Annotated in this window: 45 protein-coding genes (1 of these 45 only partly in view); 32 read left to right on the top strand and 13 right to left on the bottom strand. The window is 52.3% G+C overall.

The genetic code is table 11. From position 1 onward, the window contains the following. Nucleotides 1-26 precede the first annotated feature (26 nt). The 10 genes from AC07UY_RS13615 to AC07UY_RS13570 are packed head-to-tail and all read right to left on the bottom strand — an operon-like array spanning nt 27 to nt 15,816. Entirely contained in the window at nt 27-2,138 is a 2,112-nt protein-coding gene (locus AC07UY_RS13615) for a DUF4034 domain-containing protein (RefSeq protein ID WP_494660233.1), read from the bottom strand. A gap of 11 nt (nt 2,139-2,149) precedes the next feature. Continuing rightward, a complete protein-coding gene (locus AC07UY_RS13610) occupies nt 2,150-2,869 on the bottom strand; it encodes a DUF1266 domain-containing protein (RefSeq protein WP_494701290.1) in 720 nt (239 codons plus the stop codon). Beyond that, on the bottom strand, nt 2,866-4,065 hold the full coding sequence (locus AC07UY_RS13605) for a cytoplasmic protein (protein ID WP_494701291.1): 1,200 nt from the start codon (nt 4,063-4,065) through the stop codon (nt 2,866-2,868). The genes AC07UY_RS13610 and AC07UY_RS13605 overlap by 4 nt, the downstream gene beginning before the upstream one ends. A gap of 26 nt (nt 4,066-4,091) precedes the next feature. After that, on the bottom strand, nt 4,092-4,802 hold the full coding sequence (locus tag AC07UY_RS13600; protein WP_494701292.1) for a tetratricopeptide repeat protein: 711 nt from the start codon (nt 4,800-4,802) through the stop codon (nt 4,092-4,094). A 28-nt stretch (nt 4,803-4,830) separates the two neighbouring features. Continuing rightward, nucleotides 4,831-5,553, bottom strand: coding sequence for an envelope stress response regulator BaeR (gene baeR, locus AC07UY_RS13595; protein WP_203360700.1), 723 nt, complete (start codon nt 5,551-5,553; stop codon nt 4,831-4,833). Further along, nucleotides 5,550-6,953, bottom strand: a complete 1,404-nt coding sequence (gene baeS, locus AC07UY_RS13590; RefSeq protein ID WP_494701293.1) for an envelope stress sensor histidine kinase BaeS — start codon at nt 6,951-6,953, stop codon at nt 5,550-5,552. The genes baeR and baeS overlap by 4 nt, the downstream gene beginning before the upstream one ends. After that, nucleotides 6,953-8,365 carry an MFS transporter gene (locus AC07UY_RS13585; RefSeq protein WP_494660238.1) on the bottom strand — a complete coding sequence of 471 codons (1,413 nt, stop codon included), beginning with the start codon at nt 8,363-8,365 and terminating at the stop codon, nt 6,953-6,955. The genes baeS and AC07UY_RS13585 overlap by 1 nt, the downstream gene beginning before the upstream one ends. A gap of 3 nt (nt 8,366-8,368) precedes the next feature. Beyond that, entirely contained in the window at nt 8,369-11,446 is a 3,078-nt protein-coding gene (mdtC, locus tag AC07UY_RS13580) for a multidrug efflux RND transporter permease subunit MdtC (RefSeq protein WP_494701294.1), read from the bottom strand. Then, nucleotides 11,447-14,569 (bottom strand): MdtB/MuxB family multidrug efflux RND transporter permease subunit, encoded by a 3,123-nt coding sequence (locus AC07UY_RS13575; protein WP_494701295.1) that lies wholly within the window; start codon nt 14,567-14,569, stop codon nt 11,447-11,449. It abuts the gene before it with no gap. Further along, complete coding sequence (locus AC07UY_RS13570; protein ID WP_494660241.1) at nt 14,569-15,816, bottom strand: MdtA/MuxA family multidrug efflux RND transporter periplasmic adaptor subunit; 1,248 nt, start codon at nt 15,814-15,816, stop codon at nt 14,569-14,571. The genes AC07UY_RS13575 and AC07UY_RS13570 overlap by 1 nt, the downstream gene beginning before the upstream one ends. Nucleotides 15,817-16,093: 277 nt before the next feature. On the opposite strand from AC07UY_RS13570, the gene AC07UY_RS13565 reads away from it, so the two are divergent. Then, a complete protein-coding gene (locus AC07UY_RS13565; protein ID WP_122983156.1) occupies nt 16,094-16,153 on the top strand; it encodes a type I toxin-antitoxin system Ibs family toxin in 60 nt (19 codons plus the stop codon). A gap of 101 nt (nt 16,154-16,254) precedes the next feature. On the opposite strand, the gene yegD is transcribed toward AC07UY_RS13565, so the two are convergent. Then, nucleotides 16,255-17,607 (bottom strand): molecular chaperone, encoded by a 1,353-nt coding sequence (gene yegD, locus AC07UY_RS13560; protein ID WP_494701296.1) that lies wholly within the window; start codon nt 17,605-17,607, stop codon nt 16,255-16,257. A gap of 134 nt (nt 17,608-17,741) precedes the next feature. Here yegD and alkA point away from each other — a divergent pair, with 134 nt between their 5' ends. Next, nucleotides 17,742-18,611, top strand: a complete 870-nt coding sequence (gene alkA, locus AC07UY_RS13555; protein WP_494660243.1) for a DNA-3-methyladenine glycosylase 2 — start codon at nt 17,742-17,744, stop codon at nt 18,609-18,611. Here alkA and AC07UY_RS13550 read toward each other — a convergent pair. Beyond that, nucleotides 18,579-21,908, bottom strand: coding sequence for a diguanylate cyclase (locus AC07UY_RS13550; protein WP_494701297.1), 3,330 nt, complete (start codon nt 21,906-21,908; stop codon nt 18,579-18,581). The genes alkA and AC07UY_RS13550 overlap by 33 nt on opposite strands. A gap of 340 nt (nt 21,909-22,248) precedes the next feature. Between AC07UY_RS13550 and udk the strand changes: the two genes are divergently transcribed. From udk to asmA, 3 genes are all read left to right on the top strand, one after another. Then, on the top strand, nt 22,249-22,890 hold the full coding sequence (gene udk / locus AC07UY_RS13545; protein ID WP_192612745.1) for a uridine kinase: 642 nt from the start codon (nt 22,249-22,251) through the stop codon (nt 22,888-22,890). A gap of 91 nt (nt 22,891-22,981) precedes the next feature. Further along, the gene (gene dcd, locus AC07UY_RS13540; RefSeq protein WP_162379963.1) at nt 22,982-23,563 is read left to right on the top strand and encodes a dCTP deaminase; all 582 of its coding nucleotides are present in this window, start codon (nt 22,982-22,984) and stop codon (nt 23,561-23,563) included. A 26-nt stretch (nt 23,564-23,589) separates the two neighbouring features. Further along, nucleotides 23,590-25,443: an outer membrane assembly protein AsmA gene (gene asmA / locus AC07UY_RS13535; protein ID WP_494660245.1), complete on the top strand. Its 1,854-nt coding sequence runs from the start codon at nt 23,590-23,592 to the stop codon at nt 25,441-25,443. Nucleotides 25,444-25,488: 45 nt separating this feature from the next. Here asmA and AC07UY_RS13530 read toward each other — a convergent pair whose 3' ends face one another. After that, nucleotides 25,489-27,075 (bottom strand): TerC family protein, encoded by a 1,587-nt coding sequence (locus AC07UY_RS13530; RefSeq protein ID WP_494701298.1) that lies wholly within the window; start codon nt 27,073-27,075, stop codon nt 25,489-25,491. 687 nt (nt 27,076-27,762) lie between these two features. On the opposite strand from AC07UY_RS13530, the gene AC07UY_RS13525 reads away from it, so the two are divergent. From AC07UY_RS13525 to AC07UY_RS13395, 27 genes are all read left to right on the top strand, one after another. Continuing rightward, on the top strand, nt 27,763-28,902 hold the full coding sequence (locus AC07UY_RS13525; protein ID WP_192612742.1) for a polysaccharide export protein: 1,140 nt from the start codon (nt 27,763-27,765) through the stop codon (nt 28,900-28,902). Nucleotides 28,903-28,907: 5 nt separating this feature from the next. Beyond that, on the top strand, nt 28,908-29,357 hold the full coding sequence (gene wzb / locus AC07UY_RS13520) for a low molecular weight protein-tyrosine-phosphatase Wzb (RefSeq protein ID WP_494660248.1): 450 nt from the start codon (nt 28,908-28,910) through the stop codon (nt 29,355-29,357). Next, nucleotides 29,354-31,516 carry a tyrosine-protein kinase Wzc gene (gene wzc / locus AC07UY_RS13515; protein ID WP_494701299.1) on the top strand — a complete coding sequence of 721 codons (2,163 nt, stop codon included), beginning with the start codon at nt 29,354-29,356 and terminating at the stop codon, nt 31,514-31,516. Before wzb ends, wzc begins: the two co-directional genes overlap by 4 nt. A 135-nt stretch (nt 31,517-31,651) precedes the next feature. Next, a complete protein-coding gene (wcaA, locus tag AC07UY_RS13510) occupies nt 31,652-32,494 on the top strand; it encodes a colanic acid biosynthesis glycosyltransferase WcaA (protein WP_494701300.1) in 843 nt (280 codons plus the stop codon). Nucleotides 32,495-32,496: 2 nt separating this feature from the next. Beyond that, nucleotides 32,497-32,985, top strand: a complete 489-nt coding sequence (wcaB, locus tag AC07UY_RS13505; protein WP_203360714.1) for a colanic acid biosynthesis acetyltransferase WcaB — start codon at nt 32,497-32,499, stop codon at nt 32,983-32,985. Then, complete coding sequence (wcaC, locus tag AC07UY_RS13500) at nt 32,982-34,199, top strand: colanic acid biosynthesis glycosyltransferase WcaC (protein WP_494701301.1); 1,218 nt, start codon at nt 32,982-32,984, stop codon at nt 34,197-34,199. Before wcaB ends, wcaC begins: the two co-directional genes overlap by 4 nt. After that, the gene (wcaD, locus tag AC07UY_RS13495; RefSeq protein ID WP_494701358.1) at nt 34,174-35,385 is read left to right on the top strand and encodes a colanic acid polymerase WcaD; all 1,212 of its coding nucleotides are present in this window, start codon (nt 34,174-34,176) and stop codon (nt 35,383-35,385) included. Before wcaC ends, wcaD begins: the two co-directional genes overlap by 26 nt. Nucleotides 35,386-35,417: 32 nt before the next feature. Beyond that, on the top strand, nt 35,418-36,164 hold the full coding sequence (gene wcaE / locus AC07UY_RS13490; RefSeq protein ID WP_494660252.1) for a colanic acid biosynthesis glycosyltransferase WcaE: 747 nt from the start codon (nt 35,418-35,420) through the stop codon (nt 36,162-36,164). A gap of 15 nt (nt 36,165-36,179) precedes the next feature. Beyond that, nucleotides 36,180-36,728 carry a colanic acid biosynthesis acetyltransferase WcaF gene (gene wcaF / locus AC07UY_RS13485; RefSeq protein ID WP_494660253.1) on the top strand — a complete coding sequence of 183 codons (549 nt, stop codon included), beginning with the start codon at nt 36,180-36,182 and terminating at the stop codon, nt 36,726-36,728. Between the two features lie 29 nt (nt 36,729-36,757). Further along, nucleotides 36,758-37,879 carry a GDP-mannose 4,6-dehydratase gene (gmd, locus tag AC07UY_RS13480; RefSeq protein ID WP_162379951.1) on the top strand — a complete coding sequence of 374 codons (1,122 nt, stop codon included), beginning with the start codon at nt 36,758-36,760 and terminating at the stop codon, nt 37,877-37,879. Between the two features lie 2 nt (nt 37,880-37,881). Next, nucleotides 37,882-38,847, top strand: a complete 966-nt coding sequence (gene fcl / locus AC07UY_RS13475; protein WP_494660255.1) for a GDP-L-fucose synthase — start codon at nt 37,882-37,884, stop codon at nt 38,845-38,847. Between the two features lie 2 nt (nt 38,848-38,849). Further along, a complete protein-coding gene (locus AC07UY_RS13470) occupies nt 38,850-39,329 on the top strand; it encodes a GDP-mannose mannosyl hydrolase (RefSeq protein ID WP_494660256.1) in 480 nt (159 codons plus the stop codon). Continuing rightward, nucleotides 39,326-40,549, top strand: a complete 1,224-nt coding sequence (gene wcaI, locus AC07UY_RS13465; protein ID WP_494660257.1) for a colanic acid biosynthesis fucosyltransferase WcaI — start codon at nt 39,326-39,328, stop codon at nt 40,547-40,549. The genes AC07UY_RS13470 and wcaI overlap by 4 nt, the downstream gene beginning before the upstream one ends. A gap of 3 nt (nt 40,550-40,552) precedes the next feature. After that, on the top strand, nt 40,553-41,989 hold the full coding sequence (cpsB, locus tag AC07UY_RS13460; RefSeq protein ID WP_494660258.1) for a mannose-1-phosphate guanyltransferase: 1,437 nt from the start codon (nt 40,553-40,555) through the stop codon (nt 41,987-41,989). A gap of 149 nt (nt 41,990-42,138) precedes the next feature. Further along, nucleotides 42,139-43,509: a colanic acid biosynthesis phosphomannomutase CpsG gene (gene cpsG / locus AC07UY_RS13455; RefSeq protein ID WP_494701302.1), complete on the top strand. Its 1,371-nt coding sequence runs from the start codon at nt 42,139-42,141 to the stop codon at nt 43,507-43,509. 62 nt (nt 43,510-43,571) lie between these two features. Beyond that, complete coding sequence (gene wcaJ / locus AC07UY_RS13450) at nt 43,572-44,966, top strand: undecaprenyl-phosphate glucose phosphotransferase (protein ID WP_494701303.1); 1,395 nt, start codon at nt 43,572-43,574, stop codon at nt 44,964-44,966. Nucleotides 44,967-44,974: 8 nt separating this feature from the next. Then, nucleotides 44,975-46,453 carry a colanic acid undecaprenyl disphosphate flippase WzxC gene (gene wzxC / locus AC07UY_RS13445; RefSeq protein ID WP_494701304.1) on the top strand — a complete coding sequence of 493 codons (1,479 nt, stop codon included), beginning with the start codon at nt 44,975-44,977 and terminating at the stop codon, nt 46,451-46,453. A 27-nt stretch (nt 46,454-46,480) separates the two neighbouring features. Beyond that, on the top strand, nt 46,481-47,761 hold the full coding sequence (gene wcaK, locus AC07UY_RS13440) for a colanic acid biosynthesis pyruvyl transferase WcaK (RefSeq protein WP_494701305.1): 1,281 nt from the start codon (nt 46,481-46,483) through the stop codon (nt 47,759-47,761). Beyond that, entirely contained in the window at nt 47,758-48,978 is a 1,221-nt protein-coding gene (gene wcaL, locus AC07UY_RS13435) for a colanic acid biosynthesis glycosyltransferase WcaL (protein ID WP_494701306.1), read from the top strand. The genes wcaK and wcaL overlap by 4 nt, the downstream gene beginning before the upstream one ends. A gap of 11 nt (nt 48,979-48,989) precedes the next feature. Next, complete coding sequence (gene wcaM / locus AC07UY_RS13430) at nt 48,990-50,393, top strand: colanic acid biosynthesis protein WcaM (protein ID WP_494701307.1); 1,404 nt, start codon at nt 48,990-48,992, stop codon at nt 50,391-50,393. A gap of 165 nt (nt 50,394-50,558) precedes the next feature. Next, nucleotides 50,559-51,452, top strand: a complete 894-nt coding sequence (gene galF, locus AC07UY_RS13425) for a GalU regulator GalF (RefSeq protein WP_203360729.1) — start codon at nt 50,559-50,561, stop codon at nt 51,450-51,452. Nucleotides 51,453-51,875: 423 nt separating this feature from the next. Continuing rightward, nucleotides 51,876-52,919, top strand: coding sequence for a glycosyltransferase family 4 protein (locus AC07UY_RS13420; RefSeq protein ID WP_494701308.1), 1,044 nt, complete (start codon nt 51,876-51,878; stop codon nt 52,917-52,919). Beyond that, entirely contained in the window at nt 52,909-53,928 is a 1,020-nt protein-coding gene (locus AC07UY_RS13415; protein WP_494701309.1) for a stealth family protein, read from the top strand. Before AC07UY_RS13420 ends, AC07UY_RS13415 begins: the two co-directional genes overlap by 11 nt. A gap of 66 nt (nt 53,929-53,994) precedes the next feature. Then, nucleotides 53,995-55,035, top strand: a complete 1,041-nt coding sequence (locus AC07UY_RS13410; RefSeq protein ID WP_494701310.1) for a polysaccharide biosynthesis protein — start codon at nt 53,995-53,997, stop codon at nt 55,033-55,035. Continuing rightward, nucleotides 55,036-55,908: a dTDP-4-dehydrorhamnose reductase family protein gene (locus AC07UY_RS13405; RefSeq protein ID WP_494701311.1), complete on the top strand. Its 873-nt coding sequence runs from the start codon at nt 55,036-55,038 to the stop codon at nt 55,906-55,908. It begins immediately after the preceding gene. Then, nucleotides 55,905-57,044, top strand: coding sequence for a non-hydrolyzing UDP-N-acetylglucosamine 2-epimerase (gene wecB, locus AC07UY_RS13400; protein ID WP_494701312.1), 1,140 nt, complete (start codon nt 55,905-55,907; stop codon nt 57,042-57,044). The genes AC07UY_RS13405 and wecB overlap by 4 nt, the downstream gene beginning before the upstream one ends. Then, nucleotides 57,044-57,671, top strand: partial view of a glycosyltransferase family 4 protein gene (locus AC07UY_RS13395; RefSeq protein ID WP_494701313.1) — the 5' portion only. 590 nt of this gene lie beyond the right edge of the window; only the first 628 of its 1,218 coding nucleotides appear in the window; its start codon is at nt 57,044-57,046; its stop codon lies beyond the right edge, outside the window. Before wecB ends, AC07UY_RS13395 begins: the two co-directional genes overlap by 1 nt.

Raw genomic sequence — 57,671 nt, 5'->3', positions numbered from 1 at the left:
GCGCTAGCGGGCCTGTGAGTAAACGGCTACACCATCGGGTTGACCTGGCCGGGTAATTCCGAGGCCGGGATACGCACGGTATGCCAGGTATAACGCATGCGTTTCCAGCGCGTATCGAAATGCAGCTTGTAAAGACAATCTCTGACCAGCTCATTGTCGGGGTACAGCGTGTCGGCAAAGTGGGTCCAGCGAGCACTTTTCTTTATATTAAATAACTGCTTATCTTGCTTGTTACCGTACAATCGCGCGAGTGTCACCATCGCCTGAAGCGTGCCTTTGTTCGCTTCCTCCTCGAGCAGCGCTAAATGAGCATGTGCCAGCGTCAGATCGGAAACTTCAAAAATGTTGAGCAGGAATAAATCCTTAGCCTGTTCGTGACCCAACTGATGCGCCTGCCAGAGACTATCGAGGAGATTTTTTTCGTAGCCTGCCCATTTTGCAGGATCGCTTTCTTCTATGCACAGTCGCTGATTGCAGATAGCGAGACTGAAATAAATATCGCGTAAATCCGCTTCGTACCCGCTATAGCCGCCATTGGCGATAAGAGGCCAGGGCGTGTTGTCGCGCTGGGCGATGTGGTCACGCAGAATCTGTGCGGCATGCTGATAATAGTTCAGCGCGGTGGCGGTTTGATAAGGCACAAGGGTGCCATTGTCCCGATTGTTATATTCATCCGCCAGCCAGTGTAGTGCGCCGGGAATATTACGCTCTGCGCCAACCTCGGCCAACGGTACGCAATACTCAGAACGGTTGAGCCAGCCGAAAGAGCGAATGGTCCATTTCCAGGTCGCGCTGTGTTGTATAGCTGAAACGCGGTCCAGCCAGGCATTGCCCCGTTCGGTATTTTTCTCAAAGCCAAACAGTCCCGCGAGCTGGAAATAACCGCGATAAATTACCGCTGCCCAACCTTCAGCGCGCTCTGAATTTTGACAAATAAAATTATAGATCCAGTGGCTGTCGGGGAAATCACGTAGCGCAAACTTGATGGCCTGATAAGTGAAGTAATTGTCTAACTTCTTTTTCTCCATCACTGCATGTTGAATGCAGCCCCAGAGAGCCTCTTCATCGTCTACATCGTCATAGCAGTTAAGCAGCCACCCCAGCGCATTGTGGCGATCTTCCTGATTCCGGGCATGGCAGGCAATGGCTTGCGCTTTCGCGATGGTTTTGATTCTGATCTCAGGTTCGTCAATCTCTTTGACGCTCAGGTCGCGATACTCATCCCACCAAATCAGTAGCTCCAGGTGTTCGCGTTCGCTATCAGAGAGATGAGCACAGGCCCCGGATGCCAGAAACGCATTAATCTCTTGATGGGTGCCGTTCCAGCGCGGCATGCGAAACGGAAGATACTCGCCCAGTGCAGAGTATGCCGTTGGGAAAATCCTCAGACATACTGTGAGCCAGTAATTGGGGCTGAAGTCATCCTCAGTGGTCAGCAACACAGACGGCAGCGGCAGGGAAGGGCAAACGGCGTTTTCCAGCGACAAACCGGAATGAGCCATCAGTGCATTGATTTCCTGCGGCGAACGCTGGTGGTAATCGGCAAGTTTCGGCACGCCTGCGGTGCCGGCGGTGTCATTGCCTTCAAGAAAATCTGCCATCCAGTCGGGAAATCCAAATACCTGCGCGTTGGTGTTGGCGAGTGAAGCGGCCATCCACTGGCGCGGATCGCAGTCGATAGCGTTGATGGCGGCGATCATCATCTGTTCATTACAGGCGCTGGCGCAAATCCACATGGCGTGCGACGTGTCGCGCGCCCAGCCGTAGCTACGGTACAACCATGCGCGATGGTTCCAGTACTGCACTTCGGCAAGCCAGGCGTGTGTGGAGCGCGGACGCGCGTTTTGCCAGGCTTTAATAAGCGCCAGGCCCTCTGGTCCGGCTTCAACGAGCTGCTCCAGATCATAGAGGGGGTTACACATCTGCGTCCAGGCGAGGAAATAGCGTTTTTCCGCTTCCCGACTGGTGAAACTTTCCGTCAGCGCATGGTTAAACAACTCGTCCAGCTCGTCATAGCGAGCCTGACGCAGAAAACTGGCGATATCGGCGATGAACCACTCCCGTTGCCCGCTGTTTTCCGCCATTTTGTGGTTGCACATTGTCGCGGTAGCATTGAGTACGCGATCGTTCAATTCCATATGTTCGTCTCTCAATTGAGTTCAAAAATTTTAAAGTCATTCCACGGCAATTCTCGCCAGTGGCTGAGTGGATCTTCCAGATACTGCATGACTTCCTGGAGATCGCGCCCGGTGATTGTCGTCGGTGTGTAATGGAGTTCCAGCCATGTCTGGCGGGCGCGAACGTAAGCGGTAGCGTAATCTTCCCAACTGTGAAAGCAGTCCTGAGCACGCTGGGCGTTGAGGAGTAAAACCAGCCATGCCTGTTCGTCGCGACACCAGCCTAATCCAGCGATGCAACGCGTTAAAAAGGCGGTACGCGCGCAGTCGAAAGCCAGCGCGTCACGCACCTGCCCCCGGGCGGCTAACTGCTCATAAAACCCCTGCGGCGTCTTACCGACGCCGGCAGGCCAGCGCTGCAAAATATCCGCAACCTGCTGGCGTAGCGTCTCCTCGTGAAGATCTTCCGCCAGCCCCAGCTCTTTTTTCACCTGTTGCGCCAGCTGTTGACGTTTATGCTCATCAATGGGCAACGCCAGCGTGACGTTTTCCGTTTTCAACCCGTTGCGCAAAATGAGAATATCCGCCAGCGCCAGTGCCCATTTGCGGCGACGGGTGTCGCGGCGTCGTTCTGCCAGCCGCTCTTGTTCTTGTTCCTGCGCAGTGGGTGTTTTTCTTCGCGCCGCTTTTTTGTATTTCCAGATAATCAATACGATGGCGACCAGCAGTGAAAGGAGCAGATGCAACGTCATTTCCTCTCATCAGCGGTTAAATAGCGGGTGGTTTGCAGCGTGACGCTTTCAATTTCAAACGGTTCGCTGGTGGTGTTTATTCCGGCAACGGTGGGATGCCACAGTTGCTGTGGGTACAACATTTCGGCTGCCGTGGCGACCGTGGGGTCGATCGTCTGTAGCTGGTGTAGTTCACCCGGCGAGCTATGTAGTAGCAGCCACTGTAGCGCAACGGGCGGATCTGTGACGTGTCGCAGCAGATGAAAATTGTTGTGCAGCACGCTAAGCAGAAAACTTTCATCAAAGATATCGGTAATGAATTTCCAGCCCTCGTGCTCCGGTGTTTTTTCGTAAACAATTCCCATACCTTCACAGTCGGCATGGCGCGTCGGTTGTGGCGCGATGTGGCGCAGTAAATGCAAAACATCGGTGGCGTATTTTTTCACCGGATAACGGTTTTGTTTGCCTTTGATCTGCTCGATTTCCAGCCCGTCAGACTTTACCTGCATGCTAATGGTGACGTGAGGAATGTTATTTTCGTCGCGCAGGCTGAACAGGCGCATTGCCCCCTGTTCAATTTGTCTGGCGTAGTAGTCACCGTAGCCGCCTGCCAGGGCGTTGTTATCCTGAAATTGCCCCACGCAGTGCTGCATGTGCCAGGACTCATAGGCCATTTCGCAGCGCAGCGCCGGATGCGTGGCGTCAAATTCAACCAGCGTCCCGCAGGTCACGCTGAGCACCCTTTTTAGTACCTCCTGGGTGGCGGGTTGCCAGCCTTGTTGACGGCGGCGCTGCATTTTTTTATGTTCCGCTTCACGCATCGCCAGGGCGGTAAAACAGTTGATACGCTGCAGTTTACCCGCCAGCCGGGTGTCATTTTGACGGGAGAGAAACTCCACCAGATTGCGCTCCGTGGCGTGCAATTCCGGATGCTGCGGATCGAGATAGTAGAACGTTGTGCCGCCGGTGAGTTTTGGCGGCAACCATCCGGGCATTTCAGTTTGCGCGCCGAACCAGGTGGCATAATCAAGCGCGTTTCGAATGGGGGAAACGAGAGGAAAACTACCGATAGCCCAGCGATAAAAGTGGTTGGTCAACCAGCGGCGAATGTCTTCGCCGTCGCCGCGCTGTTCACTGCGCGACGTAATGGTTGCCATGACATCGGTGGAATTGATGACATTGCGGGGCTGGTATGTCTTAATGCTATCTTCACTCATGGCTTTCCCTGCCGGGTTGGTAAACGTCAGTCAACGCGTAGATAACGCCCGTCGGCGCTGACGTTAGCACCAAAGCCGCATTGGGAGGGATCATCTGTTTTCACATCGATAGCGTCGGGCGAGACGGTTAACGAGATATCACAATGGATGTAATCGCCTTCTCTGAGTGCGATAACACCGGCATTGTCTTTTAGCGTGACCTTCTCAGAAAACTCGCCCATGTTGGGACCGTAATATATCGCCATCATGCCTAAATAATAGCCCTGAAAATCTACCTGGAAGTCGGATTTATTTTTCAGCGGTTTTATGATAAGCGTTTCCCACGTGCCCATCCCCGCGTAATTCCAGTATTCGCCCGCAGCAGTTGAGGGGGCGGGCAACGCCGCGAGTTTATCTTTGATCAGTCCCAGATTGTAGACAGACTTGCGATCGTCCGGTTTGATCATCAGCCAGGCGCGGGCTTTACGCCACTCGCCCTCGCGCATCCAGGTGAGGGCAACATTGTTGTACGCCGTGGCGATGGCCTTGCTGTCAAGTCGACAGCTTTCGCTCCAGGTCACCTGTTTTTCAAACGCTTCACGCGCGCCGGCGTAGTTTTTCGCTTTGTAGAGTTGCTCCCCCTGACGGGCGTAGTCAGGGATTTTTGCGCAGTCGGCGACAAATTGTTGCTCAGAGATTTCTGCGTGAACGGTGCCTGAGATCAGCAGAAGCAGTAGCGCGCTATTTCGTAAATCCATGACAATCCCTTGGTCCTTTTGAATGACGTTAAACAATCCGACAGGCATCGGCTTCCCAGCGATACCCAACACCATAGACGGCACGAATAAATGACTGCTCGGCGTCCAGGGATTCCAGCTTACGGCGCAAATTTTTAATGTGGCTGTCGATGGTGCGATCGGTCACCACACGATAATCATCGTAGAGGTGATTGAGCAGTTGCTCGCGAGAAAAGACCTTACCTGGCTCGTGCGAAAGGGTTTTCAATAAGCGGAATTCGGCAGGCGTTAAATCGAGCATCTTACCGCACCAGGAGGCCTGAAAGCGGCCTTCATCGACAATCAGCGGGCTGTCGGCGTCCAGTTGTTGCAGTTCTTTGTGGGGGCGACAACGGCGAAGAATGGTTTTGACACGGGCGACCACTTCTCGCGGGCTGTACGGTTTGCAGATGTAATCATCGGCGCCTATTTCCAGCCCCAGCAATCTGTCTATCTCTTCAATTTTGGCCGTCACCATGACGATCGGGATTTCAGAAAAACGGCGAATTTCCCGACACAGGGTTAAACCGTCGGTGCCGGGTAGCATAAGATCCAGCAGGATCAGATCGGGCGGTGTTTGACGCACGTAAGGCAGCACCTGATCGCCGTGACCGATCAGGGTCGGCGCATAACTCGCGGCGCGCAGATAGTCGATAAGCAGTTGTCCCAGTTTGGGTTCATCTTCCACAATCAAAATACGTGGTGTGTTTTCATCAATGGGTAACTCTGTCATACATCTCTCTGTAAATCGCGTTCCAGCGGTAACTCTACTGTAATGCTAACCCCGCCAAAAGGCGAATGGGCTGCGCGGATGTGGCCATTATGTGCCTGCACAATGTTGACGCAAATCGCCAGCCCCAGCCCGGAGCCGCCACTGGCGCGGTTGCGGGAGCCTTCCGTTCGGTAAAAACGTTCAAACAGTTTCTGTAGCTGTTCGCCGCTGACGCCGGGCGCGGAATCAGCGAAGGTCAACAGCAACGATTTGTCGCGTTGTTCTGCGGAAATATGCAGACCGCCACCGCTATCGGTGTAACGCAGACTGTTTTCCAGCAGATTATTGAACAACTGCATCAGGCGATCCCGGTCACCAAACACGTAGACGCTGTCGGGCAACGAAAGTTGTAACGTCAGCCCCCGGCTGGCGAAACGCTCGCGAAACGCACCGCCGGCGACTTCCAGAAGAGGAATAAGATCGACCGAGGTTTTCTGGTACGCCAGCGCCCCCTCATCAGACATCGACAACTGATGCAGGTCGTTTACCAGCTTGGTCAATGTGCCGACTTCGGCCTGTAGCGAGGCCACTGACTCCGGCGTGAATTGCCGCACACCATCCTGAATCGCCTCCAGTTCACCGCGCAGAACGGCCAACGGCGTGCGCAGTTCGTGCGAGATGTCAGCCATAAAATCGCGGCGCATTTGCTGATTTTTTTCCAGCGTACTGGCGAGCTGGTTAAAGTCCTGCGCCAGTTTGCCCAGTTCATCTGTGCTGGTGGAGGCGACGCGGGTGGTGAAATCACCGGCAGCCAGCTTGTGTGTACCTTCCACCAGGCGTTTTACGGGCGCCAGCAGTCCACGGGCCAGTGAAAAGGTCGCCAGCGCGGCCAGCAGCGTGGATAACGCCACAATCAGCCAACTGGTTCTCCGCTGTTGTTTATCAAAATTAATGTCGGTATTGCGCGTTAAGCGTTCGACAGGAGAGGCGATGACTGCGCCGACTTCCATGCCATTCGCGAGGATGGCCCGCCGCGTGCCGTCGGGGGGAACAGGGGCTCTGGGGCCCACCAGGACGCGGGCATTTTGGTCGACGACCCAAAACTGGGTGCGCCAGCCGTGCGGCGGCATCCCCTGGCCGGGTTTGTCATCGTCCTTATCATGTTCTAAAGAACGCAGGATCTGGAATACAAAACGATCGTTGTTGCGTAAAAAACGCCAGTTGCCATGTAGCTGGTACTGCTCGCCCAACGCGTCGCTCAGCAGTTGCAAACGCTGCTCGTTGCCCTGTTTGATGTAGTCAATGAATCCGCGCTCGAAGCTAATGCGTACGGCCCAGTGCATGGTGATGAGCAAAACAATGCAGGTGGCAAAAATAGCCAGGAACAGTTTGCCGGTGATACCGGGTCGCCAGAATTTCATTACAGGCTCCTTTTTCGCCGCGAAATGACCGTGTTTTTGTGTGTGTCGTTAGGGACCCGGGAAAAAATGATCGCCGGGAGTGCAATGATGAACGCCATACAAAGCCAGCTGTACATAAAGACGGTTTGCGTTGCGCCTGCCCCAGCGGTGAGGTGTTGTTGACCAAACATCCCCAGCAATAATCCGGCAACGGTCACGCCAATACTCATCGACAACTGCATGATCATCGACAGCAAACTGTTGCCGCTGCTGGCTAGGTCGTCCGGAAGGTCCTTCAGCGTCAGGGTGTTCATCGAGGAGAAACGGGTTGAGTTCACCATCCCCAGCAGGAACAGTACAAAAGGCAGGAGGTAATACCAGCCCAGCAGCGCCGTGACCATAAGCAGCAGACTGACCAGCGCCAGGCCGAGGGTGGTGGCGACCAGTACCCGGCGATAGCCAAACCGGTTGACCACCTGCACCACTACCCGTTTCATCCCCATACTGCCCAGCACCATTGGGATCATCATCAATCCGGCATGGAAGGGCGAGAAGCCCAGGCCAATCTGCAAAAATACCGGGGTCATGAAGGGGAGCATGCCACTGCCGATGCGTCCGGTGAAACTGCCAAGCAGACCGAGCGAAAAGGTGTGAGTACGGAACAAGTCCAGGCTAAACAGGGCGCGCGCATTGTTCTTCGCATGCCGGAGATACAGCAGGATTGCAACGCAGCCGCTGGCGATGAGTACCGCCAGCGCAGCGTGAGAGATCCCTGACCCTTTGCCGCCATCAAGCGCCAGCGTGAGGACCGCCATGCCGACCGCCAGCAGAAGAAATCCGGACAGATCAAAACGCCGCGTTTGCATCGTGTAGTTTGGCATCAGCAGCAATGTGGCGATAGCCCCGACGATCCCAACGGGAATGTTGATCAGGAAAATCCAGTGCCAGGAGGCGTACTCCACCAGAATTCCCCCTAATGCCGGGCCGAGCAGCGGACCAACCTGACCGGGCAACGTCACGAATGTCATTGCCGCCATATACTGTTCGCGTGGGACGATTTTCATCACTGTTAGCCTGCCGACGGGCACCATCATTGCACCGCCAATACCTTGTAGCACGCGCGCCATCACCAGTTCATTGAGCGTGTTGGAACCTGCGCAGAACAGCGATCCCAGCGTAAACAGGATGATGGCGGAAAAGAAAATGTTACGCACGCCGATTTTGTCCGCCAGCCACCCGCTGGCGGGGAGCATCACGGCCACGGTCAGCACATACGACACGATAACCATGTGCATATGCAGCGGGCTTTCCCCAAGGCTTTTCGCCATCGAGGGCAGCGCGGTGTTCACAATCGTGGTATCCAGCGACTGCATAAAGAAGCCGAATGCCACAATCCAAAGTTGCCAGCGGGTGCTGTCGGGAAGTTCTGTCATTTTCTATACCGGGACGGTTTTGCTGTTTTTACGTGAAAAACGTAGCCGCAGACGGTCAAAAAAGAGATACACCACCGGGGTGGTATAGAGCGTCAGGAGTTGGCTCATGACCAGCCCTCCGACAATGGTAATCCCCAGAGGCTGGCGTAACTCTGAGCCGTCTCCGCTTGATAACACCAGCGGCAGCGCGCCAAACAATGCTGCCAGCGTGGTCATCATGATGGGGCGAAAACGCAGTAAACAGGCCTGAAATATCGCCTGTTCCGGCGTCAGATTGCCTGTTCTCTGCGCCTCCAGCGCAAAATCGACCATCATGATGGCGTTTTTTTTCACAATGCCAATTAATAGCATGATCCCTATCAGGGCAATTAGGCTGAACGGGGCATCAAAAAGCTCCAGCGCCAGTAGCGCGCCGACGCCAGCAGAGGGGAGCGTGGAGAGGATGGTCAGCGGGTGAACATAGCTTTCGTATAACATCCCCAACACGATGTAGACCGTGGCGATCGCCGCCAGAATCAGAATCACCTGGGCGTTCATGGTGTCCTGGAACACCTGCGCGGTACCGGCAAAACTCCCGCGAACCGTGGAGGGCACCCCAAGCTGTGTCATGGCGCGGTTGATCGCGTCGGTTGCCTGGGAAAGCGATGTTCCGGTCGGCAGGTTAAAGGCGATGGTCGAGGCGGCAGATAAGCCCTGATGGTTTACCGACAACGGCGCGTTAGCGGGCTGCCATTTCGCAAAGCTCGAGAGCGGAATGGCTTTCCCGTCATTGTTAATCACGAACATTTTATCCAGCGCGCTGATGTCCTGGGTATAACGCGGATCCACTTCCATCACCACTTTGTACTGGTTCATCGGCTGATAAATGGTCGAAATCTGCCGCTGACCAAAGGCATTGTTCAGTAAACTGTTCGCCGCCTGAACGTCGATACCCAACCGTGACAGGGTGTCGCGATCGTATATCAGATCCATCTCCGCGCCGTTGTCCTGTTGGTCGGAGTTAACATCGGCCAGTTGCGAAAGTGAGGAGAGCGATTTGCGAATTTTGGGCTCCCATTCGCGTAGCGCCGCAAGGTCATCTGACAGCAGCGTGTACTGATAGCTGGCGTTGGCCTGGCGTCCACCGACGCGGATATCCTGCACCGCCATCAGAAACAGATTGGCGCCGGGCTCTTTTGCCAGCTTTACCCGCAGCCTGTCGATGACCTGCTGAGCGGTTTCGTGCCGCTCATCGCGTGACTTCAGGGTGATAAACATCATGCCGCTGTTGACCCTCGAACCGCCGGTAAACCCGGTGACGTTATTCACCGCCGGATCATCACGGATGATTTTCATAAAGTCTTCGAGCTTACCGCGCATCGCCTGGAACGAAATGCTCTGATCGGCCTGAATGCCGCCCATCAACACCCCGGTATCCTGCTCAGGGAAGAAGGTTTTGGGGATCGAAACATAGAGCCAGATATTCAGCGCGATGGTGCCAAGCAGGACAACGCCCACCAGACGGGTATGTTTTAACACCCATTTCAGTGAGTTGCCGTAACCTTGTTGCAACGCGACCAGCAGACGTCCAAAACCCCGCTTGCGCGTCTGCTCGCGCGGCTTGCCGGATTTGAGCATCCAGCCACACATCATCGGGGTTAAGGTCAGCGAGACGAGCAGTGAAATCCCGATAGCCACCGACAACGTAACGGCAAATTCGCGCAGCAGCCTGCCGGGTAATCCCCCCATCAGCAGCAACGGCAGGAATACCGCCACCAGCGAAAGGCTCATCGAGAGCACGGTGAAGCCCACTTCCCGCGTTCCCTGTAGCGCCGCCTGTAAGGGTTTCATTCCCGCTTCAAGATGACGGGAGATGTTTTCCAGCACCACGATGGCGTCATCGACGACAAAACCGGTCGCAATAGTTAACGCCATCAGCGACAGGTTATTCAGGCTAAAGCCGCACAAATACATGGCGGCGAAAGTACCAATCAGCGAAACCGGCACGGCGACGGCAGGGATCAAGGTTGCCCGTCCGGAACGCAGGAACAAAAACACTACCAGCACCACCAGGGCGACGGAAATGATAAGCGTCTGTTCTACCTCTTCCAGCGAGGCCCGAATCGTCGGAGAGCGATCCTGGGCGATTTGTAAATCAATGGAGGCTGGGATCAGCGTTTGCAGGTCAGGGATCTTCGCCCGAATACCGTCCACCGTCTGAATGATGTTGGCTTCCGGCAGTTTGCGGATCATCAACAAGATCGCCGGTTTCGCGTTGGTCATCCCGGCATTACGCACATCCTGTACCGAGTCGCTGACCGTGGCGACATCGCCCAGGCGTACGGCTGCGCCGTTGTTGTAATGAATGATCAGCGGCTGGTATTCCGCAGCGGTTTTCAGTTCATCATTGGTCTGTATCTGCCAGCGCTGGCGCTGATCTTCGAGCGCGCCCTGGGGTTTTCGCACATTGGCATCGCTGATGGCGGTACGTACATCGTCCAGCGAAACGCCCTGGTTAAACAGCGCCTGTGGATTCAGCCCAACGCGCACGGCGGGTAACGAACTGCCGCCGACGTCCACATCGCCCACGCCGTCGATTTGGGCGATGGTCTGGGCAAGCTGCGTTGAGGCAAAGTCATACAGCTCGCCCTGAGTCCAGGTATCCGATGTCAGTGTCAGGATCATGACCGGCGCATCAGACGGATTGGCCTTCCGGTAGGTCGGGCGGCTGGGCATTCCGCTGGGGAGCAAACTTTGTGCGGCGTTGATCGCCGCCTGCACGTCACGCGCGGCACCGTTGATATCGCGGTCGAAATTAAACTCAAGAATAATGCGCGTGCTGCCCAGTGAGCTACTGGAGGTCATTTCAGTGATGCCGGCAATGCGCCCCAGCGCGCGTTCCAGCGGCGTGGCGACCGAAGAGGCCATTGTCTCCGGTGAAGCGCCCGGCAACGAGGCGCTGATCATGATCACCGGGAAATCTACCTGCGGTAACGGCGCGACCGGCAACAGCCGGAAGCCCAGCACGCCGCACAGGGTAATCGCGAGAGCGATCAAAATGGTGGCGATCGGACGATAAATGAAAAGGGCGAAAAATTTCATTTACGCTTCCTCTTCCCGGCGCGAAAAGCGGTTTTTCATCGACAGCGATAAGCGGTCAAACAGCAGATAAATGACCGGTGTGGTGAACAGCGTCAATACCTGGCTGACCAGCAGACCGCCGACCATGCCAATGCCCAACGGACGGCGCAATTCGGCCCCTACGCCGGTACTTAGCATCAACGGTAATGCCCCCAGTAATGCTGCCAGGGTCGTCATCAGGATCGGGCGAAAACGCAGCAAACAGGCCTGGAAGATGGCTTCCTGCGGCGCCATGCCCTGTTCGCGCTCAGCGGCAAGGGCAAAGTCGATCATCATGATGGCATTTTTCTTGACGATACCAATCAACAGAATGATGCCGATGATGGCGATAACATCCAGTTCACTGCCTGCAATCATCAAGGCCAGTAGCGCGCCGACGCCTGCCGTTGGCAACGTGGAGAGAATGGTGATGGGGTGAATAAAGCTTTCGTACAGCACGCCGAGCACGATGTACATCGCCACCACCGCCGCCACGATAAGCCAGACGGTGTTGCCGAGAGCGGCCTGGAAGGCGAGGGTGCTACCCTGGAACTGGGTCGTGATATCCGCAGGTAGATTGAGCGTTTTTTCGGTGTCCAGAATCGCCTGTACCGCATCGCCGAGCGCGTAGTCCTCCGGTACGTTAAAGGAGATAGTCGTGACCGGGAACTGATCGAGGTGGTTAATGGAAAGCGGGGCAAAACGCTGGCCGATGCTGGCGATAGCGCTGAGCGGCACTATGCCGCCATCGCGACCGGTGAGGCGCACGGAATCTAATGCCGCCAGCCCCGGCGTGTTTTCCGTGTTGTGTTCAAGGACCACGCGATACTGGTTTGCCTGGGTATAAATCGTCGAAATCAGCCGCTGGCCGAACGCGTTATACAGGGCGTTATCGACATCAGCCATGCTGATCCCCAACCGGCTGGCGCTGTCGCGATCGACATTGACATACGCCACCAGACCTTTGTCCTGCCAGTCGCTGCTCACGTCAGAAAGCTGCGGCAACTGCTGCAGTTTCTCCACCAGTTGCGGCACCCAGGTACTTAGCGCATCCAGCGATGTCGCCTGCAGCGTGAACTGATACTGCGTGCGGCTCACCTGGGTATCGATGGTGAGATCCTGCGTCGGCTGAAGATAGAGATCCACGCCCGGCACGGTGTCTACCGCTTGCTGCAGGCGCGAAATCACCTGCGAAACGCGATCGTCGCGCTCATCAAGGGGCTTCAGGTTGATTTGCAATCGGGCGCTGTTCAGTGCCGGATTAGTGCCATCCACGCCGACAAACGCGGTCAGGCTTTCGACGGCAGGGTCTTTGAGAATAAGGTCGGAGACCTGACGCTGACGCTGCGCCATGTTGGCGAACGAGCTGGATTGCGGCGCCTGCAGCGTTCCCTGAATAATGCCGTTATCCTGGATTGGAAAGAAACCTTTCGGAATAAATATCCACAGCATCACGCTCAGGAGCAGCGTGCCCAGCGCGACGCTGAGTGTCAGCCAGGGATGATTGAGCACTTTCGCCAACAGATGACCATAACCGGCGATAATGCGTTCAAACATTCTTTCCGAGGCGCGGGAGAAACGGTTTTGCTTGCGCAGTGATTCCTGACTCAGCATCCGGGCGCACATCATTGGGGTCAGCGTCAGTGACACCACGGCAGAAATCAGAATGGCAACCGCCAGCGTCACGGCAAATTCGCGAAACAGTCGTCCGACAATATCGCCCATAAACAGCAGCGGGATAAGCACCGCAATCAATGAGAATGTTAACGAGATAATGGTAAAGCCGATCTCGCCCGCCCCTTTGAGCGCGGCCGCCAGCGGTTTCTCGCCTTTTTCGATATAACGCGAAATGTTTTCAATGACCACAATGGCGTCATCCACCACAAAACCGGTGGCGATGGTGAGCGCCATCAACGTCAGGTTATTGATGGAGAAATCGAGAAATACCATCACGGCAAAGGTGCCGATCAGCGACAGCGGTACGGCGACGCCGGGAATTATCGTGGCGGGAATATTGCGCAAGAACAGGTAGATAATCATCACGACCAGCGCAATAGCCAGCATCAGTTCGAACTGGGTGTCTGTCACCGAGGCGCGAATATTGGTGGTGCGATCGGAAAGTACCGTCACCTTGACCGATTTCGGCAAACTGTCGGTCAGTTGCGGCAACATCTGGCGAATACTGTCTGCGGTAGAGATAATATTCGCGCCGGGCTGGCGCTGCACATTCATCACGATGGCTTGTTCTTTATTGGCCCAGGCACCTAGCCAACGGTTTTCTGCACCTTGTTCAACGGTGGCGACATCGCCCAGGCGAACAGGCGCGCCGTTTTGATATGCCACGATCAACTGGCGATATTCATCCACGGACTGCATCTGATCGTTGGCGGAGAGCGTGACCGCGCGCGTGGGACCGTCGAGGCTGCCTTTTGCTGAATTGACGTTCGCGCCGGTGATAGCGGTACGGATGGTTTCGCTGGTAAGACCCAACGCAGCGATGGCCTGCGCATTCAGCTTCACGCGTACTGCCGGGCGTTGTCCCCCCGAAAGCGTCACTAAGCCGACGCCGGAAACCTGCGAAATTTTTTGCGCCACCCGTGTTTCGACCATATCTTCTACCTGCGTCATCGGAAGGGCACCAGAGGTGACGGCGAGCGTCATAATGGGCGGATCAGCCGGGTTAACTTTGCTGTAAACCGGTGGGTTCGGGAGATCGTCCGGTAGCAGATTGGTGGCGGCATTAATGGCGGCCTGCACTTCCTGCTCGGCGACATCCAACGGCAGTGAAAGCTGGAACTGTAGCGTCACCACCGATGCGCCGCCTGAGCTCTGCGACGACATCTGTTTCAGACCTGACATTTGTCCAAACTGGCGCTCAAGCGGGGCGGTGACGGCGGAGGTCATCACATCGGGGCTGGCGCCAGGATAGAGCGTCACCACCTGAATCGTCGGATAGTCCACTTCGGGCAATGCGGCAACGGGCAGGAACCGATAGCCGATAATCCCGGCCAACAGAATTGCCACCATCAATAGCGTTGTGGCAACAGGGCGCAGAATAAACAGGCGGGAAGGGCCGCCCGTTCTGCCTGGTGGTAACACCTGCATCAGGAGTTCGCTCCTTTTTTGCCATATTCTCGCGTAGTGGCTTTACCGTCAGTTGGGGTTGCGGATTGCGCCTCCACCACTTCAACTTTCGCCCCTTCCGTCAGACGGTCAATACCGTCGGTGACGACACGATCACCAACGGATAATCCGGCGCTAATCACCACTTTCTGGCTGTCCTGAATACCGGGTTTCACCTGATGTTTGCTGACCCTGTTTTCGTCATTCAATACCCAGACAAAATGGCCTTCGTTACCCATTTGTACGGCGGCAGTCGGAATTACAACGGCATTGTGCTCGGTATCAACCAGCATTCGCGCATTGACGAACTGATTTGGGAACAACGTATCATCCTGATTATTAAAGCGCGCTTTGATCTTAATGGTGCCGGTAGTGGCATCAATCTGGTTGTCCAGGCTCAGCAATACCCCTTCGCTCAGCTTTTGCGCGTTGGTGCGATCCCAGGCCTCAACCGTGACGGTTTTCCCCGCTTTTTGTGCCTGTATCACCGTGGCGATATCGCTTTCCGGCAGAGTAAAAATGAGATCGATAGGGTGTGTCTGAGTGATAACGACGATCCCGGTGGTGTCGCTACTGGCGATCTGATTACCGATATCCACCTGTTTCAAACCGACGCGACCGTCAACCGGTGCGGTAATGCGGCTCCAGTCAAGCTGGAGCTGCGCGCTGGCGACGCTGGCCTCATCAGCTTTAATCGTGCCCTGGGTTTCGCTGACCAGCGCCTGCTGGGCGTCCAGCTCCTGACGAGAAACGAGATTGGTTTTCGCCAGCTGTTGAAAGCGGGCTAAATCACGGCGGGCATTCGCCAGTGTGGCGTTGTCTTTGGCTAATTGTCCCTGGGCCTGCGCTAACGCGACCCTGAACTGGCTGGGATCAATCTCCGCCAACAGATCGCCTGCTTTGACCTGTTGTCCTTCCTGAAAGTGCAGCGCCATCAGTTGACCGTCCACGCGGCTGCGCACCGTCACCGTATTGGCCGCCGTCACGGTTCCCAGCCCGGTCAGATAGCGCGGCACTGCTTGTTCTACGGCAGTCGCCGCCTGCACCGGCGCTAACGGGCCGGAGCGCATACCGCGTCGACCTTGCCCGGCGGGGTGTTGTGCATGCGCGGTTGCGCCTGGCGTTGTTCCCTGTGTTTCACCACGATTATGCCAGAACCAGACTGCGGAAATGGCCGCCGCAGCGACCACAATAGCGAGCACCCAGCGGGATTTGTTACTGCCTTTCATCGTTATAAGTTTCTCATCCTGAAACGTTTCGCGGAATGATACTAGTTTAGCCAGCGAACAAGGGAGAATAATGGAGGAATTATGAAACACTGTCTGGATTCGTCTGAATGGCGACGGGCTTTGCGAGGCGTTACGCAACAATTATCGACAAAAAGAGAGGGCGCTGGGTATTACGTTAAAGTGACGACACGGCGAAGGAGGTAAGCCACTCATTTCAGCAGGACGCTGAAACGGGAAAGCCCCTCCCGAGGAAGGGGCCTTAAATAAGGAAAGGGTTATGATGAGGTTAGTCATCATACTGGTGATACTCTTAGTGATCAGCTACCCAGCATACTAAGACACCAGGGGGAGGGGGAAACCTCTCCCTTACCCTCACTCCTGACGTTAAGCGTTGGCAACGATAAAGTCAATCCACACGCTATTCAGCTTGCGAGGTGATTAGCGAAAAACCACGTCCGCCCAGCGCGCCAGACCGGCGGTCACGGAACCAAAATCATCGCCCCCGGCAATCGGAATTCCCGGTAGCTGTTCGGCCAGCGCTTTCCTGAGCAGCGGTGAACGTGCGCTGCCGCCGGTCAGGTAAATCACATCCGGTTTTTCCTGTGCGTTATCCAGCGCCAGCTGAACCTGTTCCAGAATTCTTGCCAGCGGTTGATTCAGCGCCGCTTCCAGCCCCTGCTGGCTGATTGCCGCCGCGAGTTCGTCACTGATGAAAGGCAGCGACGTGGTGACATGGGTCTGTTCGGAAAGAGCTATTTTGCTCTCTTCCGCACTGCGCACCAGGCGATAGCTCAGACGTTGACGCCAGACTTTGAGCAGCAGCGCGACTTTGTCTGTGTCACGCGCGTCACGTACCAGATCGTTAAGTAAGCGACCGTTGGCGGTGCTGTAAAAATCACTTTGCGCAGGGACATCGTTTATCGCGACGGCATTCCACCACGGCAGGATTGGCAGCGCGATGCCTTTTTCTGTTTCGCCCCCCATGCCGAGCAGTGGCATCAGGTTTTTAAACGCCAGTGCGATATCAAGATCGTTACCGCCGACGCGACATCCACTGTGTCCGAGCAGGCTGGTTTCACGGTCAGCGCGTTGATGCCACTGGGGTCCCATCAACAGTAAGGAGCAGTCCGTGGTCCCGCCGCCGATGTCGACAACCAGAACCCGTTTTTCTTCGGTCAGCGTGGCTTCATAATCCAGCCCTGCAGCAACCGGTTCATACTGAAATACCACCTCCTGAAACCCCGCGCGTTTTGCCGCACGTTCCAGAATCCCTTGCGCCTGGGCATTGGCGTCGTCTCCGCCTAATCCCTGAAAGTTGATCGGGCGACCAATGACCGCCTGGCTTATCGATTCGGGTAACTGACTCTGTGCCTGAAGACGGATGTGCAGCATCATGGCGCACACCAAATCCTCGAACAACGCAACCTGCTGCGGCTTAAGTCCGCTGGCGCCTAAGAAAGATTTGGGTGATTTAACGAAGTAAACCTCTTCGGGATCGTCAATGTACTGGGCCAGAGAGGCGAGTCCAAACTGTACGCTACCCGCGTTGACATCAATGTCTTCTTCACGGTTGTAGCGCATCGCGCGACGCAACAACGCCTGCGTTTCTGCATCCGTTGCCGGAACATCGTGATGGCGGTACAACCATTCACTCACCGCTTCGCGCGTGGGAGCGCACAGCATAGAAGGCAACAACGTGCTGTTATTTTCCATTCGGAGCAGGCGTGGTTGCCCGTCCTGCATAACGGCCACTGAACAGTTCGCCGTACCGTAATCAAAACCAATAAACACTGAAAAATCCCCATGCCAGTGAAGAAGGGGCGTGACTTTAACGAAATGTTGCCGCCCCGACAACTGGAATATGAAAGCAAGGCGTAACGTGGATAAACCGTTTATGCTGAAGATTCACCGTTCAAGGAGTCGCAATGTATACCCTGAGCTGGCAACCGCCGTATGACTGGTCCTGGATGTTGGGTTTTCTCGCCGCGCGTGCGGTTGATGGTGTGGAGACCGTGGGGGTGTCGTCCTATGTGCGAAGTCTGGCTATCGGGGAGCATCGGGGACTGCTGACCGTGGTGCCAGACCCGCAGATGCATTCGTTGCAGGTTACCCTGAGTCCTGGTTTACAGCCCGTGGCAGCGGAATGTCTGGCGAAAATCGAGCGGCTCTTCGATCTTCGCTGTGATCCGTTGCAGGTGAGCGATGCGCTTGGCGAACTGGGGGCTGCGCGCCCGGGGTTACGTCTGCCGGGCGCTGTTGATGCGTTTGAACAGGGCGTGCGGGCGATTCTGGGGCAACTGGTCAGCGTGGCGATGGCCGCTAAACTGACCGCGAAGGTGGCTCGCCGCTATGGCGAGACCCTGGAAGATGCCGAGGAATATGTCTGTTTCCCCGGTCCTGAAACGCTGGCCGCTGCGGACCCGGTTGAGCTTAAAGCCCTGGGGATGCCGCTCAAACGCGGTGAGGCGCTGATCCATCTGGCTCAGGCAACGCTCAATGGCGCATTGTCGGTCACGCCGCCCCCTGACATTGAGCTAGGCGTCAAAGCGCTGCAAACGTTTCCCGGTATTGGTCGCTGGACTGCCAATTACTTCGCGCTGCGCGGCTGGCAGGCAAAGGACATTTTTTTGCCAGACGATTATCTGATTAAACAGCGCTTTCCCGGCATGACGCCCGCGCAGATTCGGCGCTATGCCGAACGCTGGAAGCCCTGGCGCTCCTACGCGTTGTTGCATATCTGGTATACGGAAGGCTGGCAGCCGTCAGTTGATGGCGAAATAGCTGGTGCTAAGTAGCAGATCCAACGGCTGAGCGTCGGCAATGATATCGCCATAAATCAGGTCAACCCCGATGCCCGAAAGCGCATCCATGATAACCGGCGTTTGCACCGGACCGACCAGCGTTTTGATCCCCAGTCGCTGTGCATTGCCCTGGATGATTGAAACCAGCATTTCGTCCATCAAATTCCCGTGCAGGCTGGTGGCGAGTTCGCTTTCAAGCAGCAGATAGTCAGCCATGTGTGGGGTCAGATGGCTGAAGAGTTCCAGATCGCGACCGACCTGGCTGAAAATCATTCGGCATCCCGCCTGGCGCAGTTTTTGAATGGCAGAAGCGGTCTCTGTGGGATGTGTGATCATGACATCGGCTGGCACCACCAGGTGCAGCAGACGTGCCGGAAGCGGGCTGAGTTCAAGGTGAGTGAGCAACTCATCGATCAGGGTCGCGCTGATTAACCCAGCGGCGGAGAGGGGGAGGGCGACGCTCAGCCCCTTGCTGGCAACCGACGGGGCCGCATGGTGGAAAAACTCATGCAATACACGGCGGTCAAGCGCATGATTGAGCGCCGGATCCACCAATCCCGCGCGGAAGGCTTGCTCTTCCACGACGTCGCCTTCACGGGTCCACAGGCGTAATGAAATCAACCAGAAACTGCATGTTTCAGGGATCCTCGGTGATGCCACCCCCCGTGCCATCATCAGCAAATGATGGTCTTTAATCATATGCCACTGCTCATCCAGCGACATCATTCCCCGTTCTTTGTGAGTCTCTTCTTGCTGAGGTTCATACACGGTGACGCGACCACGGCCATTGTTTTTGGAGGCGTAACAGGCGATGTCAGCCTGTGACATGACGTCCGTTGCCAGATAATTGCGTTCGTCAATCCGCGTTATCCCGGCGCTGGCGCCAATCCGGTGCAGGCGTCCTTCCCACATAAAGTGATAATCGTTGATAGCGTTAATCATTCGCGTTGCGATGAAACGGGCGCTTTCGATATTACAGTCTGGCAGTAACAACCCAAACTCGTCTCCGCCCAGCCGCGCCAGCACGTCGCTGGAGCGGATCATACTGAGCATAAGCGCTGAGATCTCGCGCAACAGCGCGTCACCGGCGGCATGGCCTGCGCTGTCGTTGACAGCTTTGAAACGGTCAAGGTCAATAAAGATTAGGGCATGGCGTTGGTGGGCGTCGTGAACGGTTTGCAGCAAACGCTTCAGGTGGTTTTCGAAACTGACCCGGTTAGCCAGGTGGGTCAGGGCGTCATGGGATGCGCTGTAACTGAGCTGGCGCAGCATTTTACGCGATTCAGTGACGTCCTGGATAACCAATACTGACCCAATATTGCCCCCGTCCAGCGTACTGAGCGGGGTAATGCTGTAATGGATATCGTAGTTGCCGCCAGTACGGCAATGCAGTACCACATCCTGCTCAATCGCGGAGCGGGACATGTCCGCGCTGTAGATATTTTCCATTAACGGACCGTTGTCGCCAAAGGTAATGCGCAGCACGGTCAGTAGCGGTACCCCCATTGCGTCTTTTTGCTGCCAGCCACTCATCTTTTCCGCCACCGGGTTCATAAAGGTGACGTTCATGTCGACATCAATACAGACCACGGCTTCCCCGATGGAGTCCAGCGTAATGTGCAGACGCTCTTTCTCCTGGTATAGCGCTTCGTTCAACTGCTTCACTTCGGTCATGTCCATATTGATGCCGAGTAAGCGTTCCACTTCGCCGTCTTTATTTAATACCCGGTTTGCCAGCGAGCGGATATGGCGGATGCCGCCTTTTACCGCAATACGAAACTCCAGTTTGAAGGGGCGGCGGGCGGTAAGTGCGTCCCGGATCACTCGTTCTGCGTGATCGCGATCTTCTGGCAACACACAGTCATACCAGACTTGCCACGAGGGTTTGATATTCGGCGGGAGCTCGTAGAGATCGAACATGCGCTTATCCCAACTGAACACGTCAGGCTCCAGTTCCCACTCCCAGATGCCAATGCCGCCGGCTTCATTTGCCAGCGTGATCCGCTCCATCAGGCGTTTATTTACCCATTCGGTTTGCTTCAGGTCGTTGATATCTTCAATCTGCGCAATAAAGTAGAGCGGAGTGGCATCGCTATGGCGCACCAGCGAGACGGTCAGCAGCGCCCAGACGACTTCTCCGTCCCGGGTGTAGTAGCGTTTTTCCATCGAGTAACTGTTGATATTGCCGCTAATCAGCATATTGAGCTGTTCAAGATCGTTATTGAGATCTTCCGGCCAGGTCAGTTGCTGGAACGTGAGCGCGCGTAGCTCATCCTGGCTATAGCCAAGAAACTGGCACAACGCCTTGTTCGCTTGCAGCCACTGGCCTTCGGTACCGACCAGCGCCATGCCGATGGCGGAGTATTCCATGGCGTTGCGAAAGCGCGCCTCGCTTTCAGAAATGTGTTTACGCTCAGTCCGAAACGCATACATCACCATGGTCATCACGTTGGCGGGCAGCAGAATCATTAAAAACGGCAGCCAGGGGACGTTCGCCATGATGTGGGTTTTGGGCGTTGAGAGCAGCGAGGGGTCGACAGCCATCATTAATGACACCATCATCACGGTCGCGAGGAAGATTAAAAAGGCTTCCACTCGTGGCAGACGTACCGCGCTCCACATCAGTAACACGATGACGCTGGTAAACGGCCACGGCAGATATTGCATTGAGAGCCAACTCAGCACCAGCGTGACGGCCAGCGTCAGCAGCGTCTCAAGCAATAAACGCGGGTCACGGTGGCGCAACAAATAATGCGGTTTAAACAGCAACCCCAGGGGAACCAGCGCCAGCGCGCCGATAGATTCAGAAAGAACCCAAATAAGAAAGGCTTTTAACTGCGTGCCTTCAGGCACCAGCAGCCAGATAAGGAGTCCGCCCATCAGAGGCGGAACCACCGCGCTGCCAATCGCCAGACGGATCCAGTCGCTCAAATTTTGTAATGGGTTATACCAGGGCAGGAGTTTACGCAGCAATATTGCGCCGATGACGGCTTCAAAAATGTTAATGGCGGTATAGGTAAAGTTCAGCGAGGTGTCAGGGAAAAGCAGTAACGCCGCGCCGAGACTGCCGAGCGAGCAGGAGAGCGCAATACCTGGCCACATGCGCCCCGCGTGACGGTAAAACGCCACCATCATAATCGAGGTCGGAAACCACAACGGCGCCAGCTGTGTACCAAAACGCGATAATTCGAGCGAAAACAGTGTAAAGATAAAGGCCACCAGGCCTAAACTGACAAGACGCAGTAGAGGATGGGGTAGGGTAACTAAAACATGTTGGAATGGTTTACTCATTACCGCGTTATCCGAATAGCCCGTACCGTCACGGAACACCCGGACGCGTCAGTTTTTGTCTGTGGTTATGCTAGTACAAACAATTTACAATTTATACGCCAACTGCTCATAAAATGACACGATTAGGTTAATAATTCCTTACGATTGGAAATAACCTTTCTGCCTGCTTTAAAGTTGACCATTTTAATTTGCGAAAGGGAAATATTGGGGTGTAATTTAGCAGGCGCTGCGCCATCTGCTATCTCGACTGGTATCGCGCGCCTGAAATCCCTATAATTGCCGCGTTTGGCGTTTCTACGCCGCCCTCCCTAACATCCAGGTTATTCAGGTCGCTAAATTTATGACTGATCAGTCTCATCAGTGCGTCATTATCGGTATCGCTGGCGCGTCCGCTTCCGGCAAAAGTCTCATTGCCAGTACCCTTTATCGTGAGTTGCGTGAACAAGTCGGTGATGCACATATTGGCGTTATTCCCGAAGACAGCTATTACAAAGATCAAAGCCATCTGTCGATGGAAGAGCGCGTAAAAACCAACTATGACCATCCGAATGCGATGGATCACAGCTTGCTGTTTCAACATCTGCAAACGCTCAAACGCGGCACTGCGATTGAACTGCCGGTGTATAGCTATGTTGAACATACCCGTATGAAAGAAACGGTTCGTGTGGAACCGAAAAAAGTCATCATCCTGGAAGGCATTTTGCTGCTGACGGATGCGCGGTTACGTGAAGAGATGAACTTCTCTATTTTTGTTGATACCCCGCTGGATATCTGCCTGATGCGTCGTATCAAACGCGACGTCAATGAGCGTGGCCGTTCTATGGATTCGGTCATGGCGCAGTATCAGAAAACCGTCCGTCCGATGTTCCTGCAGTTTATCGAACCCTCTAAACAGTATGCGGATATTATCGTGCCGCGCGGCGGTAAGAACCGCATCGCTATCGATATTCTGAAAGCGAAAATCAGTCAGTTCTTTGAATAAGTTCAGCGAATTGTGTACCGTTCAGTGATAACCTGGTTCGCCCTTGACGCACCATGCGTCAAGGGATTGATGCTCAAAAGGAGAAAGTACCATGCGTTTGTGTGACCGAGATATTGAAGCCTGGCTGGATGAAGGCCGTTTGTCGATCAACCCGCGTCCTCCTGTAGAGCGCATCAACGGCGCGACAGTCGATGTGCGCCTGGGCAATAAGTTTCGCACCTTCAGTGGCCACACGGCCGCATTTATCGACCTGAGTGGTCCTAAAGCGGAAGTGAGCGCCGCGCTGGATCGCGTGATGAGCGATGAAATCGTGCTGGATGAAGGCGAGGCCTTTTTCCTGCATCCTGGCGAACTGGCGCTGGCTGTGACCTATGAATCTGTGACTCTGCCGCCGGATCTGGTGGGATGGCTGGACGGTCGTTCTTCGCTGGCGCGTCTGGGGTTGATGGTGCACGTGACTGCGCACCGTATCGATCCCGGCTGGTCGGGTTGTATTGTGCTGGAGTTTTACAATTCCGGGAAATTACCGCTGGCGCTGCGCCCTGGCATGTTGATTGGCGCGCTGAGCTTCGAGCCGCTTTCCGGCCCCGCAGCGCGTCCTTACAATCGTCGTGAAGATGCGAAGTATCGCGATCAACAAGGCGCGGTTGCCAGTCGGATTGATAAAGACTAAGCCTTTTCCGATCCATTGAGGATAGCATGAGACGATTTCTGACGACGCTGATGATCTTACTGGTCGTGCTGGTGGCCGGTTTTTCTGCGTTAGTTATGTTGGTCAATCCAAATGATTTCCGCGCATATATGGTGCAGCAGGTTGCTGCGCGTAGCGGATATCAACTCGAACTGGATGGGTCACTGCGTTGGCATGTCTGGCCACAGCTTAGCATCCTCTCCGGGCGGATGACCTTGACGGCGCAAGGTGCAAGTGAGCCGTTAATTCGCGCAGACAACATGCGTCTTGACGTCTCCTTGTGGCCGCTTCTGAGTCATCAACTCAAGGTTGAGCAGGTGATGCTGAAAGGGGCGGTGATCCAACTGACCCCGCAATCGGAAGCGAAGCTCGGTAAAGATGCCCCGGTTGCGCCAAAAGACAATACATTACCGGATATCGCCGAAGATCGCGGCTGGTCGTTTGATATCGCCAGTCTACGCGTGGCAGACAGCGTGCTGGTTTTCCAGCATGAGAACGATGAGCAGGTCACGGTTCGCGATATCCACCTGCAAATGGAGCAGGATACCCAACATCGCGGTTCGTTCGAGTTTTCCGGACGCGTCAACCGTGACCAGCGCGATCTCAATCTTGCCCTGAATGGTACGGTTGATGCTTCTGATTACCCGCATAATCTGGAGGCCTCGATTCAACAGTTCACCTGGCAATTGCAGGGGGCCGATCTACCTAAACAAGGGATTCAGGGACAAGGACAATTACAGGCACAGTGGCAGGAAGAAGACAAAAAACTCTCTTTTAGCCAGCTTAATTTAACGGCCAATGACAGCACGCTCACCGGAAAAACAGAGATAACGCTCAATGATAAACCGGAATGGGTGATTGACCTCCAGTTTGGCAAGCTCAATCTTGATAATCTTCTCCCACGCACTGAAGAGGCGCCAGGCGCAAACGGTATTGCGCAGCAGGGGCAGAGCCAGCCAACGCTCGCGAGACCGGTGATCTCATCGCGGATTGATGAACCGGCTTACAGCGGCTTGCACAGTTTTTCTGCGGATATCTCGTTGCAGGCTGCCGATGTTCGTTGGCGGGGGATGGAATTTACCGATGTTGCCGCCAAAATGTCGAATCAGTCAGGGCTGCTGAATATCGATCAGCTAGAGGGGAAACTTGATGGCGGTCTGGTTTCGCTGCCGGGTGAACTGGATGCCAGGGCGCAGGAGCCGCAGGCGGTATTTCATCCCCGTCTTGAGAATGTTGAGATTGGTACCATTCTTAAAGCCTTTAATTACCCCATCTCTCTGACCGGGAAGATGTCGCTCACCGGGGAATTCTCTGGCGCGGATATTGATGCGTGGGCGTTTCGCCATAGCTGGCAGGGTCAGGCGCGTGTTGAAATGAACGACACGCAGATGGAAGGGATGAACTTCCAACAGCTGGTGCAACAGGCTGTGGAACGTAGCGGCGGCGATGTGCAATCACAACAAAGCTTCGATAACGCCACGCGTCTGGATCACTTTGAGAGCGATGTCACGCTCAGCAAAGGCGAGCTGACGCTCAACGATATGCAGGGGCAATCCTCGCTGCTGGCGCTTTCCGGTAAAGGGACGTTGGATCTTATCGATCAGACCTGTGACACCGAGTTTAATATTCAGGTACTCGACGGCTGGACAGGGGACAGTAAGCTGGTCACTTTCCTGCAAGAGACGCCGGTTCCGCTCAGGGTTTACGGGAGCTGGGATTCACTGAATTACACCCTAAAAGTAGACCAGGTCTTGCGTAAACATATGCAGGATGAAGCGAAACGTCGTCTCAACAACTGGGCAGATCGCAATAAAGATAGCCGCAACGGTAAAGACGTGAAGCAGTTGCTTGATAAGATGTAAGCATTAACCGGATGGCCACCCATTTTGCGGGCCATCCGGTTACCATCACACCTCGTAGTCCAGATCTTCCTCATCATGACGCAGCGGAATCAACTGCACCTTTTGCACCCGGTGGCTTTCGACCTCTAGCGTTTTTAACAGATAATCGCCGATCTGAACTTCTTCACCGGGTTTCGGTACCCGCTGTAGATATTCCATCAGTAGCCCGGCGATAGTGTGGTATTCACGTTTCTCGTCCAGCGGCAACGGGACATATTGCACAAGGTCTTCCAGCGGCATATGGCCATTGGCGGTCCAGGAGCCGTCCGGGTTCTTCTGAATGTCGTGACGGGCGTCGATCTCCTCGATTTCGTTGGGCAGGTTCCCGGCAATCGTCTCCATCACATCACTGAGCGTGACAATCCCTTCAACAGAACCAAACTCATCCACCACAAAGGCAAAGTGGGTACGCGCGTTACGGAACTGCTCCAGGGCGGGAAGCAACGGTAGCGTTTCCGGGAACACCAGCGGCTGGCGGATCAGCGCCCGCAGGTCGAGCGGCTCGCCACGCAAGGATTGTTGCAACAGGTCGATGACGTGCACCACGCCAAGCAAATCTTCTTGCTCATTTTCTGCGGTGACCACCAGACGGGTATGCTGATTTTTCTCCAGCAAGGCGCGCACATCTGCTTCGGGAGCGCTGAGATCGATATGTTCAATATCGTGGCGCGAGGTCATGATACTGCTGACCGTACGTTGATTCAGATTCAGCACCCGCTCAATCATCCGTCGTTCTTGCGGATTGAAGATCTGGCGATTGTCGTGATCCGCCAGCATTGAGGCGGTTTGTGCATCCAGTTCTGCATCTTCTTTTTGCCCGCTCAACAGGCGCATGACCGCTTCTGTGGTGCGCTGGCGCAAGGTATGGTTCGCGGACAGAAAGCGACGACGATTAAATATAGCCAGTTGGTTAAGGGCTTCAATCATCACTGAGAACCCGATGGCGGCGTACAGATACCCTTTCGGAATATGGAACCCAAACCCATCAGCCACAAGGCTGAACCCGATCATCAGCAAGAAGCTGAGACACAGAATAACGATAGTCGGGTGGCTGTTAACAAAGTGTGTCAGGGACTTGCTGGCAAGCAGCATCAGGCTAATGGCGACAATCACGGCGGCCATCATGACGGCAAGGTGATCGACCATCCCCACGGCGGTAATGACCGAATCGAGCGAGAAGATGGCGTCCAGTACCACAATTTGCGCCACTACCCCCCAGAACTTCGCCCCCTTCCGCTGAGTGGGATTATCGCTGTCTTTCCCTTCCAGCCTCTCGTTCAGCTCCATGGTGGCTTTAAACAGTAAGAAGAAGCCGCCAAACAGCATAATCAGGTCACGCGCGCTGAAGCTAAGCTCATGTATGCTGAAAAGAGGGGTGGTCAATGTGACCAGCCATGAGATTGACGCCAGCAGCAGCAGGCGCATGACCATTGCTAATATAAGCCCGGTGACGCGCGCGCGGTCACGCTGCGCGGGAGGCAGTTTTTCAGCGAGGATAGCAATAAAGACAAGGTTATCAATGCCGAGGACTAACTCAATCACAATAAGCGTGACAAGTCCGGCCCAGATTGACGGATCGGCAATCCATTCCATAGTAAAAGTAATACCCCTGGTTATATGACAATTGTCACAATTCGATCATGGATAAAGCTGGGCAAAATTGCAATGCCGTAACGCGATTTCTCTTCCTTTTATATCAACGGGCGGCAGCTGAAAATTGACGTCAAAATAACCACACTATTTTCACAGAGAAAGAATAGAGTACGGATTTATATTTAGGATATATCGCAGGTAGTTGGTCGAAATGAATATTGTCAACATCAATAAAATCCTAAAATTATAAACAAACAGGTCTTAATATTAATCTTAAAAAGAGTGAGGTACGGACTTGTTACCTTGCCTGCTATTACGTTAGCTGCAACAATTCTGGCAGCATTACCACCAGGCAATAAAAATATTCTTCAGCGACGAAGCAGACGCTGTCTGTTCTTTATTATTTTCTGCAATGTTGCTCCGTTGGCAAGAATATGAAAATAAAGAGGATTGCAAAAACACAAGTGAATCAGTGTATTGGTAGCTAGAAAGCCAAGGGCGGTAGCGTGCCTGGCTGCCTGAAGATGAGCCTCAATTATTCTGTCAATAGCCTGTGGGCGAAAGCCGATTTTTTAGGACTGATGCCAGTTAAATTCCTGGTCAATTAACTGCAAGGTAAATATGAACAGGTGAAGTCGCTATTTAAATTGCACAGGATAATTACTCTACCAAAGTGATAAATAATCAATGATGAAATCCAAAATGAAATTGATGCCATTATTGGTGTCGGTAGCCCTGATCAGTGGGTGCACAGTACTTCCGGGCAGCAATATGTCTACGATGGGAAAAGATGTCATCAAACAACAGGACGCTGATTTTGATCTCGACCGAATGGTGAATGTCTATCCGTTAACCCCACGTTTGGTTGAACAATTACGCCCGCGACCCAACGTGGCGCAGCCCAATATGTCGCTAGACCAGGAGATCGCCAGCTACCAGTACCGGGTCGGTGCAGGCGACGTGCTGAATGTGACCGTCTGGGACCACCCGGAACTGACCACGCCAGCGGGGCAATATCGCAGCTCCAGCGACGCCGGTAACTGGGTACAACCCGATGGCACCATGTTTTATCCCTACATTGGCAAAGTCAGCGTGGTCGGAAAAACGCTGGGTGAAATCCGTAGTGATATTACCGGGCGCTTAGCGAAGTACATTGCTGACCCGCAGGTGGACGTTAATATCGCCGCTTTCCGCTCGCAGAAGGCCTATGTCTCCGGGCAGGTGAATAAATCGGGCCAGCAGGCGATCACCAACGTTCCTCTGACCGTCCTCGACGCCATCAATGCCGCAGGCGGTCTGACGGACGCCGCCGACTGGCGCAATGTGGTGCTGACCCATAAAGGGCAGGAGCAGCGCATTTCTCTGCAGGCGCTGATGCAAAACGGCGATCTCAGTCAAAACCGACTGCTGTACCCCGGGGACATTCTGTTTGTGCCGCGCAATGACGATCTGAAAGTCTTCGTAATGGGCGAAGTGAAGAAACAGAGCACCCTCAAAATGGACTTCAGCGGTATGACGCTGACCGAAGCGCTGGGTACGGCGGAAGGCATCGACCTGACGACCTCCAACGCCAGCGGCATCTTTGTGATCCGTCCGCTGAAAGGCGAGGGCGGGCGTAACGGCAAGATTGCCAATATCTATCAGCTTGATATGTCCGATGCCACCTCTCTGGTGATGGCGACGGAATTCCGTCTGCAACCTTACGACGTGGTGTATGTCACGACCGCGCCGGTGGCTCGCTGGAACCGTCTGATCAATCAGTTGCTGCCGACCATTAGCGGTGTCCGTTACATGACGGATACGGCCAGCGACATTCACACCTGGTAATCGTCATGTTTAACAAAATCTTAGTTGTCTGCGTGGGGAACATTTGCCGTTCCCCAACGGCAGAACGTTTGCTGAAAAGTTATCACCCCGCGCTGACGGTGGAATCCGCCGGTTTGGGGGCGCTGTCTGGTCATGGGGCCGACCCGGCGGCATTCAGCGTCGCGGCGGCGCATAACCTCTCTCTGGAAGGGCACTGCGCGCGTCAGATTTCCGGCCGTATGTGCCGCGACTATGACCTGATTCTGGCCATGGAGAAACGCCATATTGCCCGGTTGTGCGAGATGGCGCCGGAGATGCGCGGCAAAGTGATGTTGTTTGGTCATTGGGATAGTGAACGTGAAATACCCGATCCGTATCGCAAAAGTCGTGATGCGTTTGAAGCGGTGTACTCACTCCTTGAACGGTCTGCCCGCCAGTGGGCGCAGGCACTGAATGCAGGGCAGGGAAAACAATGACAGAAAAAGTAAAACAGTCTGCGGCACCGGTAACGGGCAATGATGAGATTGATATCGGTCGTCTGGTGGGGACCGTGATTGAGGCGCGCTGGTGGGTGCTTGGCATCACGGCGGCGTTTGCGCTGTGCGCCAGTATCTACACCCTCTTCGCCACGCCTATCTACAGTGCCGATGCGCTGGTGCAGATTGAGCAAAATAACGGTAACTCACTGGTCCAGGATATTGGCTCGGCGCTGTCGAATAAACCGCCAGCATCAGATGCAGAAATCCAGCTTATTCAGTCACGCCTGGTGCTGGGAAAGACGGTGGACGATTTGGATCTGGATATCGCCGTCACCAAAAACAGCTTTCCGCTGTTTGGCTCCGGGTGGGATCGCCTGATGGGGCGTCAGAATGACACGGTAAAAGTGACCACGTTCACCCGCCCGAAAGCGATGAATGAGCAGGTGTTTACCTTGCACGTGCTGACCGACAAAAGCTACGAACTGACCAGCGACGGCGGTTTTAGCGCTCGGGGTCAGGTGGGACAGTCGCTGAGCAAAGAGGGGGTGACCCTGAACGTTAGCGCGATTCATGCCGCGCCAGACAGCGAATTCACGGTGACGAAATTCTCCACCCTGGGGATGATCAACACGTTGCAAAACAACCTGACGGTGACGGAAAACGGGAAAGATACGGGCGTATTAAGCCTCAGTTTTACCGGGGAAGACAGAGAGCAGATCCGCGACATTCTCAACAGCATCACCCGCAACTATCTGCAGCAAAATGTTGCGCGCAAATCTGAAGAGGCGGCAAAAAGCCTGGCGTTCCTGGCGAAACAGTTGCCTGAAGTGCGTGACCGTCTGGACATCGCAGAGAACAAACTGAACGCCTTCCGTCAGGATAAAGACTCGGTCGATTTGCCGCTGGAAGCGAAAGCGGTGCTGGATTCGATGGTTAACATCGACGCCCAGTTGAACGAACTGACCTTCAAAGAGGCGGAAATCTCCAAGCTGTACACCAAAGTGCATCCGGCTTACCGCACATTGCTGGAAAAACGCAAGGCGCTGGAAGAGGAAAAAAACAAGCTGAATGGCCGCGTGACGGCGATGCCGAAAACGCAGCAGGAAATTGTCCGTCTGACGCGTGACGTGGAATCCGGCCAGCAGGTCTATATGCAACTGCTGAATAAACAGCAGGAGCTGAAAATCACGGAAGCCAGCACGGTAGGCGATGTCAGGATCGTCGACCCGGCCATCGCACAGCCCGGCGTGCTGAAGCCGAAGAAAGCGCTGATTATTCTCGGCAGCATTATTCTTGGCCTGATGCTTTCTATCGTTGGCGTTCTGCTGCGCGCCTTGCTTAATCGGGGGATTGAAAGCCCGCAGGCGCTGGAAGAGAACGGGATCAGCGTTTATGCCAGCATTCCGCTGTCGGAGTGGCAAAAAGCGCACGATAACGTCAAAACCGTTAAAGGCGTTAAGCGCTACAAGCAGAGCCAGTTGCTGGCGGTGGGCAATCCCACTGACCTGGCCGTTGAAGCGGTACGTAGCCTGCGCACCAGTCTGCACTTCGCCATGATGCAGGCGCAAAACAATGTGCTGATGCTCACCGGCGTGAGTCCTTCCATCGGCAAAACGTTTGTCTGCGCCAACCTGGCGGCGGTCATCAGCCAGACCCATAAACGGGTACTGCTGATCGACTGTGACATGCGCAAGGGCTACACCCATGAGCTGCTCGGCACCAATAACGTGAATGGGCTGTCCGATATTCTGGCGGGAAAAGGGGAGGTAGCCAGCAGTGCGAAGCCGACCTCTATCCCGAATTTCGACCTTGTTCCGCGTGGGCAAGTCCCGCCGAACCCTTCCGAGCTGTTGATGAACGAACGTTTTGGCGAGCTGATTCGCTGGGCCAGCGCGAACTATGACCTGGTGCTGATTGATACGCCGCCAATCCTGGCGGTGACTGACGCCGCCATTGTAGGGCGTCATGCCGGTACCACGCTGATGGTGGCGCGTTACGCCGTCAACACGCTGAAAGAGGTGGAAACCAGCCTGAGCCGCTTTGAACAAAATGGGGTCCCGGTCAAAGGCGTGATCCTCAACTCCATATTCCGCCGGGCTTCCGGATACCAGGATTACGGCTACTACGAATACGAGTACACGTCGGATTCAAAATAAAAAATCGTGAGTGGCCTGCTAATTCAGTAGGCCTGATAAGCAAAGCGCCATCAGGCATAGCTGCCGGATGGCGGCGTAAACGCCTTATCCGGCCTACACGCTGTGCCATCAGGCAAAACTTCCCTGGAAACGAGCATGAAAACAGACAACCCATTGATTTCAATTTATATGCCAACCTGGAACCGGCAACAGCTCGCCATCCGGGCGATTAAATCGGTATTGCGCCAGGATTATCGTCACTGGGAGATGATCATCGTGGATGATTGTTCCACCTCGTGGGAACAGTTGCAGAAATTTGTGGAAGGGCTGAACGATCCTCGGGTGCGCTATATTCACAACGACGTCAACTCCGGTGCCTGCGCCGTGCGCAACCAGGCCATCATGCAGGCCAATGGCGCCTACATCACCGGAATTGATGATGATGATGAATGGACGCCGAACCGTCTGAGTGTCTTCCTTGAACACGCGCATCAACTGGTGACGCACGCCTTTTTATATGCCAACGACTATGTCTGTGAGGGCGAGGTCTACTCGCAGCCTGCCAGTTTGCCGCTGTACCCTAAATCGCCGTACTCGCGTCGTTTGTTCTACAAACGCAACATTATTGGTAATCAGGTGTTTACCGGAGCATGGCGTTTTAAAGAGTGCCTGTTCGATACGTCGCTTTCGGCGGCGCAGGATTATGACATTTTTCTGCGCATGGTCGTCGAATACGGCGAGCCGTGGAAAGTGGAAGAGGCGACGCAAATTCTGCACATCAATCACGGCGAGATGCAGATCACCTCATCGCCGAAAAAATTCTCCGGCTACTTTCATTTTTACCGCAAGCACAAAGACAAATTCGACCGGGCCAGCAAAAAGTACCAGCTGTTTACGTTGTATCAGATCCGCAATAAGCGCATGACATGGCGCACGTTGCTGACGCTCTTATCCGTCCGTAACAGCAAACGGCTGGCCGACGGACTGCGGGGGCGCTAAGCATGCTGGAAGATCTACGCGCAAACAGCTGGAGCCTGCGTCCGTGCTGCATGGTACTGGCGTACCGTATCGCCCATTTCTGCTCCGTCTGGCGCAAAAAGAATGTACTGAACAATCTGTGGGCGGCACCGGTACTGGTGCTGTATCGCATCATCACTGAAGGCTTTTTCGGTTATGAGATACAAGCCGCGGCCACCATTGGCCGCCGATTCACCATCCACCACGGTTATGCGGTGGTGATTAACAAACATGTGGTGGCGGGCGACGATTTTACCCTTCGTCACGGCGTCACTATCGGTAATCGCGGTGCTGACAATATGGCCTGCCCGGTGATTGGCAACGGCGTGGAGCTGGGTGCCAATGTCATTCTGCTCGGTGGCATCACCATTGGCCATAACGTGACGATTGGCGCAGGCAGCGTCGTGCTCGACACCATCCCGGACAACGCGCTGGTGGTGGGGGAGAAAGCGCGCGTGAGGATCATCAAATGAACATTCTGCAATTTAATGTACGGCTGGCGGAAGGCGGCGCGGCAGGCGTGGCGTTAGATCTTCACCAGCGCGCGCTGCAAAAAGGGCTGGCCTCTCGCTTTGTGTACGGCTATGGCAAAGGCGGTAAGAAAAGCGTTAGTCACCACTGCTACCCGCACGTCATCAAGCACACTCCGCGTCTGACCTCAATGGTGAACATTGCGCTGTTTCGTGTGTTCAATCGCGATCTGTTCGGCAATCTGAATAATGTATACCGCAGCGTAACCCGCACACCTGGCCCCGTGGTGCTGCATTTTCATGTGTTGCACAGTTACTGGCTGAATCTTGCTGAGGTGGTGGCGTTCTGCGAAAAGGTCACAAACCACAAGCCCGACGTGACGCTGGTGTGGACGCTGCACGATCACTGGAGCGTCACCGGACGCTGCGCCTTTACCGACGGCTGTGAGGGGTGGAAGTCTGGCTGCCAGAAGTGCCCAACACTCAATAACTATCCGCCGGTTAACGTGGATCGCGCGCATGATCTGGTGAACGAAAAGCGCCAGCTGTTTCGTGAAATGCTGGCGCTGGGCTGCCAGTTTATCTCTCCCAGCCAGCATGTGGCACAGGCCTTCAATAGTCTGTATGGCGCAGGACGTTGCCGGGTCATCAATAACGGTATTGATGTGGCAACCGAAGCGATTCTCTCAACGTTGCCTCCGGTCGTTGAAACCCAGGGGCGTCCGAAAATTGCCATTGTCGCGCACGACTTACGTTATGACGGCAAAACAAATCAACGGTTGATTCGCGAACTGATAGCGCTGGGCGACAAGGTGGAACTGCACACCTTCGGTAAGTTTTCGCCATTCGAAGGGGCAAACGTCATCAACCACGGTTTTGAAACAGATAAAGGGAAACTGATGAGCGCCCTTAACCAGATGGATGCGCTGCTGTTCAGTTCCCGGGTCGACAACTATCCGCTGATCCTCTGCGAGGCGCTGTCCATCGGTGTCCCGGTTATCGCGACCCACAGCGAGGCCGCGCGGGAAGTCTTGCAAAAATCAGGGGGGAAAACCTTCGCTGAAGAGGAGGTAATGCGGCTGGCGCAACTGAGCAAATCAGCGATTGCCAAGGCGGTATTCGGGAGCACACTGACCGCGTTTCGTGAACGCAGCCGTGCGGCGTACAGTGGAGATCAGATGCTGGAGGAGTATGTCTCGTTCTATCAGAATCTGTAGTTATCTACTGCTGCCGCTTATCTATCTGTTGGTTAACGTCAAAATTGCGCAGCTGGGCGAAAGTTTTCCCATCACCATCGTCACCTTTCTGCCGGTTCTGCTGTTGTTATTTGTAGAACGCATCAACATAAAAAAACTGATGATCGCGTTAGGTGTAGGAGCAGGGTTGACGGCGTTTAACTATCTGTTTGGTCAGTCGCTGGATGCCAGCAAGTACGTGACATCAACCCTGCTGTTTGTCTATATCGTCATCATTATTGGCATGGTCTGGAGCATTCGCTTCAAAACGATTTCACCGCACAACTACCGTAAGATCCTGCGCTTTTTCTACCGGGTAGTGGCGCTGGTGGTATTGCTCGCCGCGGCTGAAATGGCGCAGATCATTCTCACCGGCGGCAGCAGTTTAATGGAAGGAATTTCGAAATATCTTATTTACAGTAATAGCTATGTTCTGAATTTTATTAAATTCGGGGGTAAGCGAACGACAGCACTGTATTTCGAACCCGCATTTTTTGCTCTGGCGTTAATCTCAATTTGGCTCAGTATCAAACAGTTTGGTATCAAAACACCTAAAACTGATGCTATGATTCTGGCAGGGATAATATTGTCAGGATCGTTTTCAGGGGTGATGACATTTATTCTGTTTTACTTGCTGGAGTGGGCGTTTCAGTATCTGAATAAGGATGCGATAAAGAAAAAATTACCACTGGCGATAATCTCATTAGCCGTGTTTTTGGTCGGTTTGATATTTGCATTTCCTTACATCTCGACCCGCCTCGATGATTTAGGTACTGAAGGCTCATCATCCTATTATCGTATTATCGGTCCGTTAGTGATGGTGGGTTATTCGTTGAGCCATATTGATGGTGTTATCAGATTTGGCTCACTTTATGAATATGTTGCATCATTCGGAATTTTTAACGGTGCAGATGTCGGTAAAACAATAGACAATGGGTTGTATCTGCTGATTATTTATTTTTCCTGGTTCGCGGTGTTATTGACGCTGTGGTACATGTGGAAAGTCTTAAAAATGACATTAAATGCGTTTGGCGATAATCAGAATTTTCGGGTGCAGCTTTATCTTTTTACACCGGTGTCGCTGTTTTTTACCGGTTCGATATTTAGTCCGGAATATGCATTTTTAATTGTGTGTCCGTTTATTTTGCGCAAAGCGCTTAGTGTCTGAGTCATCAGGCGCAATGTTACGAGGTCATTCACATGTTGCTCAGTATTATCACCGTCGCCTTTCGTAATCGGGAAGGTATCGTCAGAACGCATGCGTCGTTAGCGCATCTGGCACAGGCGAAGGAGCTCAGCTTCGAGTGGATCGTGGTGGATGGTGGGTCAAACGATGGAACCCGTGAATTTCTCGAAAATCTGAACGGGGATTACCACTTACGCTTTGTCAGCGAGCCGGATAACGGTATCTATGATGCGATGAACAAAGGGATTGAGATGGCGCGCGGTCGCTTTGCGCTGTTCCTCAACTCTGGCGATATTTTTCATCCACAGGCTGCCCGTTTCGTCCGCCAGCTGCAATCGCAAAAAGATGACCGGATGATTACCGGCGACGCGCTGCTGGATTTTGGCGATGGTCATAAAATAAAACGTAGCGCGAAACCCGGTTGGTATATTTATCACAGCTTACCGGCGAGCCATCAGGCGATATTTTTTCCGGTGAGCGGTCTGAAAGTTTGCCGATATGATCTGCAATATAAGGTTTCTTCCGATTATGCCCTGGCCGCCAGAATGTATAAGGGCGGATACGCCTTTAAAAAACTGAACGGTCTGGTGTCTGAATTTTCAATGGGTGGGGTGTCTACGACGAATAATCTGGAATTATGCCAGGACGCGAAAAAAGTGCAGCGCCAGATACTACGCGTGCCGGGTTTTTGGGCTGAATTGTCATGGCACTTACGCCTGCGCACAACAGGTAAAACGAAGACCTTATATAACAAAACGTAAATATAAGGAGATGTGATGCAGGATCTCAGTGGTTTTTCTGTGCCAAAAGGGTTCCGGGGCGGCAATGCCATCAAAGTGCAATTATGGTGGGCAGTACAGGCGACATTATTTGCGTGGTCGCCACAGGTGATGTATCGCTGGCGTGCATTTTTATTACGCTTATTTGGCGCAAAAATCGGAAAAAACGCAGTAATTAGACCGTCAGTAAAAATTACCTACCCGTGGAAATTAACCCTGGGAGATTACGCCTGGGTCGGGGATGACGCGGTTTTATATACGCTGGGTGATATTACGATAGGTGCGCATTCTGTTATTTCACAGAAAAGTTATTTGTGCACCGGGAGTCACGATCACCGCAGTCAACATTTTGATATTAACGCCACACCGATTGTGATTGGCGAGAAATGCTGGCTGGCGACGGATGTTTTCGTTGCCCCTGGCATCACCATCGGCGATGGCACCGTGGTCGGTGCGCGCAGCAGTGTTTTTAAGTCGCTACCGGCAAACGTGATTTGTCGTGGCAATCCGGCAGTGGTGATACGCGAACGCGTTCAGGCTGAATAATTTCTAATAAGTACAGAAGGAAAACAGACATGTCAAAAGTCGCTCTCATTACTGGCGTCACCGGGCAGGACGGTTCTTACCTGGCGGAGCTTCTCCTGGAGAAGGGTTACGAGGTGCACGGTATCAAGCGCCGCGCTTCGTCGTTCAACACCGAGCGTGTGGATCACATCTATCAGGACCCACACGCCAGCAACCCAAAATTCCATCTGCACTACGGTGATCTGACTGATTCCTCCAACCTGACGCGCATTCTGCAGGAAGTGCAGCCCGATGAAGTCTACAACCTGGGGGCGATGAGCCACGTCGCGGTGTCCTTTGAATCGCCGGAATACACCGCTGACGTCGATGCGATGGGGACGCTGCGCCTGCTGGAAGCAATCCGCTTCCTCGGTCTGGAAAAGAAAACGCGTTTCTATCAGGCCTCTACCTCTGAGCTGTATGGCCTGGTGCAGGAAATCCCGCAGAAAGAGACCACGCCGTTCTATCCGCGTTCTCCGTATGCGGTGGCCAAACTGTACGCCTACTGGATCACCGTAAACTACCGTGAATCTTACGGGATCTACGCCTGTAACGGCATTTTGTTTAACCATGAATCGCCGCGCCGTGGCGAAACCTTCGTGACCCGCAAAATTACCCGCGCGATCGCCAATATCGCCCAGGGCCTGGAGTCATGCCTGTACCTCGGCAATATGGACTCCTTGCGTGACTGGGGCCACGCCAAAGACTACGTCAAAATGCAGTGGATGATGCTGCAGCAGGAGAAACCGGAAGACTTCGTCATCGCCACCGGTGTGCAGTACTCCGTGCGTCAGTTCGTTGAAATGGCGGCAGGGCAACTGGGGATCAAACTGCGTTTCGAAGGGGAAGGCGTAGACGAGAAAGGCATCGTTGTCTCCGTGACCGGTCATGATGCGCCGGGCGTTAAAGCGGGTGATGTGATTGTGGCGGTTGACCCGCGTTATTTCCGCCCTGCGGAAGTGGAAACCCTGCTGGGCGATCCTTCCCGCGCGCACCAAAAACTGGGCTGGAAGCCGGAGATTACCCTGCAGCAGATGGTGTCAGAGATGGTCGCAAACGATCTGGAAGCGGCGAAGAAGCACTCACTGCTGAAATCTCATGGTTACGAGGTTGCCATCGCGCTGGAGTCCTGAGGATGATGAAACAACGTATTTTTGTGGCGGGCCATCGCGGGATGGTGGGCTCTGCCATTGTCAGACAACTGGAACAGCGCGGCGATGTGGAACTGGTATTGCGCACCCGCGACGAGCTGAATCTGCTGGATAGCAAAGCGGTGCAGGCGTTCTTTGCCGACGCGCGCCTCGATCAGGTGTATCTGGCGGCGGCAAAGGTGGGCGGTATTGTGGCGAACAACACGTACCCGGCTGATTTCATTTATGAAAACATGATGATAGAGAGCAATATCATCCACGCCGCGCATTTGCATAACGTCAATAAACTGCTGTTCCTCGGCTCATCCTGCATTTATCCAAAACTGGCGACACAGCCGATGGCGGAGAGCGAACTGTTGCAGGGAACGCTTGAGCCGACCAACGAGCCGTACGCCATCGCCAAGATTGCCGGGATCAAGCTGTGCGAATCCTATAACCGCCAGTATCACCGCGACTATCGTTCGGTGATGCCGACCAATCTGTACGGTTCGCATGACAACTTCCATCCGAGCAATTCGCACGTGATCCCGGCGCTGCTACGTCGTTTCCATGAGGCGACGGTACAGAATGCGGCGGATGTGGTGGTGTGGGGCAGCGGTACGCCGATGCGCGAATTTCTGCACGTGGATGATATGGCGGCTGCCAGCATCCATGTTATGGAACTCGACCGCGAAGTCTGGCAGGAGAATACCCAGCCGATGCTGTCGCACATCAACGTCGGTACCGGCGTGGATTGCACCATTCGCGAACTGGCGCAAACCATCGCGAAGGTGGTGGGCTACAAAGGTCGCGTGGTATTTGACGCCACGCAACCGGATGGCACCCCGCGCAAACTGCTCGATGTAACCCGTCTGCACCAGCTTGGTTGGTATCACGAGATTTCGCTGGAAGCGGGCCTTGCCAGCACGTACCAGTGGTTCCTTGAGAACCAGCACCGGTTTCGGGGGTAAGCATGTTTTTACGTCAGGACGATTTTGCCACCGTGGTGCGCTCCACACCGTTGATTTCCATTGATCTGATCGTGGAAAACGCGCGGGGAGAATGTCTGCTGGGCAAACGCCTCAACCGGCCCGCACAGGGCGACTGGTTTGTGCCCGGCGGTCGGGTGCAAAAAGATGAGCCGCTGCACGCGGCCTTCGAACGCCTGACGCAGGCTGAACTGGGCTTACGTTTGCCGATGTCCGCTGGCGAATTTTATGGTGTCTGGCAGCACTTCTATGACGATAACTTCTCGGAAGAGACATTCTCGACGCATTACGTTGTGCTCGGTTTTCGACTGCGCGTTCAGGAAGCCGACCTTCAGTTACCGGATGCCCAGCACGATGCATACCGTTGGATGACGCCAGCGGCGCTGCTGGCAAGCGACGACGTGCATGACAACACTCGCGCCTATTTTATGCCGGAACGCCAGGCTGGGGTGCCGGGCTTATGAAAATTTTGGTGTATGGCATCAACTACTCACCAGAACTGACCGGCATTGGTAAGTACACCAGCGAGATGGTGGAGTGGATGGCGCGTGAAGGCCATGAGGTTCGGGTGATTACCGCGCCGCCTTACTACCCGCAATGGAAAGTCGGCGAGCGCTACTCCAGCTGGCGTTACCGCCGGGAAGAGGGCGATGCCACCGTCTGGCGCTGCCCGCTGTACGTACCAGCGCAACCGTCAACGCTGAAGCGCCTGCTGCATTTGGGCAGCTTTGCGCTGAGCAGCTTTTTCCCGTTACTGGCGCAACGTCGCTGGAAGCCGGATCGCATCATTGGCGTGGTGCCCACGCTGTTTTGCACGCCGGGGATGCGTCTGCTGGCGAAACTCTCCGGCGCACGCACGCTGCTGCATATTCAGGATTACGAAGTGGACGCGATGCTCGGCCTGGGGCTGGCCGGGAAAGGCAAGCGCGGTAAGGTTGCCAGACTGGCAACGGCGTTTGAACGTAGCGGCCTGCATCACGTTGACAACGTCTCCACCATTTCCCGCTCAATGATGAATAAAGCGCAGGAGAAAGGGGTGGCGGCAGAGAAGATCATTTTCTTTCCAAACTGGTCGGAAGTTGCCCGTTTTCGCGACGTTTGCGACGACGATGTCCGCACACTGCGCGCACAGCTTGAACTGCCGCTTGATCGCAAAATCATTCTTTACTCCGGCAACATTGGCGAAAAACAGGGGCTGGAAAACGTGATTGCTGCGGCGGAACAACTGCGTGAGCTGCCGCTGTTGTTTGCGATTGTCGGTCAGGGTGGCGGCAAAGCGCGGCTGGAAAAAATGGCCCGCGAACGCGGCCTGGAAAACATCAAATTCTTCCCGCTGCAGCCTTACGCCGCGTTACCTGCGCTGCTGAAAATGGGCGACTGCCATCTGGTGGTGCAAAAGCGCGGCGCGGCGGACGCAGTTCTGCCCTCCAAGCTGACCAATATTCTGGCGGTGGGCGGCAATGCGGTGATTACCGCAGAAGCGGGGACCGAGCTGGGGCAGCTCTGCGACAGCTATCCGGGCATCGCCGTTTGCGTAGAGCCCGAATCGGTCGACGCGCTGGTGAGCGGTATTACGCAAGCGCTCGCCATGCCTGAAAACAACACGGTGGCACGTGACTATGCCGAACGCACGCTCGATAAAGAGAACGTGTTACGTCAATTTATTGCAGATATTCGGGATTAAATAATGAATCAGACCAAACTCTATCCGGTCGTGATGGCGGGTGGCTCCGGTAGCCGCTTATGGCCGCTTTCCCGCGTACTTTATCCAAAACAGTTTTTATGCCTGAAGGGCGATCTCACGATGTTGCAAACGACCATTTGTCGTCTGAACGGCGTGGAGTGCGAAAGCCCGGTGGTGATTTGTAATGAACAACACCGCTTTATCGTCGCGGAACAACTGCGACAGCTGAACAAGCTGACCGAGAATATCATTCTCGAACCGGCAGGGCGTAATACCGCCCCTGCAATTGCGCTGGCGGCGCTGGCGGCAACCCGTCACAGCCCGGAGAACGACCCGTTGATGCTGGTGCTGGCGGCCGATCATGTGATTGCCGATGAAGAGGCGTTCCGCACGGCGGTGCGCAACGCGATGCCGTATGCCGACGCGGGCAAACTGGTGACGTTTGGGATCGTGCCGGATCTGCCGGAAACCGGCTATGGCTATATTCGTCGCGGCAATGTCACTCCTGGTAAGCACGATGCCGTGGCTTTTGACGTCGCGCAATTTGTCGAGAAACCCGATCTCGAGACCGCGCAGTCGTGGGTGGCAAGCGGCGACTACTACTGGAACAGCGGGATGTTCCTGTTTCGCGCCGGGCGTTATCTGGAGGAGTTGAAAAAATACCGTCCCGATATTTTTGACGCCTGTGAGAAAGCGATGAGCGCCGTTGACCCCGATCTTGATTTTATCCGCGTGGAGGAAGAGGCGTTTCTCGCCTGCCCGGAAGAGTCGGTCGATTACGCGGTGATGGAACACACGGCGGATGCCGTTGTTCTCCCGATGGACGCGGGCTGGAGCGATGTGGGGTCGTGGTCTTCGCTGTGGGAAATCAGCGCGCATACGGCGGAAGGCAATGTCCACCATGGCGATGTGATCAGCCACAAAACCGAGAACAGCTATGTGTATGCCGAATCCGGTCTGGTCACCACGGTGGGTGTGAAGGATTTGGTGGTTGTGCAGACCAAAGATGCTGTGCTGATTGCTGACCGTAACGCGGTACAGGATGTGAAAAAAGTGGTGGAACAGATCAAAGCTGACGGACGCCACGAGCACCATATTCACCGCGAAGTGTACCGTCCGTGGGGCAAATACGATTCCATCGACGCGGGCGACCGCTACCAGGTGAAACGGATCACCGTGAAGCCGGGCGAAGGGCTTTCCGTTCAGATGCACCATCACCGCGCCGAACACTGGGTTGTGGTGGCAGGTACCGCAAAAGTCACCATTGATGGTGATATCAAACTGCTCGGTGAAAACGAGTCTGTCTACATTCCTCTGGGGGCGACCCACTGCCTGGAGAATCCGGGAAAAATTCCGCTCGATTTAATCGAAGTGCGCTCCGGCTCGTATCTCGAAGAGGACGACGTGGTGCGGTTTGAGGATCGCTACGGGCGGATGTAGCGCCTTTATTGTGCCCGGTGGCGCTGCGCTTACCGGGCCTACAGTTCGGTAGGCCGGATAAGCGAAGCGCCATCCGGCAAATAACGACAAAGATAATTTTTGGCCATTAACGGGTCAGGGCTAACTGTTGCCTGAAGAAGGGTAAAAACATGACGAAATTAACCTGTTTCAAAGCCTACGACATTCGCGGCAGGCTGGGCGAAGAGCTTAACGAAGACATCGCATGGCGCATTGGTCGCGCTTATGGCGAATTTCTGAAACCGAAAACGGTCGTGCTGGGCGGCGACGTCCGTCTGACAAGCCAGGCACTAAAACTGGCGCTGGCGAAAGGGTTGCAGGATGCCGGCGTTGACGTGCTGGACATTGGTCTGTCTGGCACCGAAGAGATCTATTTCGCCACTTTCCACCTCGGCGTGGATGGCGGTATCGAAGTGACGGCCAGCCACAACCCGTTGGACTACAACGGCATGAAGCTGGTGCGTGAGGGCGCCCGGCCGATCAGCGGCGACACGGGGCTGCACGATATCCAGCGTCTGGCCGAGAGCAATGACTTCCCGCCGGTGAATGACGCCAAGCGCGGGAGTTATAAACAGATCTCCCTGCGTGACGCCTATATCGATCATCTGTTCGGCTACATCAACGTCAACAACATCACCCCGCTGAAACTGGTAATTAACTCCGGTAACGGTGCGGCGGGTCCGGTGGTGGATGCCATCGAAACCCGTTTTAAAACGCGCGGCGTGCCGGTTGAGTTTATCAAAGTCCACAATACGCCGGACGGCAATTTCCCGAACGGGATACCGAATCCGCTGCTGCCAGAGTGTCGTGCGGATACCCGCAACGCGGTGATTGAGCATGACGCAGATATGGGTATTGCGTTTGACGGCGATTTCGACCGCTGCTTTTTCTTCGACCAGACAGGACAGTTTATCGAGGGCTACTACATCGTTGGCCTGCTGGCAGAGGCGTTTCTTGAGAAGCATCCGGGCGCAAAGATCATCCACGATCCGCGTCTTTCCTGGAACACCGTTGATGTGGTGACGGCGGCGGGCGGCACGCCGGTGATGTCAAAAACCGGCCACGCGTTCATCAAAGAACGGATGCGTCAGGAAGACGCCATCTACGGTGGCGAGATGAGCGCCCATCACTATTTCCGTGATTTTGCCTATTGCGACAGCGGGATGATCCCATGGCTGTTGGTGGCTGAACTGGTGTGTCTTAAAAGACAGTCGCTGGGCGAAATGGTGCGCGACCGGATGGTGGCGTTTCCGGCAAGTGGGGAGATCAACAGCCAACTGGCAGAGCCGGTATCGGCGATTGGCCGCGTTGAACAGCACTTTGCGGGCGAGGCGCTGGCGGTGGACAGAACCGATGGCATCAGCATGTCGTTTACCGACTGGCGTTTCAATTTGCGCTCGTCAAACACCGAGCCGGTGGTGCGCCTTAACGTTGAATCGCGTGGCGATATCCCGCTGATGGAAGCGCGAACGCGCACTCTGCTGGCGTTATTGAATCAGTAATGTCAGTGCTTCTCTTATCCAGTCAGGGAATGGCTGGATAAGGGCTAAGAACAGGAACAACGATGACAAATCTAAAAAAGCGCGAGCGAGCTAAAACCAATGCATCGTTAATCTCTATGGTGCAACGCTTTTCAGATATCACCCTCATGTTTGGCGGGCTGTGGGTCGTCTGCCAGGTGAGCGGCTTGCCATTTCTGTATATGCACCTGTTGGTGGCCTTAATTACGTTGGTGGTGTTCCAGATGCTGGGAGGCATAACGGATTTTTACCGCTCCTGGCGCGGGGTCAAAATTTCGACGGAACTGGCGCTGCTGCTGCGTAACTGGACGCTGAGCCTGGTGTTTAGCGCGGGTTTAATCGCTTTCAATAACGACGTTGAGAACCGTCCTGCCGTCTGGCTGGCGTGGTATCTGCTCTCAAGCGTTGGACTGGTGGTCTGCCGTTCGTTGATTCGTTACGGGGCAGGCTGGTTACGCCATCGTGGTTACAACAAACGGCGGGTGGCGGTGGCGGGCGATTTACCCGCTGGTCAGGCTCTGCTGGAGAGTTTTCGCAACGAACCGTGGCTGGGCTTTGAGGTGGTCGGTGTATATCACGACGCGAAACCGGGCGGCGTGTCATCTGACTGGGCGGGCAATCTGCGACAGCTGGTGGACGATGCCAAAGCGTCACGTATTCATAACGTTTATATCGCCATGTCGATGTGTGATGGCGCACGGGTGAAAAAGCTGGTGCGAGAACTGGCTGACACCACCTGCTCGGTGATCCTTATCCCTGACGTTTTCACCTTCAATATTTTGCACTCCCGCATCGAAGAGGTGAGTGGCGTGCCGGTGGTGCCGCTGTATGACACGCCGCTCTCAGGCATCAATCGTCTGCTTAAACGTGCCGAAGACATTGTGCTGGCGTCGCTGATTCTGTTGCTGATTTCTCCGGTGCTGTGCTGCATTGCACTGTCGGTCAAGCTGACGTCCCCCGGCCCGGTTATTTTCCGCCAGACGCGCTACGGCATGGATGGCAAACCAATCAAAGTGTGGAAATTTCGATCCATGAAAGTGATGGAAAACGACGCTGTGGTCACCCAGGCGACGCAAAACGACCCCCGCGTCACCCCCGTGGGTAACTTTCTGCGCCGCACATCGCTGGACGAGTTACCGCAGTTTATCAACGTGTTGACGGGCGGCATGTCTATCGTGGGGCCGCGTCCCCATGCGGTGGCGCACAACGAGCAGTATCGCCAGCTTATCGAGGGTTACATGCTGCGCCACAAGGTGAAACCGGGCATTACCGGCTGGGCGCAAATAAACGGCTGGCGCGGTGAGACTGACACCTTAGAGAAGATGGAAAAGCGGGTTGAGTTTGATCTTGAGTATATCCGCGAATGGAGTCTGTGGTTCGACATCAAGATCGTCTTCCTTACCGTGTTTAAGGGCTTTGTGAACAAAGCGGCTTACTGAGGAACGAAATGAGTTTACGCGAAAAAACCCTCAGCGGCGCCAAGTGGTCGGCGATGGCCACCGTGGTTATCATCGGTCTGGGACTGATTCAGATGACGGTGCTGGCGCGGATTATCGACAACCATCAGTTTGGTCTGTTAACCGTCTCGCTGGTGATTATTGCGCTGGCCGACACTCTCTCGGACTTTGGCATCGCCAACTCGATTATCCAGCGTAAAGAGATAAGTCACCTCGAACTGACCACTCTGTACTGGCTCAACGTCGGTCTGGGAATAGTGGTGTGCGTGGCGGTGTTTCTGCTTAGCGACGTGATTAGCAATGTGCTGAATAACCCCGATCTGGCGCCATTAATCAAAACCCTGTCGCTGGCATTTGTGGTTACCCCCCATGGGCAGCAGTTCCGTGCGCTGATGCAAAAGGAGCTGGAGTTCAACAAGATTGGCATGATCGAGATCAGTTCGGTGCTGGCGGGGTTTACCTTTACGGTGGTCAGCGCCCATTTCTGGCCGTGGGCGTTAACCGCGATCCTTGGTTATCTGGTCAACAGCGCGGTCCGTACGCTGCTGTTTGGCTATTTTGGCCGCAAAATCTATCGTCCCGGACTGCACTTTTCGCTGGCATCCGTCTCGTCGAACTTACGTTTTGGCGCGTGGCTGACGGCAGACAGCATCATCAATTATGTGAATACCAATCTCTCAACCCTGGTGCTGGCGCGCATTCTTGGCGCAGGCGTGGCGGGGGGATACAACCTGGCGTACAACGTGGCGGTCGTTCCGCCGATGAAACTCAATCCCATCATCACCCGCGTGTTGTTTCCCGCATTTGCCAAAATTCAGGACGATACCGAAAAGCTGCGGATTAACTTCTACAAGCTGCTGTCGGTGGTGGGGATCATTAACTTCCCTGCGCTGCTCGGCCTGATGGTGGTGTCGAACAATTTTGTGCCACTGGTCTTTGGCGAGAAATGGCGCGGTATCGTTCCGGTACTGCAGCTGTTGTGCGTGGTGGGGCTGCTGCGCTCCGTTGGTAACCCGATTGGCTCGCTGCTGATGGCGAAAGCGCGCGTCGATATCAGCTTCAAATTCAATGTGTTCAAAACGTGCCTGTTTATTCCGGCCATTCTCATCGGCGGTCATCTGGCGGGCGCTATTGGTGTCACGCTGGGCTTTCTGCTGGTGCAAATCATCAACACGGTGCTGAGCTACTTCGTGATGATCAAACCGGTGCTGGGCTCCAGCTATCGTCAGTACATCCTGAGCTTATGGCTACCGTTTTATCTCTCTTTACCGACGCTGGCGCTGAGTTATGGCCTGGGCGTTGCGTTGCAGGGGCGTCTGCCGCTCGGCGTATTGCTGGCAACGCAAATTGCTGCGGGCGCGCTGGCCTTTGTCGTGATGATCGTGGCGTCGCGCCATCCGTTAGTGGTGGAAATAAAGCGCCAGTTTTGTCGCAGCGAAAAAATGAAAACACTGCTACGCGCAGGATAAAGCTCAAACATGATTAATGGGATACAAATGAAACTACTCATACTTGGCAACCATACTTGCGGCAACCGTGGCGACAGTGCGATTTTACGCGGCCTGTTGGATGCCGTTCATCGCCTGGAACCCGACGCGGAAGTCGACGTGATGAGCCGTTATCCGGTGAGCTCTTCCTGGTTACTCAATCGTCCGGTGATGGGCGATCCTATCTGGCTGCAAATGAAGCAGCACAACAGTGCGGCAGGGATGATGGGGCGGGTGAAAAAAGTGCTGCGCCGCCGCTATCAACATCAGGTTCTGCTTTCGCGCGTCACGGATACCGGCAAGCTGCGTAACATTGCGATTGCCCAGGGCTTTACAGATTTTGTCCGTCTGCTGTCGGGCTACGACGCGATTATCCAGGTTGGCGGATCGTTTTTTGTCGACCTCTACGGTGTACCGCAATTTGAGCATGCGCTGTGTACGTTCATGGCGAAAAAACCGCTGTACATGATGGGTCACAGCGTCGGCCCGTTCCAGGACGATCAATTCAACCGACTGGCGAACTATGTTTTTGGACAGTGTGACGCGTTGATCCTGCGCGAAGCGGTAAGCCTTGAACTGATGAAGCGTAGCGACATCACGACGGCAAAAGTGGAATCCGGCGTGGACACCGCGTGGCTAGTGGAGCGTCACCATGATGATTTTGAACCGGCCTACACGGTGCAACACTGGCTGGATGTGGCCGCGACGCAGAAGACCGTCGCTATCACACTGCGCGAACTGGCGCCGTTTGATAAACGTCTGGGCACCACTCAGCAGGCCTATGAGCAGGCGTTCGCCGGGGTCGTAAATCGCATTCTGGAGGAAGGGTATCAGGTGATTGCGCTCTCAACCTGTACCGGGATTGACAGCTATAACAAAGACGACCGTATGGTGGCGCTGAACTTACGCCAGTATGTCAGCGATCCGTCACGCTACCATGTGGTAATGGACGAACTGAACGATCTGGAGATGGGAAAAATTCTTGCCGCCTGCGAACTGACCGTGGGAACACGTCTGCACTCCGCGATTATCTCAATGAACTTTGACACCCCGGCCATTGCCATCAACTACGAACATAAGTCGGCGGGGATCATGCAGCAACTGGGGTTGCCAGAGATGGCCATCGATATTCGCCATCTGCTGGATGGAAGCCTGGCAACAAGGGTGGTCGATACGCTGGGGCAGTTGCCGGAACTGAACACGCGCGTTTCTGCCGCCGTGGCGCGTGAGCGTGAGCAGGGGTTACGCATGGTTGAATCGGTGTTAAACCGCATCAGGGAGGGAAAATGAAGGTCAGCTTCTTTTTACTCAAATTCCCGTTGTCCTCGGAGACTTTTGTGCTTAACCAAATCACCGCGTTTATCGACATGGGGTTTGAGGTAGAGATTGTCGCGCTACAGAAGGGCGATTTGCACAATACCCACGCGTCATGGACGAAATATGGCCTGGAAGCCAAAACCCGCTGGTTGCAGGATGAGCCGACAGGACGCCTCGCAAAACTGCGCTATCGCGCAATCAAAACGCTGGCGGGACTGCATCGTGCGCCGACATGGAAAGCGCTAAACGTCTCTCGCTACGGTGCTGAGTCGCGCAACCTGATCCTTTCTTCTATTTGCGCTCAGGTTACGACACCGATTCATGCCGATGTCTTTATCGCCCATTTTGGTCCTGCCGGGGTAACGGCGGCGAAACTGCGGGAACTTGGGGTACTCAAAGGTAAGATCGCCACTATTTTCCATGGCATTGATATCTCGAGCCGGGAGGTGCTCAACCACTATACGCCCGAATACCAGCAACTGTTTCGGCGCGGTGATTTAATGCTGCCCATCAGCGAACTCTGGGCCGTGCGGCTTAAAGGGATGGGCTGTCCGCCGGAGAAAATCGCGGTTTCACGCATGGGTGTGGATATGGCGCGGTTTACCCATCGGCCGCTTAAAACGCCCGCCACGCCGCTGGAGATTATCTCCGTTGCCCGCCTCACTGAGAAAAAAGGGCTGCATGTCGCCATTGAAGCCTGCCGCCTGCTTAAAGCGCGCGGCGTGGATTTCCGTTATCGCATTCTGGGTATCGGTCCGTGGGAAAGACGCCTGCGCACGCTGATCGAGCAGTACCAACTGGAGGATGTAATTGAAATGCCCGGCTTTAAACCCAGTCATGAGGTAAAAAAAATGCTGGAACAGGCCGATGTATTTCTGCTGCCTTCGGTCACGGGGGCGGACGGGGATATGGAAGGTATTCCCGTAGCATTGATGGAAGCGATGGCGGTCGGTATTCCGGTTATCTCTACGGTCCATAGCGGGATCCCGGAACTGGTGGAAGCTGGAAAATCCGGCTGGCTGGTGCCCGAAAACGATGCTCCGGCGCTGGCTGAACAGCTGTTGGCGTTCAGCCGAATCGACGGCGATGCGCTCCGACCCGTGGTGCAACGCGCTCGTGAAAAAATTGAGTCTGATTTTAACCAGCAGGTGATCAATCTTCAGCTCTCCAGCCTGCTGCAAACGATGTAAATTGAGGTTGTATGCCAGAGAAGACACTCTCCCGACGTACCTTTCTGACGGCAGGCTCCGTCCTTGCCGCACTCCCCATCCTCCATACTCCGCTTGCCCGCGCCGTTGAACCCCGAAAGACCGTCAATATCCAGGCGTACAATCCGCAGGACTGGGTCGCTTCGTTCAGACGCGCGTTCGATGACGCGCAAACTGTCGTGGTGCCTGCCGGAGTGGTCTGCAAAAACATCAATACGGGGATTTTCATCCCGGCCGGTAAAACGCTGCATGTGCTTGGGCGGCTAAGTGGCAACGGCAGAGGCCGGTTTGTACTACAGGATGGCTGCCAGGTCACAGGGGAGGGGGGCGGTAGCCTGCATAACATCACGCTGGATGTGCGCGGTTCGGACTGCGTGATCAAAGGAATTGCCATGAGCGGTTTTGCCCCGGTAACCCAGATCTATATCGGCGGCAAAAAACCGCGGATTATGCGCAATCTGATCATTGATGACATCACGGTGACTCAGGCGAACTATGCCATTTTGCGCCAGGGATTCCATAACCAGGTTGACGGCGCGCGGATCACCCATTGCCGTTTCAGTGACCTACAGGGCGATGCGATTGAATGGAATGTGGCGATTAACGATCGCAATATTCTGATTTCGGATCATGTCATTGAACGTATCAACTGTACTAACGGCAAGATTAACTGGGGGATCGGCATTGGGTTAGCGGGAAGCACCTACGACAATCGCTATCCGGAAGAGCAAACGGTGAAAAACTTTGTGGTGGCAAACATCACCGGCTCAGATTGTCGGCAACTGATCCATGTTGAGAATGGTAAGCACTTTATCATTCGCAATGTGAAAGCCCGGAATATCACACCGGATTTCAGTAAGAAAGCAGGGATAGATAATGCCACGGTGGCAATATATGGTTGTGATAATTTTGTGATTGATAATATTGATATGGTGAATAGTGCTGGAATGCTTATTGGCTACGGTGTGGTTAAAGGTCGATATTTATCCATCCCACAAAATTTCAAATTGAATGATATTCATCTCGATAATACCCATCTTGCCTGGAAGCTACGTGGCATCCAAATATCTTCCGGAAACGCGACCTCGTTTGTGGCGCTCACTAACATTGAGATGAAGCGGGCGACGCTGGAACTGCACAATAAGCCACAGCATCTTTTTTTACGTAACATCAATGTGATGCAGACGTCCACCACCGGACCGGCGCTGAAAATGCACTTTGACCTGCGCAAAGACGTGAGAGGGAAGTTTATGGCCAAACAGGATACGCTGTTGTCTCTGGCCAACGTGCATGCGGTGAATGAGAAGGGACAGAGTTCGGTAGATATCGACAGCGTCGATCACCAGGTCGTCAATGTTGAGGATATCAATTTCAGATTGCCGGAGAAGGCGCGGTAGTTTTATGTACATTCCTGAAAACACATCTCTATTCTTCAGATTATGGCTACTGCATTCTCTGGATAAGCGGCGTAACATCTTCAACAGAGCCGCTATGTAATTCATGCTGGCTAAAACATGTCAAAGAGCTATAATTCAGCAACCATTTTACAGGTGGATGAAATAATGATTAATTTGAAAGCAGTTATTCCGGTAGCGGGTCTGGGTATGCACATGTTGCCTGCCACCAAGGCAATCCCCAAAGAGATGCTGCCGATTGTCGACAAACCTATGATTCAGTACATTGTCGACGAGATTGTGGCTGCTGGGATCAAAGAAATCCTCCTGGTCACTCACGCGTCCAAAAACGCGGTCGAAAACCACTTCGACACTTCCTACGAACTAGAATCTCTCCTCGAGCAGCGTGTAAAACGCCAGCTGCTGGCGGAAGTACAGTCCATCTGTCCTCCGGGCGTGACGATCATGAACGTGCGCCAGGCTCAACCTCTCGGTTTGGGTCATTCCATTTTGTGCGCACGCCCGGTTATTGGCGACAATCCGTTTGTCGTTGTATTACCTGACATTATTATCGATAACGCCAGCGCTGACCCACTGCGTTATAACCTTGCTGCTATGGTGGCCCGCTTCAATGAAACCGGCCGTAGCCAGGTACTGGCAAAGCGCATGAGAGGCGACCTTTCAGAGTATTCTGTTATTCAGACGAAAGAAGCACTGGATAATGAAGGTAAAGTGAGTCGCATCGTTGAATTCATCGAAAAACCGGATCAGCCGCAAACGCTCGACTCTGACCTGATGGCGGTGGGCCGCTATGTCCTCTCTGCGGATATCTGGGCGGAACTCGAAAAAACTGAACGAGGTGCCTGGGGTCGCATCCAGTTGACAGACGCCATTGCAGAACTGGCGAAAAAACAGTCTGTTGACGCAATGCTGATGACGGGTGACAGCTACGACTGCGGTAAAAAAATGGGTTATATGCAGGCATTTGTGAAGTATGGACTGCGCAACCTGAAGGAAGGGCCGAAGTTCCGTAAGAGCATTGAGAAGTTGCTGAGCGAATAAAACGCGTCAGTCTTTTGTGCGTTGTTCGCAGTAAAAATTGATAACGGCAGAGAACATCCCAGGCAGCGGTGCTGATGCTAATTGGATGTTTCTGCCGTTTTGTTTTATGAAAACAAAGTAAAAACAATGAGTTATATGGTAAAAAATCCTCAGGAATTTGTCGAATTTTCCTTGTTTCCGAAAGCGTTTGGTAAGACAATTAGTGTTTAAGTTTTTGAGAGCTATGCCTGATACGGCATAGCTTGAAAACATCATTTTGAATGTACGCAGTGCGCTGGTAGCTGTTAAGCCAGGGGCGGTAGCGTGCTCTTTTTGTCTGGAATTTTAGGTAATCAACATAGTATTTTTCAAAACTACCAGCACGTAATTAAAAATAATAGTCAAAAAATATTAATTTAGTTATAAAAACTAAAGGTAATGGGTATGAAAATAGCATTAGTCGGGTACAACCCTGGTAAAATTGGTGGAATTGAAGCATTTTCCAGAAATATTAAAAAAGAGATTTTCCCTGAGGCTGAATTTGTCTATGAATATGATGAGGCAGGCGTATTCAAAGTCGATGATTGTGTTGCTGCCGCAAAATTTAATAGAATCAATAGGGTCTTTAACAGGTTGTCAAATGGCTGGTTTACAAAAAACAAGATAAAAAAAATACTAAAAGATAAAAAATATGATTTAATTATTCTTAATTCACCAAAGTATCTTGACATTTCCCCCGATCTTAATAAAACGATTCTAATTCAACACACTACGGTCGATAACTGGTGGAAGTCTAAGTATAATTTTAACAGAAGCAATAAACTGGTAGATTTGGCAAGAAAAGTGGCAAAGATTGTTGCACTTTCTGAAATGGAAGGTGAGGTGATTTCTAACTTTTTTAATATTGACCATGAACGTATTAAAATTATCAATTTTGCAGCTGGTATTCCATTTTTGATGACTGAAAAAGCATCCGGTAAGAACTTGGTAATGTTGGCAAGATTTCAAAATGAAATTAAGAGGATCGATCTTGTTATTGACGCTATGGATGGTCTACCAGATTACACACTAAATGTATATGGTGATGGCAAAGACAGAGAATATCTTGTCGATTTAGCAAGGAAAAGAAGTAATGTTAATATAAATTCGAGCATTACCGACAAAGTTAAGATATTAGATGAAAGTAGTATTTATGTACTGAGTAGTGAGTTTGAAGGTTATCCGGTTAGCGTTATAGAGGCTATATCTAGAAAATTGCCGGTTGTCGCCAGAAATACATTTTACTCAGCACCTGATCTTATAAAAGATAATGGCGTGTTGCTTGGCAAAACTTGGAATAAAAAAGAGTTTTGTGATGCGATCCGTTATTGTTACAATAATTATGCCAAATGCTCAGGGAATGCTGAGAAATATTTTGAGAAATATGATTTAAAAAATGTTAGGGCAAAATGGAATTCTCTAATTCAGGAATTCAACGATGTCGAATGAAATTAATGAAATTGATGTCATAATTACTTGGGTTGATGGTAATGAACCTTCCTGGATAAAAGAGTATGCAAAATATAAAGGCCATAATCCTGGCCGATTCCGAGATATTGGAGTCTTAAAATATATATTTCGTGGGATTGAAAGAAATATGCCATGGGTGAGGCGAGTCCATTTTGTGACGAACGGGCAGGTTCCTGATTGGTTAGATTTAGAACAGCCTAAGCTTTATTTTCATACGCATAATAATATTTTCATATACAAAGATGCTCTTCCTGTATTTAATTCTAATGCGATCGAAATGAATTTTTCTAATATCAAAGAATTATCAGAAAAATTTATATTATTTAATGACGACATGCTGATATTAAAACCTGTATCTGAAAAAAGATTTTTCCTAAACGAGTTGCCTGTTGATTATTGTAAACTATCCTTTTCTCGAAAGGGATGGCTCTACAAAAAATTGAAACCACAAAATTATTTAGCGTGCCAATTAATTAATAACAATTACAACTATATAGATGATTTAAGCGTGCGCAAAATAGACAAGAAAAATCTATACAGCAAAAATTACAATCTAAAAACAAGAATTGCTAACTTCACATTTTCATTGCTGGGTGAAATTAAATGGATTGATATATATCACCACCCGCAACCGCATTTAAAATCAACATGGTTAGATGCAACATCTGAAAAACGCAATACCGCTGTTAAAAATACAATTAATACTAAATTTCGTTCCTCAACGGATGTTAGCCACTATCTTTTTAGATATATTAATATATTGAATAATCGGTTTTTTCCGATGCAATATAATGACCATTGTTCAATTTATGTTAAAGATGCCAAATCATTTTATAAGAGTAAAGATTCTTGCCTTTCAAATAATTTTCTCTGTATTTGTGAAGATGAAAATATGTCAGATGATGAATTTAGTAAATTAAAAAGCATACTGATAAAAGAGTTAGAACTGCTGTTTCCAGCTAAAAGTTCATTTGAAATTAAGGCTTAGCATTCATAATTTATCAAAGTGGTATGCTATTTTAAACGATTTAATTGTTAATAATAGGTTTTTATTATGTTTAATTCTAAAGTGTTGTTAATTACCGGCGGTACTGGTTCTTTCGGGAATGCTGTATTAAAACGTTTTCTTGATACTGATATTAAAGAAATTCGTATATTCTCACGCGATGAGAAGAAACAAGATGACATGCGGAAGTTTTATAAATCAGAAAAATTAAAATTCTATATTGGTGATGTTAGAGATTATCAGAGCATTTCGAATGCAATGAGAGGGGTCGATTTTGTATACCATGCGGCTGCTTTAAAACAAGTCCCTTCGTGTGAGTTTTATCCCTTAGAAGCAGTTAAAACAAATGTTTTAGGTACAGAGAATGTTTTAGAAGCTGCCATTAATCATTCAGTAAAACGCGTTGTTTGCTTAAGTACTGATAAAGCGGTATATCCAATTAATGCAATGGGTATATCTAAAGCTATGATGGAGAAAGTTATTGTAGCTAAGGGGCGAAATCTTAATAATAAGGGTGACACCGTTATTTGCTGCACTCGCTATGGTAATGTGATGGCTTCACGTGGGTCAGTTATACCATTGTTTATTAGGCAGGCCATAAATGGTAACCCAATTACAATAACTGACCCTAATATGACTCGCTTTATGATGACTCTGGACGATGCTGTGGATTTAGTTCTACATGCCTTCAAGCATGGTGAGAATGGAGATACATTTGTACAAAAAGCACCAGCAGCTACCATTGATGTTTTAGTTAAATCGTTGCTTTCATTCCTGCAAAAACCTGATCATCAGATTAATATTATTGGCTCACGTCATGGCGAAAAACAATCTGAAGCATTGTGCAGTAGAGAAGAAATGTTTGTCGCCCAGGACCAGGGGCGTTACTATCGCATTCCAGCAGATAACCGTGATTTAAACTACTCAAAATATTTTGAAGTAGGTGAGAAAGATCTTCACTTGGTGCAGGATTATAATTCAAATAATACTGAACAGCTTGATGTTGAGGGTATGAAGGAATTGCTTAGAAAATTAGATTTTATGAGAGAGATTGAAGCTGGAAATTTAATTATTCCTGAGGGGGTGTAAGTGAAAATACTTATTCTTGGTGCCAGTGGAATGCTGGGTTTTAGTCTCTACGCAAATTTGAGTCTATATTCACAATTTGATGTTTATGGTACTGTTAGAAACATCCAAGATAAAGCAAAATTTTACAACAAAACTAAGGGAACGATTATCTCCGATGTTGATGTTTTCGATCTGAAGCATGTAGACGAGATAATTACAAATATTAAACCTGAAGTAGTTATTAACTGCATCGGTTTAATCAAACAACGCTCCATATCGAAGCAGCATACATCTGCAATAAAGGTTAATGCTTTATTGCCGCATGAGTTAGCAGAAATATGTGATACACGTGGGGCAAAGTTTATCCATTTTTCAACAGATTGTGTCTTTGATGGCAAAAAAGGAAACTATAAGGAAGATGATTTCCCTACAGCTACAGACCTATATGGACGAACTAAATATCTTGGTGAGGTTGGCTACGGAAATCATCTTACCATCCGTACGTCTATAATTGGCCACGAACTGGCATCACACCTAAGTCTTGTTGACTGGTTTTTAAGTCAGGATGGGGAGGTAAAAGGTTTCTCAAAAGCAATATTCTCTGGTTTCCCTACTGCTTATATAGCAAAATTGTTAGCTGAAAAAATTATCCCTAATGTATCGATTAAAGGATTGTATCATTTATCGGCAATTGCAATCAATAAATTCGATTTACTGAAAAAAATTTCTAAGGAGTATAAAAAGGAAATTGTAATTCATGAATCAAAAGAATTAGTTATTGACAGAAGCTTAGATTCCTCACGTTTGAGGAAAACTATAGATTTCATCCCCCCTGACTGGGATGAACTCGTGGCGTATATGAACACTGATTATAAGAAGTGGTATTCCTTATGAACCTGAACAGTAAAATGAAAGTTGTTACTATCGTAGGCACAAGACCTGAAATTATTCGTCTTTCTAGAATAATTTCTAAGCTTGACGAATGTTGTGAACATACTTTAGTTCATACAGGGCAAAATTATGATTATGAATTAAATCAGATTTTTTTCAGTGATTTGTCTATTCGTGCACCAGATGTTTTTCTTGAGTGCGCTGGTGGTACAGCAGCAGAAACTATTGCAAATGTTATCAATAAATCAGATCAGTTACTCGGTGAAATAAAACCTGATGCGCTCCTCATCTTAGGCGATACTAATAGTGCATTATCTGCTATATCGGCAAAAAGGAAAAAAATACCTATTTTCCATATGGAAGCAGGAAATAGATGTTTTGATCTTAGAGTCCCTGAAGAGATTAATAGGAAAATAGTAGACCACATATCTGATATCAATTTGCCATACAGTACAATTGCAAGGGAGCATCTCTTGCGTGAAGGCTTGAACCCAGATGTTATCATTAAGACAGGCAGTCCTATGGACGAAGTCCTTAATTTTTACAAAGATAAGATCGATGCTTCAATGGTATTGCATGAGTTAAATGTAGAGGAGAATAACTATTTCTTAGTTAGTGCTCATCGAGAAGAAAATGTTGATTCGGATATCAATATTCATAATTTTGTTATTTTACTCAACACGTTAGCTGAAAAATATGCGTTGCCAATTATTGTATCTACTCATCCTAGGACGCGTAAGAGAATTGATGCACTGAACCTTCAATTTTCTCCTCACGTTAGATTGATGAAACCATTGGGATTCAGTGATTATGTTCATTTGCAAATGAATGCTAAAGTTGTTCTTAGTGACAGTGGTACGATCACCGAAGAGTCATCTATATTAAACTTCCCGGCTGTTAATATTCGAGAAGCTCACGAGCGGCCAGAGGGTTTTGAAGAAGCATCCGTAATGTTTACGGGAATGAGTGTCGAACGAATTCTCCAGGCTATTGCTTTACTGAATAGGCAGCCTCGTGGTGAAACACGTTTGCTACGTAAAGTTGATGACTATGATGCTCCGAATGTATCTGAAAAAATAATCCGTATTATTCATTCTTATACTGATTACGTAAATCGTGTTGTTTGGAAAAAATATTAATGCAACTTGCTCTTATTATTGATGATTATCTTCCTGCCAGTACGCGAGTTGCTGCTAAAATGTTCCATGAGCTGGCTTGTGCGTTTGTTGAAAGTGGGCATAAAGTCACGATTATAACACCATATCATGATCAAGTTAATCGTCTTAATAAAAAGAATATAGATGGTGTTGATGTTTGGTATTTTAAAAGTCCACAAATTAAAGATGTTAGTAAATTAAAGCGTGCTATAGGAGAAACTATTCTATCTTGGAACGCATGGCTAGCTATCAAAAATGAACATCAGGTTAGTTCTTTTGATGCAATAGTAATTTATTCACCGTCAATATTTTTTGGTCCATTGATAAAAAAAATAAAGTCTAAAGCAAATTGTTTCGTATACTTGATATTGAGAGATATGTTTCCGCAATGGAGTATTGATGCAGGACTAATAAAACCCGGTTCACTAATAGAAAGATATTTCCGCTTTTTTGAAAAGTATAATTATGATCAGGCCGATTTTATCGGCCTCATGTCTCAAAAAAATGTCGAACTATTTAATCAAATAAATCCAAAATACTCGACTGGAGTTTTACGAAACTGGGCTCAATTCGGGGATGTATCATTTTCTCCGAAATATAGAGAAGAGC

The sequence above is a fragment of the Citrobacter sp. GW821-FHT02E08 genome, from assembly GCF_059421685.1.
The sequence above is the reverse complement of the archived record's forward strand: the minus strand, read 5'-3'. Positions and strand labels throughout refer to the sequence as shown.

Excerpts from the sequence above, each read along its gene's own strand:
- wzc (WP_494701299.1), top strand. The coding sequence starts at position 29,354 with ATGACAGAAAAAGTAAAACAGTCTGCGGCACCGGTAACGGGCAATGAT.
- gmd (WP_162379951.1), top strand. The coding sequence starts at position 36,758 with ATGTCAAAAGTCGCTCTCATTACTGGCGTCACCGGGCAGGACGGTTCT.
- wcaJ (WP_494701303.1), top strand. The coding sequence starts at position 43,572 with ATGACAAATCTAAAAAAGCGCGAGCGAGCTAAAACCAATGCATCGTTA.
- udk (WP_192612745.1), top strand. The coding sequence starts at position 22,249 with ATGACTGATCAGTCTCATCAGTGCGTCATTATCGGTATCGCTGGCGCG.
- cpsG (WP_494701302.1), top strand. The coding sequence starts at position 42,139 with ATGACGAAATTAACCTGTTTCAAAGCCTACGACATTCGCGGCAGGCTG.
- wcaF (WP_494660253.1), top strand. The coding sequence starts at position 36,180 with ATGCAGGATCTCAGTGGTTTTTCTGTGCCAAAAGGGTTCCGGGGCGGC.
- mdtC (WP_494701294.1), bottom strand. The coding sequence starts at position 11,446 with ATGAAATTTTTCGCCCTTTTCATTTATCGTCCGATCGCCACCATTTTG.
- AC07UY_RS13420 (WP_494701308.1), top strand. The coding sequence starts at position 51,876 with ATGAAAATAGCATTAGTCGGGTACAACCCTGGTAAAATTGGTGGAATT.
- wcaE (WP_494660252.1), top strand. The coding sequence starts at position 35,418 with ATGTTGCTCAGTATTATCACCGTCGCCTTTCGTAATCGGGAAGGTATC.
- wcaA (WP_494701300.1), top strand. The coding sequence starts at position 31,652 with ATGAAAACAGACAACCCATTGATTTCAATTTATATGCCAACCTGGAAC.
- wcaD (WP_494701358.1), top strand. The coding sequence starts at position 34,174 with ATGTCTCGTTCTATCAGAATCTGTAGTTATCTACTGCTGCCGCTTATC.
- AC07UY_RS13605 (WP_494701291.1), bottom strand. The coding sequence starts at position 4,065 with ATGAGTGAAGATAGCATTAAGACATACCAGCCCCGCAATGTCATCAAT.
- AC07UY_RS13470 (WP_494660256.1), top strand. The coding sequence starts at position 38,850 with ATGTTTTTACGTCAGGACGATTTTGCCACCGTGGTGCGCTCCACACCG.
- wcaK (WP_494701305.1), top strand. The coding sequence starts at position 46,481 with ATGAAACTACTCATACTTGGCAACCATACTTGCGGCAACCGTGGCGAC.
- dcd (WP_162379963.1), top strand. The coding sequence starts at position 22,982 with ATGCGTTTGTGTGACCGAGATATTGAAGCCTGGCTGGATGAAGGCCGT.
- wzb (WP_494660248.1), top strand. The coding sequence starts at position 28,908 with ATGTTTAACAAAATCTTAGTTGTCTGCGTGGGGAACATTTGCCGTTCC.
- fcl (WP_494660255.1), top strand. The coding sequence starts at position 37,882 with ATGATGAAACAACGTATTTTTGTGGCGGGCCATCGCGGGATGGTGGGC.
- wzxC (WP_494701304.1), top strand. The coding sequence starts at position 44,975 with ATGAGTTTACGCGAAAAAACCCTCAGCGGCGCCAAGTGGTCGGCGATG.
- alkA (WP_494660243.1), top strand. The coding sequence starts at position 17,742 with ATGTATACCCTGAGCTGGCAACCGCCGTATGACTGGTCCTGGATGTTG.
- wcaB (WP_203360714.1), top strand. The coding sequence starts at position 32,497 with ATGCTGGAAGATCTACGCGCAAACAGCTGGAGCCTGCGTCCGTGCTGC.
- AC07UY_RS13610 (WP_494701290.1), bottom strand. The coding sequence starts at position 2,869 with ATGACGTTGCATCTGCTCCTTTCACTGCTGGTCGCCATCGTATTGATT.
- AC07UY_RS13615 (WP_494660233.1), bottom strand. The coding sequence starts at position 2,138 with ATGGAATTGAACGATCGCGTACTCAATGCTACCGCGACAATGTGCAAC.
- AC07UY_RS13550 (WP_494701297.1), bottom strand. The coding sequence starts at position 21,908 with ATGAGTAAACCATTCCAACATGTTTTAGTTACCCTACCCCATCCTCTA.
- AC07UY_RS13525 (WP_192612742.1), top strand. The coding sequence starts at position 27,763 with ATGATGAAATCCAAAATGAAATTGATGCCATTATTGGTGTCGGTAGCC.
- wcaL (WP_494701306.1), top strand. The coding sequence starts at position 47,758 with ATGAAGGTCAGCTTCTTTTTACTCAAATTCCCGTTGTCCTCGGAGACT.
- cpsB (WP_494660258.1), top strand. The coding sequence starts at position 40,553 with ATGAATCAGACCAAACTCTATCCGGTCGTGATGGCGGGTGGCTCCGGT.
- AC07UY_RS13410 (WP_494701310.1), top strand. The coding sequence starts at position 53,995 with ATGTTTAATTCTAAAGTGTTGTTAATTACCGGCGGTACTGGTTCTTTC.
- AC07UY_RS13585 (WP_494660238.1), bottom strand. The coding sequence starts at position 8,365 with ATGACAGAACTTCCCGACAGCACCCGCTGGCAACTTTGGATTGTGGCA.
- AC07UY_RS13600 (WP_494701292.1), bottom strand. The coding sequence starts at position 4,802 with ATGGATTTACGAAATAGCGCGCTACTGCTTCTGCTGATCTCAGGCACC.
- wcaI (WP_494660257.1), top strand. The coding sequence starts at position 39,326 with ATGAAAATTTTGGTGTATGGCATCAACTACTCACCAGAACTGACCGGC.
- AC07UY_RS13570 (WP_494660241.1), bottom strand. The coding sequence starts at position 15,816 with ATGAAAGGCAGTAACAAATCCCGCTGGGTGCTCGCTATTGTGGTCGCT.
- AC07UY_RS13530 (WP_494701298.1), bottom strand. The coding sequence starts at position 27,075 with ATGGAATGGATTGCCGATCCGTCAATCTGGGCCGGACTTGTCACGCTT.
- wecB (WP_494701312.1), top strand. The coding sequence starts at position 55,905 with ATGAACCTGAACAGTAAAATGAAAGTTGTTACTATCGTAGGCACAAGA.
- wcaM (WP_494701307.1), top strand. The coding sequence starts at position 48,990 with ATGCCAGAGAAGACACTCTCCCGACGTACCTTTCTGACGGCAGGCTCC.
- AC07UY_RS13575 (WP_494701295.1), bottom strand. The coding sequence starts at position 14,569 with ATGCAGGTGTTACCACCAGGCAGAACGGGCGGCCCTTCCCGCCTGTTT.
- baeR (WP_203360700.1), bottom strand. The coding sequence starts at position 5,553 with ATGACAGAGTTACCCATTGATGAAAACACACCACGTATTTTGATTGTG.
- galF (WP_203360729.1), top strand. The coding sequence starts at position 50,559 with ATGATTAATTTGAAAGCAGTTATTCCGGTAGCGGGTCTGGGTATGCAC.
- AC07UY_RS13415 (WP_494701309.1), top strand. The coding sequence starts at position 52,909 with ATGTCGAATGAAATTAATGAAATTGATGTCATAATTACTTGGGTTGAT.
- baeS (WP_494701293.1), bottom strand. The coding sequence starts at position 6,953 with ATGAAATTCTGGCGACCCGGTATCACCGGCAAACTGTTCCTGGCTATT.
- asmA (WP_494660245.1), top strand. The coding sequence starts at position 23,590 with ATGAGACGATTTCTGACGACGCTGATGATCTTACTGGTCGTGCTGGTG.
- wcaC (WP_494701301.1), top strand. The coding sequence starts at position 32,982 with ATGAACATTCTGCAATTTAATGTACGGCTGGCGGAAGGCGGCGCGGCA.